This is a genomic window from Caballeronia sp. LZ035 (genome assembly GCF_031451175.1).
Classification (GTDB): Bacteria; Pseudomonadota; Gammaproteobacteria; order Burkholderiales; family Burkholderiaceae; genus Caballeronia.
Genome location: NZ_JARUXS010000001.1, coordinates 100,403 through 156,913 on the forward strand (window position 1 = coordinate 100,403; position 56,511 = coordinate 156,913).

Annotated in this window: 54 protein-coding genes, 1 tRNA gene and 2 riboswitches (1 of these 57 running past the window's edge); of the genes, 25 read left to right on the forward strand and 30 right to left on the reverse strand. The window is 64.0% G+C overall.

The features are described from left to right. The 4 genes from QCE88_RS00505 to fliE form a co-directional block, all read right to left on the reverse strand. The coding region (locus tag QCE88_RS00505) for a flagellar hook-length control protein FliK (RefSeq protein WP_309898239.1) at positions 1-1,001 on the reverse strand (1,001 nt) is incomplete at its 3' end. A gap of 109 nt (positions 1,002-1,110) precedes the next feature. Then, positions 1,111-1,440, reverse strand: coding sequence for a flagellar protein FliT (locus QCE88_RS00510; RefSeq protein ID WP_309898240.1), 330 nt, complete (start codon positions 1,438-1,440; stop codon positions 1,111-1,113). A gap of 29 nt (positions 1,441-1,469) precedes the next feature. Next, entirely contained in the window at positions 1,470-1,889 is a 420-nt protein-coding gene (fliS, locus tag QCE88_RS00515) for a flagellar export chaperone FliS (RefSeq protein WP_309898242.1), read from the reverse strand. A 237-nt stretch (positions 1,890-2,126) separates the two neighbouring features. Further along, entirely contained in the window at positions 2,127-2,495 is a 369-nt protein-coding gene (gene fliE, locus QCE88_RS00520) for a flagellar hook-basal body complex protein FliE (RefSeq protein ID WP_309898244.1), read from the reverse strand. A gap of 297 nt (positions 2,496-2,792) precedes the next feature. Between fliE and fliF the strand changes: the two genes are divergently transcribed. The 16 genes from fliF to QCE88_RS00600 all read left to right on the forward strand — a co-directional run bounded on the left by fliF (position 2,793) and on the right by QCE88_RS00600 (position 17,810). After that, complete coding sequence (fliF, locus tag QCE88_RS00525) at positions 2,793-4,562, forward strand: flagellar basal-body MS-ring/collar protein FliF (protein WP_309898246.1); 1,770 nt, start codon at positions 2,793-2,795, stop codon at positions 4,560-4,562. Further along, positions 4,552-5,547, forward strand: a complete 996-nt coding sequence (gene fliG / locus QCE88_RS00530; RefSeq protein WP_309829522.1) for a flagellar motor switch protein FliG — start codon at positions 4,552-4,554, stop codon at positions 5,545-5,547. The genes fliF and fliG overlap by 11 nt, the downstream gene beginning before the upstream one ends. After that, positions 5,540-6,226 carry a flagellar assembly protein FliH gene (fliH, locus tag QCE88_RS00535; RefSeq protein WP_309898247.1) on the forward strand — a complete coding sequence of 229 codons (687 nt, stop codon included), beginning with the start codon at positions 5,540-5,542 and terminating at the stop codon, positions 6,224-6,226. Before fliG ends, fliH begins: the two co-directional genes overlap by 8 nt. Further along, a complete protein-coding gene (fliI, locus tag QCE88_RS00540; RefSeq protein ID WP_409017991.1) occupies positions 6,220-7,785 on the forward strand; it encodes a flagellar protein export ATPase FliI in 1,566 nt (521 codons plus the stop codon). The genes fliH and fliI overlap by 7 nt, the downstream gene beginning before the upstream one ends. A 65-nt stretch (positions 7,786-7,850) precedes the next feature. Further along, positions 7,851-8,306, forward strand: coding sequence for a flagellar export protein FliJ (gene fliJ, locus QCE88_RS00545; protein WP_309898249.1), 456 nt, complete (start codon positions 7,851-7,853; stop codon positions 8,304-8,306). Positions 8,307-8,343: 37 nt separating this feature from the next. Continuing rightward, positions 8,344-9,753: a flagellar hook-length control protein FliK gene (locus tag QCE88_RS00550; RefSeq protein WP_309898251.1), complete on the forward strand. Its 1,410-nt coding sequence runs from the start codon at positions 8,344-8,346 to the stop codon at positions 9,751-9,753. Positions 9,754-10,540: 787 nt separating this feature from the next. Beyond that, positions 10,541-11,503, forward strand: coding sequence for a trypsin-like serine protease (locus QCE88_RS00555; protein WP_309898253.1), 963 nt, complete (start codon positions 10,541-10,543; stop codon positions 11,501-11,503). Positions 11,504-11,747: 244 nt separating this feature from the next. Then, positions 11,748-12,650 carry a trypsin-like serine protease gene (locus QCE88_RS00560; RefSeq protein WP_309898255.1) on the forward strand — a complete coding sequence of 301 codons (903 nt, stop codon included), beginning with the start codon at positions 11,748-11,750 and terminating at the stop codon, positions 12,648-12,650. A gap of 271 nt (positions 12,651-12,921) precedes the next feature. Then, positions 12,922-13,410, forward strand: coding sequence for a flagellar basal body-associated protein FliL (gene fliL / locus QCE88_RS00565; RefSeq protein ID WP_309898257.1), 489 nt, complete (start codon positions 12,922-12,924; stop codon positions 13,408-13,410). A 23-nt stretch (positions 13,411-13,433) separates the two neighbouring features. Next, positions 13,434-14,432: a flagellar motor switch protein FliM gene (gene fliM, locus QCE88_RS00570; RefSeq protein WP_309898259.1), complete on the forward strand. Its 999-nt coding sequence runs from the start codon at positions 13,434-13,436 to the stop codon at positions 14,430-14,432. Further along, complete coding sequence (fliN, locus tag QCE88_RS00575) at positions 14,425-14,859, forward strand: flagellar motor switch protein FliN (RefSeq protein WP_309898261.1); 435 nt, start codon at positions 14,425-14,427, stop codon at positions 14,857-14,859. Before fliM ends, fliN begins: the two co-directional genes overlap by 8 nt. After that, positions 14,856-15,374 (forward strand): flagellar biosynthetic protein FliO, encoded by a 519-nt coding sequence (gene fliO, locus QCE88_RS00580; protein WP_309898263.1) that lies wholly within the window; start codon positions 14,856-14,858, stop codon positions 15,372-15,374. Before fliN ends, fliO begins: the two co-directional genes overlap by 4 nt. 330 nt (positions 15,375-15,704) lie before the next feature. Then, positions 15,705-16,412 carry a flagellar type III secretion system pore protein FliP gene (gene fliP / locus QCE88_RS00585; RefSeq protein WP_404984777.1) on the forward strand — a complete coding sequence of 236 codons (708 nt, stop codon included), beginning with the start codon at positions 15,705-15,707 and terminating at the stop codon, positions 16,410-16,412. A gap of 10 nt (positions 16,413-16,422) precedes the next feature. Continuing rightward, positions 16,423-16,692, forward strand: a complete 270-nt coding sequence (fliQ, locus tag QCE88_RS00590) for a flagellar biosynthesis protein FliQ (RefSeq protein WP_008352562.1) — start codon at positions 16,423-16,425, stop codon at positions 16,690-16,692. 8 nt (positions 16,693-16,700) lie between these two features. After that, positions 16,701-17,495: a flagellar biosynthetic protein FliR gene (gene fliR, locus QCE88_RS00595; RefSeq protein WP_309898265.1), complete on the forward strand. Its 795-nt coding sequence runs from the start codon at positions 16,701-16,703 to the stop codon at positions 17,493-17,495. A gap of 135 nt (positions 17,496-17,630) precedes the next feature. Then, positions 17,631-17,810, forward strand: coding sequence for a hypothetical protein (locus QCE88_RS00600; RefSeq protein WP_309898267.1), 180 nt, complete (start codon positions 17,631-17,633; stop codon positions 17,808-17,810). A 134-nt stretch (positions 17,811-17,944) separates the two neighbouring features. On the opposite strand, the gene flgL is transcribed toward QCE88_RS00600, so the two are convergent. Both flgL and flgK read right to left on the reverse strand, forming a co-directional pair. Further along, entirely contained in the window at positions 17,945-19,180 is a 1,236-nt protein-coding gene (gene flgL / locus QCE88_RS00605; RefSeq protein WP_309898269.1) for a flagellar hook-associated protein FlgL, read from the reverse strand. Positions 19,181-19,191: 11 nt separating this feature from the next. After that, positions 19,192-21,132 (reverse strand): flagellar hook-associated protein FlgK, encoded by a 1,941-nt coding sequence (gene flgK, locus QCE88_RS00610; protein WP_309898271.1) that lies wholly within the window; start codon positions 21,130-21,132, stop codon positions 19,192-19,194. Positions 21,133-21,174: 42 nt separating this feature from the next. On the opposite strand from flgK, the gene QCE88_RS00615 reads away from it, so the two are divergent. Then, complete coding sequence (locus QCE88_RS00615; protein WP_309898273.1) at positions 21,175-21,333, forward strand: hypothetical protein; 159 nt, start codon at positions 21,175-21,177, stop codon at positions 21,331-21,333. Between the two features lie 185 nt (positions 21,334-21,518). Here the strand turns inward: QCE88_RS00615 and QCE88_RS00620 are convergent, their stop codons facing one another. The 10 genes from QCE88_RS00620 to flgB form a co-directional block, all read right to left on the reverse strand. Then, positions 21,519-22,271 (reverse strand): flagellar regulator YcgR PilZN domain-containing protein, encoded by a 753-nt coding sequence (locus QCE88_RS00620; RefSeq protein WP_309898275.1) that lies wholly within the window; start codon positions 22,269-22,271, stop codon positions 21,519-21,521. Positions 22,272-22,585: 314 nt separating this feature from the next. Further along, positions 22,586-23,641: a flagellar assembly peptidoglycan hydrolase FlgJ gene (flgJ, locus tag QCE88_RS00625; protein WP_309898277.1), complete on the reverse strand. Its 1,056-nt coding sequence runs from the start codon at positions 23,639-23,641 to the stop codon at positions 22,586-22,588. 16 nt (positions 23,642-23,657) lie between these two features. After that, positions 23,658-24,785 carry a flagellar basal body P-ring protein FlgI gene (locus QCE88_RS00630; RefSeq protein ID WP_309898279.1) on the reverse strand — a complete coding sequence of 376 codons (1,128 nt, stop codon included), beginning with the start codon at positions 24,783-24,785 and terminating at the stop codon, positions 23,658-23,660. Positions 24,786-24,787: 2 nt separating this feature from the next. Further along, positions 24,788-25,495 (reverse strand): flagellar basal body L-ring protein FlgH, encoded by a 708-nt coding sequence (locus tag QCE88_RS00635; RefSeq protein WP_309829557.1) that lies wholly within the window; start codon positions 25,493-25,495, stop codon positions 24,788-24,790. A gap of 76 nt (positions 25,496-25,571) precedes the next feature. Further along, positions 25,572-26,360, reverse strand: a complete 789-nt coding sequence (gene flgG / locus QCE88_RS00640; RefSeq protein WP_309810770.1) for a flagellar basal-body rod protein FlgG — start codon at positions 26,358-26,360, stop codon at positions 25,572-25,574. 35 nt (positions 26,361-26,395) lie between these two features. Continuing rightward, positions 26,396-27,148: a flagellar basal-body rod protein FlgF gene (gene flgF / locus QCE88_RS00645; protein ID WP_309898282.1), complete on the reverse strand. Its 753-nt coding sequence runs from the start codon at positions 27,146-27,148 to the stop codon at positions 26,396-26,398. 33 nt (positions 27,149-27,181) lie between these two features. Then, a complete protein-coding gene (flgE, locus tag QCE88_RS00650; RefSeq protein ID WP_309898284.1) occupies positions 27,182-28,435 on the reverse strand; it encodes a flagellar hook protein FlgE in 1,254 nt (417 codons plus the stop codon). Between the two features lie 43 nt (positions 28,436-28,478). Then, on the reverse strand, positions 28,479-29,204 hold the full coding sequence (locus QCE88_RS00655) for a flagellar hook assembly protein FlgD (RefSeq protein ID WP_309898286.1): 726 nt from the start codon (positions 29,202-29,204) through the stop codon (positions 28,479-28,481). Between the two features lie 23 nt (positions 29,205-29,227). Next, complete coding sequence (gene flgC / locus QCE88_RS00660; RefSeq protein ID WP_035499295.1) at positions 29,228-29,653, reverse strand: flagellar basal body rod protein FlgC; 426 nt, start codon at positions 29,651-29,653, stop codon at positions 29,228-29,230. Positions 29,654-29,672: 19 nt separating this feature from the next. Further along, positions 29,673-30,152, reverse strand: coding sequence for a flagellar basal body rod protein FlgB (gene flgB / locus QCE88_RS00665; protein WP_309898289.1), 480 nt, complete (start codon positions 30,150-30,152; stop codon positions 29,673-29,675). Between the two features lie 266 nt (positions 30,153-30,418). Here flgB and flgA point away from each other — a divergent pair, with 266 nt between their 5' ends. The 5 genes from flgA to flhA all read left to right on the forward strand — a co-directional run bounded on the left by flgA (position 30,419) and on the right by flhA (position 36,297). Then, complete coding sequence (gene flgA / locus QCE88_RS00670) at positions 30,419-31,717, forward strand: flagellar basal body P-ring formation chaperone FlgA (RefSeq protein ID WP_309898291.1); 1,299 nt, start codon at positions 30,419-30,421, stop codon at positions 31,715-31,717. A 181-nt stretch (positions 31,718-31,898) separates the two neighbouring features. Further along, positions 31,899-32,234 (forward strand): flagellar biosynthesis anti-sigma factor FlgM, encoded by a 336-nt coding sequence (gene flgM, locus QCE88_RS00675; RefSeq protein ID WP_309829571.1) that lies wholly within the window; start codon positions 31,899-31,901, stop codon positions 32,232-32,234. Positions 32,235-32,345: 111 nt separating this feature from the next. Beyond that, positions 32,346-32,780 (forward strand): flagellar protein FlgN, encoded by a 435-nt coding sequence (locus tag QCE88_RS00680; protein ID WP_309898293.1) that lies wholly within the window; start codon positions 32,346-32,348, stop codon positions 32,778-32,780. Between the two features lie 206 nt (positions 32,781-32,986). Next, positions 32,987-34,195, forward strand: coding sequence for a flagellar biosynthesis protein FlhB (flhB, locus tag QCE88_RS00685; protein WP_309898295.1), 1,209 nt, complete (start codon positions 32,987-32,989; stop codon positions 34,193-34,195). Beyond that, positions 34,192-36,297, forward strand: coding sequence for a flagellar biosynthesis protein FlhA (gene flhA, locus QCE88_RS00690; RefSeq protein WP_309898297.1), 2,106 nt, complete (start codon positions 34,192-34,194; stop codon positions 36,295-36,297). Before flhB ends, flhA begins: the two co-directional genes overlap by 4 nt. Here the strand turns inward: flhA and QCE88_RS00695 are convergent, their stop codons facing one another. From QCE88_RS00695 to QCE88_RS00735, 9 genes are all read right to left on the reverse strand, one after another. After that, positions 36,298-37,182: a hypothetical protein gene (locus tag QCE88_RS00695; RefSeq protein WP_309898298.1), complete on the reverse strand. Its 885-nt coding sequence runs from the start codon at positions 37,180-37,182 to the stop codon at positions 36,298-36,300. It lies immediately after the preceding gene. A gap of 87 nt (positions 37,183-37,269) precedes the next feature. Continuing rightward, a complete protein-coding gene (locus tag QCE88_RS00700; RefSeq protein ID WP_309898300.1) occupies positions 37,270-38,658 on the reverse strand; it encodes an L-serine ammonia-lyase in 1,389 nt (462 codons plus the stop codon). Positions 38,659-38,679: 21 nt separating this feature from the next. Further along, entirely contained in the window at positions 38,680-39,786 is a 1,107-nt protein-coding gene (locus QCE88_RS00705) for an alginate lyase family protein (protein ID WP_409017992.1), read from the reverse strand. Between the two features lie 116 nt (positions 39,787-39,902). Further along, complete coding sequence (gene gcvP / locus QCE88_RS00710; RefSeq protein WP_309898302.1) at positions 39,903-42,830, reverse strand: aminomethyl-transferring glycine dehydrogenase; 2,928 nt, start codon at positions 42,828-42,830, stop codon at positions 39,903-39,905. 60 nt (positions 42,831-42,890) lie between these two features. Further along, positions 42,891-43,271, reverse strand: coding sequence for a glycine cleavage system protein GcvH (gcvH, locus tag QCE88_RS00715; RefSeq protein ID WP_309898304.1), 381 nt, complete (start codon positions 43,269-43,271; stop codon positions 42,891-42,893). 72 nt (positions 43,272-43,343) lie between these two features. Beyond that, a complete protein-coding gene (gene gcvT, locus QCE88_RS00720) occupies positions 43,344-44,468 on the reverse strand; it encodes a glycine cleavage system aminomethyltransferase GcvT (protein WP_309898306.1) in 1,125 nt (374 codons plus the stop codon). Positions 44,469-44,580: 112 nt separating this feature from the next. Continuing rightward, positions 44,581-44,713, reverse strand: a riboswitch (glycine riboswitch). A 9-nt stretch (positions 44,714-44,722) separates the two neighbouring features. Next, positions 44,723-44,825, reverse strand: a riboswitch (glycine riboswitch). Positions 44,826-44,949: 124 nt separating this feature from the next. Continuing rightward, complete coding sequence (locus QCE88_RS00725) at positions 44,950-45,342, reverse strand: hypothetical protein (protein ID WP_309898308.1); 393 nt, start codon at positions 45,340-45,342, stop codon at positions 44,950-44,952. Next, entirely contained in the window at positions 45,339-46,130 is a 792-nt protein-coding gene (locus QCE88_RS00730) for a hypothetical protein (RefSeq protein ID WP_309898310.1), read from the reverse strand. The genes QCE88_RS00725 and QCE88_RS00730 overlap by 4 nt, the downstream gene beginning before the upstream one ends. Positions 46,131-46,298: 168 nt before the next feature. Next, positions 46,299-47,342 (reverse strand): oxidoreductase, encoded by a 1,044-nt coding sequence (locus QCE88_RS00735; protein ID WP_309898312.1) that lies wholly within the window; start codon positions 47,340-47,342, stop codon positions 46,299-46,301. A 174-nt stretch (positions 47,343-47,516) separates the two neighbouring features. On the opposite strand from QCE88_RS00735, the gene QCE88_RS00740 reads away from it, so the two are divergent. Next, positions 47,517-49,604: a UvrD-helicase domain-containing protein gene (locus QCE88_RS00740; RefSeq protein WP_309898314.1), complete on the forward strand. Its 2,088-nt coding sequence runs from the start codon at positions 47,517-47,519 to the stop codon at positions 49,602-49,604. Between the two features lie 61 nt (positions 49,605-49,665). Here QCE88_RS00740 and QCE88_RS00745 read toward each other — a convergent pair whose 3' ends face one another. Beyond that, positions 49,666-50,562, reverse strand: coding sequence for a c-type cytochrome (locus QCE88_RS00745; protein WP_309898315.1), 897 nt, complete (start codon positions 50,560-50,562; stop codon positions 49,666-49,668). A gap of 361 nt (positions 50,563-50,923) precedes the next feature. Here QCE88_RS00745 and QCE88_RS00750 point away from each other — a divergent pair. Further along, positions 50,924-50,999, forward strand: a tRNA-Arg gene (locus QCE88_RS00750). Between the two features lie 27 nt (positions 51,000-51,026). Here the strand turns inward: QCE88_RS00750 and QCE88_RS00755 are convergent. Continuing rightward, positions 51,027-52,019 (reverse strand): aromatic ring-hydroxylating dioxygenase subunit alpha, encoded by a 993-nt coding sequence (locus tag QCE88_RS00755; RefSeq protein ID WP_309898317.1) that lies wholly within the window; start codon positions 52,017-52,019, stop codon positions 51,027-51,029. A gap of 212 nt (positions 52,020-52,231) precedes the next feature. On the opposite strand from QCE88_RS00755, the gene QCE88_RS00760 reads away from it, so the two are divergent. Next, positions 52,232-53,332 (forward strand): GGDEF domain-containing protein, encoded by a 1,101-nt coding sequence (locus tag QCE88_RS00760; RefSeq protein WP_309898319.1) that lies wholly within the window; start codon positions 52,232-52,234, stop codon positions 53,330-53,332. Between the two features lie 61 nt (positions 53,333-53,393). Here the strand turns inward: QCE88_RS00760 and QCE88_RS00765 are convergent, their stop codons facing one another. The 3 genes in view from QCE88_RS00765 to flhF are tightly spaced (at most 18 nt apart) and all read right to left on the reverse strand, a layout consistent with a single transcriptional unit that may run on beyond the window. Beyond that, the gene (locus tag QCE88_RS00765) at positions 53,394-54,125 is read right to left on the reverse strand and encodes an RNA polymerase sigma factor FliA (RefSeq protein WP_309898321.1); all 732 of its coding nucleotides are present in this window, start codon (positions 54,123-54,125) and stop codon (positions 53,394-53,396) included. An 18-nt stretch (positions 54,126-54,143) separates the two neighbouring features. Continuing rightward, positions 54,144-55,061 (reverse strand): MinD/ParA family protein, encoded by a 918-nt coding sequence (locus QCE88_RS00770; protein WP_309898323.1) that lies wholly within the window; start codon positions 55,059-55,061, stop codon positions 54,144-54,146. After that, positions 55,054-56,511, reverse strand: the 3' portion of a protein-coding gene (gene flhF, locus QCE88_RS00775) for a flagellar biosynthesis protein FlhF (RefSeq protein WP_309898325.1). It continues 327 nt past the right edge of the window; 1,458 of the gene's 1,785 nt are visible here — the last part of the coding sequence; its start codon lies beyond the right edge, outside the window; the stop codon is at positions 55,054-55,056. Before flhF ends, QCE88_RS00770 begins: the two co-directional genes overlap by 8 nt.

Genomic DNA, 56,511 nt, shown 5'->3' on the forward strand with positions numbered 1-56,511 from the left:
CGCCAGGCGCGCTCGTCGGCGGCGTCGTCCAGCGAGCGGTGATCGCGCGGTTCGCGGGCGATCTCCCACTCGAAGCGCGTGCCGGGCCACGCCTCGCCCTGCCAGCGGAACTGCTGGTTCGCGAGCATGTCGAGCTGCTGGCGCACGACATTGAGCGTGGCCGGATGAATGCCCGCATCGGCCGATGCCTGCAACGCCGAGTTGTGTTCGCTCGGCCGCGCGGCCGGGGCGGACGCACTGCTTGTGCCGTACGCGTTGTTCGTGCCCTGTGAACTCGACAGCATCGCCGCCGGCGCATCACGCACCGATGCCGCGAGCGCGGCCGCCTGCTGGGGCGTCTGCGGCGTCGCGACGCCGCGCGCAGGGAAATCGGGCAGATCGGGCAAATCGGGGGAATCCGTGGCGGCGGCTTGCGGCGCGCGGGCGTCGTCGAGACCGGTGTCGCCGGTTGCGCCAGTGCTCAGCGCATCGCTGACGAAGTCGAGCGGCAACGCGCGCGTGCGGGCGTCGACGCGCGCCTGCGGCTCGTTGCCGAGCGATGCGCTGCTGCGCTGGCCCGCCAGCCATTGCACGAGGTGAGATTCGTAGAAGAGACCGCTTTCGTCGACGGTCTTCGCCAGTTCCACCGCGAGCACGCCCGCCGGCAGCGGCGGCAGGTTCTGCGTCGCGGCGCGCGCTGCGGCGACCGCGGCGGCGTTGGCGGAGAAAGCGGTGTCGAAGAGTCCGGTGGAAAGCGCCGCGAAGGCGCTGGCGGGACGGGGCGGCGTTGGCCAGAGCGGGGCGTCGCCGGTGACGGGCGGCGTCGCGCCGCCGAAACGGGAAATCACGTCGAGCGTGCGCGCCACGCTGGAGAAAGCGGTCTGCGTCGACGGCACCGGCGCGATGCTCGCCTGCGGCGTACCGCCGACAAGCGACGTGCCGGCCGGCGTGCCTGTCTGTCCGACGCTCGCGCCGGTGACGCCGCTGCCGCTCACGCCGTTCGGCGCGCGAAGGGCGGACATCAGGAGCTCGGTTCGGTTGGCGAGCAAGCTTGCGATCGCAGTATCGAGTCCACTCATGCCCACATCCTCAAGTACGCTGTGACCGGCTTCCGGCCAGGCGCAGTTGCGCTCAGCGCAGTCCCATCATCTTTTTCAGTACGCGCGCCGGGCTGTTCACCGTGAACAGCGCGGACAGGCGGGCGAGGCTCGGCGACGTCAGGTCGCGGATCGCGGCGTCGTCGGCCAGGATCTTCTTGACGAGATCGAGCTTGCGCGCCCGGGCGCTTTCATCGAGCTCCGAGCCGGAATCCACGTCCTTCAGCTGCTCGATCAACTCGCGGTAGGTGCCTTGCAACGTCTTCAGTTCGCTCCAGTCGCCGCCGCGCGCGGCCACGAGCATCTGGCCGGAGACCGCCGCAATGGCTTCGTAGTGGGCGAAATATTCTTGGATCGTCTTCATTCTTTCGAGGCAATCGACGCAGCCTTCCGTCATACGGGCGCTACGGTCATTTGAGCCACTTCCGGTGCGATGCCCACCCACGCTTCTTCGAGCGTCGCGAGCAGATTGTCGACTTCCACGAGCATCGTCTCGTCCTGCTTCAGGTTCGCTTCGAGCAGGCGGCGCGACATGTACGTATACAGTGCGTCCAGCCGTTCCGCGATCTCGCCGCCCGCGTCCTTGTTGAGCGCCTGCTGCAGGCCGCTCTCGATGATGCTGATGGCCTTCCCGATCGCCGCGCCGCGCCCGCCGATGTTCTTCTGCTGGAGGTGCATGCGCGCCTGTGCGATGGCCTGGCGCGCGCCCTGATAGAGCATCGTGATCAGCCGGTGCGGGCTCGCTCCCATCACCCCTGTCTGGACGCCCACGCGTGCGTAGGCGCTGGCTCCGGCGTGTCCTGGGGAATACATCTCTTGCGTCTCCTTTTACGATGCCCTGCTGCAATCCGCTGTCCGTCCGGTTTCGGTCCTGCGGGAAACCGGTGCTGGCGCCCGGCTCGCTCGCCGGGGCGAGCGAACCGGCGTTCGCCGTGCTGTTATGGGGGTTATCGGAGGAACGCGGCAAAGCTTTAGGACACAAGGCTCAGGAGGCGGCGACAGGGTCGGAAGAACAACCGTGGACGATTCGATCCGGCGCTGGACTGCGCGTCAGACCGAGATCTGCATGACGTCGTTATAGGCCGAGACAAGCTTGTTGCGCACTTGCAGGCCGAATTGCAACCCGACGTTCGCCTTCTGCATGTCCACCATCACGTCGTTCAGCGACACGTTCGGCGAGCCGATTTCAAACGCATGCGCTTCGCCGAGCGCCTTGGTCTGGTTGTCACTGATCTTGTCGATCGAGGTTTTCAGCGCGTCGGCGAAGCTGCCCACGCTGGCCGCGCCCGACTGGCCACCTGTCACGGCGCCCGTCGCCACGTTCGCGGCGCCTGCGGCAGACGTTCCGCCGGCGGCCTGCGACGCCATCGACTGGATGGAGGACAGCGCGGCCGAGAGCGGATTGATCGGAAAGTTCATGTTGACTCCGGAAATCAGTGATAAGCCGGCGGATCGCGTCCGAAGGCAGGACGGCCCGCGCCGCACGAGAGCGGTGGCCTGGGTTCGGCGCCGCCATTGCGGAGGTTCACCGAGTACGAAAAAGCTTAGCAGCGGGTGCCGTTTCAAAGCGCGGGAAGAACGGGGAAAACCCCGCTCTATTCGCTGAATCGAGTTGCAATCTTCTGCGGATAATCCCCATCGTGAAAAGTCCACTGTCGCCGCTTAAGAAGCGCGGCGGCCGCGGTGGAAGCGAAAGATTCGGAGCCTCGACGCTAAATGGAAACGCCCAACAACTCACTCATCACGCCCGATGCCAGACTGGGCCTGGCGGGCGCACAACCCGGCTCGGCCGGAACGGCAGGCCCGAGCCTCGCAGGCGGCGCCGACTTCGGCGGCTTCGCGCAGCGCGTGCCCATGCTCAACCAGTTCCGCTCGAACCCGCGCGTGCCGCTGATCGTCGCCGTCGCCATTCTGGTGATGGTCGTCGCCGGCCTCGTCATGTGGTCGCGCCAGCCGGACTACCGCGTCCTCTTCTCCAATCTCTCGGATCGCGACGGCGGCGCAATCGTTGCCGCGCTCCAGCAGGGCAATATCCCCTACAAGCTCTCCGACGGCGGCGGCGCGATCCTCGTCCCGGCCGAGCAGGTTCACGAAACGCGCCTGCGCCTCGCGAGCCAGGGCCTGCCGAAGGCCGGTTCGGTCGGATTCGAACTGATGGACAACCAGAAGTTCGGCATCAGCCAGTTCGCCGAGCAGGTCAACTATCAGCGCGCGCTGGAAGGCGAGCTGGAGCGCACCATCGGTTCGATCTCGTCGGTGAAGTCGGCGCGCGTGCATCTGGCCATTCCGAAGCCCAGCGTGTTCGTGCGCGACAAGGAACTCCCGACCGCCTCCGTGATGGTCAATCTGTATCCGGGGCGCGTGCTCGACGAAGGCCAGGTCGTGGCGATCGCGCACATGGTGGCGTCGGGCGTGGCGGACATGCCGGTCAAGAATGTCAATATCGTCGATCAGGACGGCAACCTGCTCACCAGCCAGAGCGCCGCCAACGGCCTCGACGCGTCGCAGCTGAAGTACGTGCAGCAGATCGAGCACAACACGCAGAAGCGCATCGACGCGATCCTCGCGCCGCTGTTCGGCGCCGGCAATGCCCGCTCGCAGGTCAGCGCGGACATCGATTTCTCGAAGCTCGAGCAGACCGCCGAAAGCTACGGCCCGAACGGCAACGCGCAGAGCACCGCGATCCGCAGCCAGCAGTCGAGCGAATCCAGCGAAACCACGGGCAGCGGCGCCTCCGGCGTGCCGGGCGCGCTGTCCAACCAGCCGCCGCAAGCCGCTTCCGCGCCGGTCGATGCCGCCGCGTCCGGCGCAGCTGGCGCCAGGTCCACGCCGCAGAACCAGCGCAAGGACACCACGACGAACTACGAAGTGGACCGCACCGTGCGCCACTTCGAGCAGGCGACCGGCGGCATCAAGCGCCTGTCGGTGGCGGTGGTCGTGAACTACGAGAAGAAGGTCGACGCCAAGGGCAACGTGACGATGACGCCGCTCGCCGCCGACAAGCTCGCGCAGGTGCAGCAGCTCGTGAAGGACGCGATGGGCTTCGACGACAAGCGCGGCGACTCGGTGAACGTGGTCAACAGCGCGTTCTCCGCCGACCTGAACGTGACGCCGGACGTGCCGTGGTGGAAGACGCCGGAGTCGATCGGCATGGGCATCCAGGCGGCGAAGTATCTGGGCATCGGCATCGTCGGGCTGTTCCTGTACTTCAGCATGGTGAAGCCGGCGATGCGCCGCGCGTTCCCGCCGCCGCCCGAAATCGCGCCGTCGCTCGCCGCACCGGACGAACTCTCGCTGCTCGACGGCCCCGCGGCCGGCGGCGCGAAGACGGACGATGAAGACAAGGATGCCGAGGTCAGTCTCCTCGGTCACGAAAGCAAGAAAGCCAAATTCGATCGCAATCTCGACTACGCGCGCATGGTGGCGCGTCAGGACGCGAGAATCGTTGCGACGGTTGTCAAGAACTGGGTGTCCGATGAACGCTGAAGGCCTGAATAAAGCCGCTCTCCTCCTGATGTCCGTCGGTGAGGAAGAAGCCGCCGAAGTTTTCAAGTATCTCGCGCCGCGCGAGGTGCAGAAGATCGGCGCGACCATGGCGGCGTTGAAGAACGTGACGCGCGAGCAGCTCGACAACGTGCTGACCGAATTCGTCAGCGAGGCGGAGCAGCACACGGCGCTGTCGCTCGATTCGAGCGAGTACATCCGCTCGGTGCTGACCAAGGCGCTCGGCGAAACCAAGGCCGGCGCGCTGATCGACCGGATCCTGCAGGGCAGCGATACCAGCGGCATCGAAGGCCTCAAGTGGATGGACTCGGGCGCGGTCGCGGAACTGATCAAGAACGAGCATCCGCAGATCATCGCGACGATCCTCGTCCACCTGGACCGCGACCAGGCGTCGGAAATCGTCTCGCTGCTGACCGACCGCCTGCGCAACGACGTGCTGCTGCGCATCGCGACGCTCGACGGCATCCAGCCCGCCGCGCTGCGCGAACTCGACGACGTGCTGACCACGCTCCTCTCCGGCAGCGACAACCTGAAGCGCGCGCCGATGGGCGGCATCCGCACGGCGGCCGAGATTCTCAACTTCATGTCGAGCAACCATGAGGAAGGCGTGATCTCGAACGTCCGCGAGTACGACGCGGAGCTTGCGCAGAAGATCATCGACCAGATGTTCGTGTTCGAGAACCTGCTCGACCTCGAAGACCGTGCGATCCAGCTGCTGCTGAAGGAAGTGGAGTCCGAGACGCTGATCGTCTCGCTGAAGGGCGCGCAGCCGGCGCTGCGCCAGAAATTCCTGTCGAACATGTCGCAGCGCGCAGCCGAACTGCTCGCCGAAGACCTGGATTCGCGCGGTCCGGTGCGCGTCTCGGAAGTGGAGCAGCAGCAGCGCAAGGTCCTGCAGATCGTCCGCAACCTCGCGGAAAACGGCCAGATCCAATTAGGCGGCAAGGCGGAGGATGCATATGTCTGACGCGCGCGCGCAGAAGGGTCCGGGCAACGCTTCGCTTTCGGCGTACCAGCGCTGGGAGATGGCGTCCTTCGATCCCGTCAACGTCACCGTCGACAACAGCGCGGCGGAACAGGCCGCGCTCGAGACGCACCTGCGCCGCGTCGAGGAAGACGCGCACGCACAGGGTCTCGCCAAGGGTCACGTCGCGGGCCAGGCGCTTGGCTATCAGGCGGGCTACGAACAAGGCCAGGCGAAGGGCTTCGAAGACGGCCGCAAGGAAGCGCTGGCGCAGGCCGCGCGTCTCGCCGAGATCGCCGATTCGTTCAAGACCGCGTTGCAGGCGGCGGATGCGGCCATCGCGGAAGCGCTCGCCGAACTGGCGGTCGATATCGCGCAACAGGTCGTGCGCCAGCATCTCGCGCTCGATCCGACCGCGCTGGTCGCGGTGGCGCGCGAGGTGATCGCGGCGGAACCGGAGCTGTCGGGCGCGCCGACGTTGATCGTCAATCCGGCCGACATGCCGGTCGTCGATGCCTATCTGAAGGATGAACTCGAAGGCGCCGGCTGGATCGTGCGCCCCGACCCGATCGTCGAGCGCGGCGGCTGCAAGGCGCATGCGGCGACGGGCGAAGTCGACTCGACCAATGTGTCGCGCTGGGAGCGCGTCGTGGCTGCCCTCGGGAGACACAAGCCGTGGTAAATCAACCCGCATCGTCCGCCGTGCACGGGAACCCGCACGCGCACCGCATCACGCAAGACGGCCTGAGCGCGCTCGAACAGGAACTGGCGCGCGCGTCGTTCGGCCCGCTCGCCGCCGATGAAGCCGCCGACGAGCCCACGCCGGAAGAACTCGCCGCGCGCACCATCGCCGAACTCGCCCAACTCGCCGGCAATCCGCACATCGACGCGTGGCGCGACAAGATCGACGCCCTGCGCGTGCGCAGCGCGCTCGCCAAGCCGCTGCGTCCGTGCGGCCGCCTGACGCGCGCCGCCGGTCTGGTGCTCGAAGCGGTCGGCCTGAAAATGGGTGTCGGTTCCGAATGCATGATCGAGTTGCCGCCCGGCAGTGCGATTCCGAGCGCCGAAGCCGAAGTCGTCGGCTTTTCGGGCGACAAGCTGTTCCTCATGCCGACCACCGAAGTGGCCGGTCTGCTGCCGGGCGCGCGCGTCTATCCGCTCGAAAGCGCGCCGATCAACGATCCGATGGCAGGCGCCAAGCGCCTGCCGGTCGGCTGGGAAATGCTCGGCCGAGTGGTCGATGCGTCGGGCCGTCCGCTCGACGGTCTCGGCCCGCTCAATGCGCGCGTCGACGCGCCGTTGTCGGCGAAGGTCATCAACCCGCTCAACCGCGAGCCGATCCACAAGGTGCTCGACGTCGGCGTGCGCGCGATCAATTCGCTGCTGACGGTCGGACGCGGGCAGCGCATGGGCCTGTTCGCGGGTTCGGGCGTCGGCAAGTCGGTATTGCTCGGCACGATGGCGCGCTACACGAGCGCCGAAGTGATCGTGATCGGGCTGATCGGCGAACGGGGCCGCGAAGTGAAGGAATTCATCGAGCAGATCCTGGGCGAAGACGGCCTCGCGCGCTCGGTGGTGGTGGCCGCGCCCGCCGACGTCTCGCCGGTGCTGCGCATGCAGGCCGCCGCTTACACGACGTCGCTCGCCGAATATTTCCGCGACCAGGGCAAGCACGTGCTGATGCTGATGGATTCGCTGACGCGTTACGCGATGGCGCAGCGCGAAATCGCGCTGGCCATCGGCGAGCCGCCGGCGACCAAGGGCTATCCGCCTTCCGTGTTCGCGAAGCTGCCGGCACTCGTCGAGCGCACCGGCAACGGCCCGGAAGGCGGCGGCTCGATCACCGCGTTCTACACCGTGCTCACCGAAGGCGACGACCAGCAGGACCCGATTGCCGACTCGGCCCGGGCCATTCTGGACGGCCACATCGTGCTGAACCGCTCGCTGGCGGAGGCGGGGCACTATCCCGCGATCGACATCGAACAGTCGATCAGCCGCGCGATGACCTCGCTCATCGACGACCGCCATCTCGAGCGCGTGCGCCTGTTCAAGCAGATGTTGTCGCGTTACCAGCGCAACAAGGACCTGATCAACGTGGGCGCGTATTCGAGCGGCCGCGATCAGTTGCTCGACCGGGCGATTGCGCTGTATCCGCGCATGGAGGCGTTCCTGCAGCAGGGTTTCAGGGAGCAGGCGCCGTTCGAGCCGAGCATCGACATGTTGAATCAACTCTTCGAATAGTTTTCGACTAGTATCCAGTTCATTAGTCAGAAGAAAGCCAAAAGACCATACGGGACCGTCACGCCATGTCCAAGAATCTGCCGATCAACACCCTCATCGAACTCGCGGGAGAAGAACTCGACGCAGCGACGAAGAAACTCGGCAAGCTCCAGCAGGAACGAAACGACCTTGAAGCGCAGCTGAATTCGCTCATCACCTACCGGGACGAATATCACGCGCGTTTCACAGCGTCGGCGCAACAGGGCACCACGGCGCAGACGCTGCGCAATTTCCAGGCGTTCGTCGACACGCTCGATTCGGCGATCGCGCAACAGCGCACGGCGCTTTTGATGGCCGATCAGCGCATCGAAGCCGCCAAGCCCGACTGGCGCATGAAGAAGCAGAAACTCGGCAGTTACGAAGTGCTGGCCGCGCGCGGCGAGGCGGTGCTGGCCAAGAAGGCGGCGCGCGTCGAACAGCGCGAGGCCGACGAGCACGCGGCCAAGATCCTGCGCATGCGCGCCGAGCGCGCTTCGTCCTGACCGATCAAACACTCCCACCGATTTCCAGAGGCTACGCATGTCCTCCGTTTCTTTCCTTGGCGCGCTGTCGGGCGCCTCGTCTTCGAGCAAGACCACGGCGCAGCGCGTAGCGAGCGCGGGCGCTTCGTTCGGCCTGACGCTGCAGGGCATCACCGACCGCGCCAACGCCGATGCACAGGCCGCCCGCGCGCTGGCCGACTCGTCACAGCAATCGGGCGATACGTCGAGCGTGCATGACGCGCCCAAGCCCGACGACCGTTCCGACGTCGCGTCGAAAACCGATGACGCCACCGATACGCAGAGCGCGTCGCAAGCCGACAAGACCGATCACGCCGATGCGAGCGTGAAGACGGGCGCGGCGTCGCGTCCGGGCAAGTCCGCGACGGCCGATGCATCGAAGCCGGCCGCGCAGTCCGCAGGCTCCGCGCAGGATACGGCGGCGGCCGCGCAGGCCAAAGCCAAGGCACGCGCGGACGCAGCCAATGCCGCCGACGACACCGATCCGACACTCGCGGACCTCACCGATGCGGCCGCCGCTATGGCGACGAGCGCGACCGACGATACGAAATCCACCGACGGCACCCAGAAAAGCGGCGATGCAAAATCGGCGCAGGATGCGTTGCAGGCGGCGCTTGCCGCGCTGAACCAGCAGACGCCCGCCGCGTTGCCGGCGAACGTTGCGACCGGTGCGGCGCGCGAAGTCGGCAAGGGTGGCGACGAGCAGACTGGTCTGCTCGCCAAGGGCGGCAAGGGCTCGGCGCTGATCGGGCTGACGTCCGCAGCAAACGCAAGCGCCGACGCTCATGCAGCCACCGCGCAAACCGATGTCGCGGCGCTCGCCGGTGGTCAGTCTGCCCCGGCGATGCCCGCCGACGCCGCGACCGCCGCATACAAGCAGGCGGCGGACGCCGCTGCCCACGCGGTGGCGATGCAATCGGCTTCGGCCAGTTCGACCGTCTCGGGCCCGCAAGGCTCGGTAGCGGCGTCCACCAGCGCGGCAATCGCGCCGCATGTCGGCTCGTCCGGCTGGGACGATGCGTTCAGCCAGAAAGTGGTGTTCGTGTCGAAGTCCGACCAGCAAAGTGCGGAGCTGACGCTCAATCCGAAGGACCTCGGTCCGCTGCAGGTCACGCTGCAGGTCTCCGAGAATCACGCGCACGCGTTGTTCGTATCGCAGCACGCGCAGGTGCGGGACGCGGTCGAAGCCGCCATGCCGAAGCTGCGCGAGGCGATGGAAGCGAACGGGATCAGCCTTGGCAGCGCGTCCGTTTCCGATGGCTCCGCGTTCGCGCGGCAGTCGCAGCAGCAAGGCGGCGACGGGCGCTCGGGGTCAGGCTCGGGCAGTGGGCGTGGAACGGGCGGTGTTGGCGGAGTGGACGATATCGGCACGGCAAGTGTGAGCGTGCCGGTGCGGCGTACCGTCGGGCTGGTCGATACGTTTGCCTGACCGATAAGCATCGCGCCGGGTTTCCGGCGCGATTCATCGACGGTTTGCGTGCCGCCGGCTCCGAGCGAAAGTCACCGTTGAACCTCTCCGTGCATAGCGAAGAGAAGCATAAGGCCGACTCGCCAGAGGCGGACAAACCCTTTTTAGAAACGCCTGCCGAAACGAACGAGAAACGCTGGCGTATATTTTGCCTCCAGTTGTCTCATCACGCGTAATTGAAGAGCACGGACGATTATCTGCATCGGCCGCGCATCGTCTCTTCAGGGCGGTGTCCGTTCACTCGTTGCAGGCTGTTTTTCCCGCCTTTTCAATCCCTCGGTTGACTAATCCATCCAGTGCAAAAAGTCAGACGTGTGACAGCCCTATTCACGTTTGCATCATTTGGATGCACGAATGTTGCAATCCAGACGCATAAGGCGTTCTCGAAAGTCGAAATTCATATTTCGGAACCGCTTGCCAAGTTTTATGGCTTAATGCTGTAAACCGCGCGCCACCTCTTGAAAACAGAATCTCTCTCGATTTTACAGAGCCAGGATCTCCACGCGATTTTGTTTCACAACGTTTTGAAACCCGCACTCGATTTCAGCATTACCAAGGAGCAACAATCAGATATCTGAGGAATCGCTCAGGTGAAATGACTTGGCGGTTGACCTGAATTCGACACCATGAAGCGTCGGTGTGAGCCGTTTGAAAACAAAGTCACAGCTGCTTCATTGACAAGTGTTCAGTGAGGGGGCCGCATTTCGACGCTTCGTCTGCATTACTCTCGAACCGGGACGCACACATAATGTGGATTAGAAATTTAATTACCCTTCTCTTCATCTTTTCTGTGGGGATTTCTCGGCTGACGCATGCCGCGGCTACTGATTATTCCGGCGCATACGTCAAGCTTACGTTTGGCCCGTCCGGAAACATTTGCGGAGGCGAACTTATTAGCAACACTATCGTGGCTACGGCACAGCACTGCCTGGTCGAAGCGAACAGCATCAGTGCAATTACTGTCTCTTATGGCAGCAGCTTTTCGTCTTCTCAGCAAGCTGTATCCACTGAAGAGGGCAAGGGATGGGTCAAGATTCCCGGAATTGACATAGCACTCATCAAGCTGCAACAGCCCGTTAGCGCTCTGGGATTTCAAATTCTGAAGCTTCCTCCCAAATGTACATCGCCGCAGATTTCCGACTTTAACTCTGACCCTGCCGTAATTTATCGTCAGACGACCAATCCCGCAAATATATTCGACGTTGCCATACTCCGGGTTTGGAACACGGTACTCTTGCCGGCATGGAGCTACGCAACATCGCCCGTTACAGGTATTGAAGTAGGAGCCGCACCGTTGTTTTCAGGCGCACCCTACCCAGGAACTTACTGGGTGGTACAACCAGCCTGGATGTTTGGTGATTCTGGCGGCCCCCTTGTCGATGGTAACGGTTTCTTGATCGGGATAGCGAGTTTCCTCGGCACGCCTGCCGATCTCCCCAACTCGACCGCCGAGTTCGCCTCTGTGGTGTGTACGGTCACCGACTCGATTCAAAGCGGCATGGCTTATCTCAACGGCAACTCCTGGCCACTTATCGTCAGTGCTTTACAAAACGCGTCGGTCGGCAGCACGACGCAATCGCCATTCAGTTCAACTGGCGTTTCGCCGCAACCGCAACAACAGGACAATGCAGCACAGGATTCGTCGTCAGATTCGTCGAATTTGATTCTCGATTTTGTGAATTTCCTGACGAATCTATTTAATCCTTCTTGATACTTTCCAGAACCGTCGAGTGATGAATATTTCGCCAACACTTTTGTAAACGGTGGCATTTTTCAAACCAATGGCGCAAGAGGGCTGACACGAATCTCCAGATTCGCCCGTCCGTTGCGGCAATAAAAACAAAGCGTGGAAAACCGGCCTTTTTCAAGCGATTCGCGAATCTTGGAATTACAGGAGGAAACGCGCCTGAAGCTTTTCATCTTGAGTGCTGCATCTATGAAATATTTATCCGATCATGTTCAAGAGAAATATCCAATTATTTTCGCTTCTTGGATCCACGTTATTTTCCGGACTGACACACGCTGCTGCAACCGATTACGCCGGTGCTTACGTCAAGCTCCACATCAACATCATAAACGACTGCGCGGGCGCCCTCGTCAGCCCAGATGTTGTGATTACCGCGCAACATTGTCTGACGGTACCGAGCCCGGTGACATCGATCAGCGTCGCATACGGGAGCGCTTTCTCCTCGTCTCAGGAAGCGGCGTCCACCGTGGAGAATACGGGCTGGGCACGCATTCCGAACAGCGACATCGCGGTCATCAAACTGCAGCAACCGGTTGTTCCCACCGGAACGCAGATCCTGAAACTTCCGCCCAAGTGTACGGCGCCGAAGGTCTCCGATTTCACGAATGATGCGGTAGTGGTTTATCGGCAAACGCCTCAATTCCTGCTCGTGGCTGCCGCGCTGAATATTTTCGGCTTGGCGATGTTGCCGCAGAGCGCATACGTCACGTCACCCATCACGTTCAATAGCATCGGTCCGGATTCAGAGAGCGCAGGAACCTTTTGGGCGGTGCAATCGGTCTGGTTCCTGGGCGACTCCGGCGGACCGCTCGTCGACAGCAACGGCGTCGTCGTGGGAACAGTCAGCGACGGCAATCCGCTGCAGGAATACGCCGCCGCGACCTGTACGGTTTCAGACTCCATTCAGACCGCCATCTCCTCGCTCGACGGAAACGCCTCGACGAATCCACCGACTACCTCAACCGCTAATGCGTCGGGCAGCACGACCCAGTCGCCCTTCGCATCCACACCGCAATCACCGACTGACGCCACGCAAAGTTCGTCCTCGCCTCTCGCCAGCATCCTCCAGACGCTTGCGAACGCATTCTCCAGCCTGTGGAGCGGTTCCTGACAGCCGGCCAACCTGACCAGGCTTGAAACGCGAGGCGGCCGCGCGCGCTGCGCCGTCGCCCCGCTTACCCGCCCGCCTCGCCGTCCACCACCCTCCTCCCTTCCGCCGGCGCCCAACAGTTTTCCGCCAATCCCCCGTTAACCCTTCAAACCCCGCCCGGCGCAAGGGTTCCATCAATCAGATGGAATAACCCCTAATCCCCCCTCTGTTCGACCCATCGCTTTACACCGCGATAGCCAACAATTCACCCTATCGAAAGAGGCACGCATTCATGGCTACCACGACCGCAAACCAGCAACCCATCGTTCCCGCCAAGGGCGGCAAGCTCAAGAAGATCCTGATCATCGCCATTGGCGCGATGGTTCTGCTCGGCGCGGGTGCCGGCGGCGCCTACTTCTTGCTCGGCAAGAACCACGGCCCGGCCAAGCCCGCTCCGGAGCCGCCGCCCGTGTTCTTCCCGCTCGATTCGCTCACCGTGAACCTCCAGTCCGACGACGGCACCATGCACTACCTGCGCGCGGGCCTCACGCTCAAGCTGCACGACGAGAAGGTGCAATTGCTGGTCACCGAGCACATGCCCGAGGTCCGCAGCCGCGTGCTGCTTCTGCTGTCGGGCAAGCGTCCCGACGACCTCGCCACCGTAGACGGCAAGAAACAGCTCGCCAACGAACTGCGTGCCGCCGTCGAGACGGCCGCGAGCACGGCCGAAAAGCCGGTGCGCGTCGAAGAAGTGCTGTTCACCGAGTTCGTCGTTCAGTAACGCGCATCAGCGAGTCAATATTCATGGGCCACGAAGAGTTCATGTCGCAAGAGGAGGTCGATGCCCTCCTCAAGGGCGTCACCGGCGAAATCGACCAGGTCTCCGACGAGACCAAACCCGTCGGTGTCCGTCCTTACAACATCGCGACGCAGGAACGCATCGTCCGCGGCCGGATGCCCGGCCTCGAAATCATCAACGACCGCTTCGCGCGCCTGATGCGCGTGGGCATCTTCAACTTCATGCGGCGGTCGGCGGAAATCTCCGTGGGCCCGGTGAAAGTGCAGAAGTACAGCGAATTCACCCGTAACCTGCCGATCCCGACCAACCTCAACCTGGTCCACGTGAAGCCCTTGCGCGGCACGTCGCTGTTCGTGTTCGACCCGAATCTGGTGTTCTTCGTGGTCGACAACCTGTTCGGCGGCGACGGGCGCTTCCATACACGCGTCGAAGGACGCGAGTTCACGCAGACCGAGCAGCGCATCATCAGCAAGCTGCTCAACCTGGTGTTCGAGCACTACGCGACTTCGTGGCGCAGCGTGAAACCGCTCCAGTTCGAATACATGCGTTCGGAGATGCACACGCAGTTCGCCAACGTCGCGACGCCGAACGAGATCGTCATCGTCACGCAATTCACGATCGAATTCGGCTCGACGGGCGGCACGCTTCACATCTGCATGCCTTACTCGATGATCGAGCCGATCCGCGACGTGCTGTCCTCGCCCATCCAGGGCGAAGCGCTCGAAGTGGACCGCCGCTGGGTGCGGGTGCTGTCGCAGCAGGTGCAGTCGGCCGAAGTGGAGCTGACGGTGGATCTCGCTGAAATCCGCTCGTCGTTCGAACAGCTGCTGAACATGCGCGCCGGCGACGTGCTGCCGATCGACATCCCCGAGCATGTCACGGCGAAGGTGGATGGCGTGCCGGTGATGGAGTGCGGCTACGGAATTTTCAATGGGCAATACGCGCTGCGCGTGCAAAAAATGGTCAGCGCGAGCGATACGATGAAGGAAGGTGGATATGAGTGACCTGATGCAGGAAGGCACGTTGCCCGGCGCGGATATCAAGGCCGACGACGCAGCCATGGACGACTGGGCCAGCGCCCTCGCCGAACAGAACGGCAACGAGGCGCCGGCGGTGGCATCGGCCGGCGTGTTCCAGCCCTTGTCGAAGGCCGCGGCGCCGTCCACGCGCAACGACATCGACATGATTCTCGACATCCCCGTGCAGATGACGGTGGAACTCGGGCGCACGAAGATTGCCATCCGCAACCTGCTGCAACTGGCGCAGGGCTCGGTCGTGGAACTCGACGGCCTCGCCGGCGAGCCGATGGACGTGCTGGTCAACGGCTGCCTGATCGCACAGGGCGAAGTGGTGGTCGTCAACGACAAGTTCGGCATCCGCCTGACCGACATCATCACGCCGTCTGAACGCATCCGGAAGCTGAATCGATGAAACGCGTGGCCGTCGCGCTGCTGTTCGCCGCGCCTTTCCTTCTGCCTGTGCTTGCCCACGCCGCCGACATGAACGCGGTGAACCACGCCGCGCAGATCGCCTCCGGCGTCGGCGCGGGCACCGCGGTGCCGTCGCTCGGTTTCGGCGCGGTCCTGCAGACGCTCGTCGGGCTCGCGGTCGTGATCGGCTTCGTGTTCGGCTGCGCGTGGCTCGCGCGCAAGTTCGGCTATCAGGGCGGCAAGCGCAGCGGGCTCGTGAAAGTGATCGGCGGCGCGTCGCTCGGCAACAAGGAACGCGTTGCGGTCATCGAAGTGGGCGATACCTGGCTCGTGCTGGGCGCCGGTCCCGGCAACGTGCGCCTGCTGCACACGATGCCCGCCGGTTCCGCGGAAGTGGACGGTATCGGCGTTGCCGCGCCCGGCGCTTCGCAAGCCTTGTCCGGCGGCTTCGGCCAGCGCTTCCGCGACGCCCTCGCCGGCGAAGCGAACAAGCGCCTGCAGAAGTTCGTCAAATAACGCGACGGTCATCCGCATCGGGCGTGCTCCGCGAGGACCACGCCCGATGTGCGTTTACGGTCCCGCCCGCAATAGAACGAGTTAGCGCGGGTTTTCCCCTCTGTTCGCGTCATCGTCCCGCCCCCGGATAGTCAACAATTCAGCCTATCGAAAGAGGCAGGATTTCATGGCTATCACCTTCATCGTTTTCCACGGTCAGCGGTTCGTCGATGTCCTTGCGGGCATCGCGGGCAAGCGTCTCAAGCAGTTCGTCGGCGGGAGCAAGTAATGCGGGTCAGTCGCAACATCGTGCGCGGCGTGAAGCTCGCGCTTCCGGTCGTGATCGGTCTGATGCCGTATCTCGCCTTCGCACAAAGCACCGCGGGCCTGCCCGCTTTCAACACCAGCCCCGGCCCGAACGGCGGCACGACCTATTCGCTCAGCGTGCAGACGATGCTGCTGCTGACGATGCTCTCGTTCCTCCCCGCGATGGTCCTGATGATGACGAGCTTCACGCGCATCATCATCGTGCTGTCGCTGCTGCGCCAGGCGCTCGGCACGACCAGCACGCCGCCGAACCAGGTGCTCGTTGGCCTCGCACTGTTCCTCTCGTTCTTCGTGATGTCGCCGGTGCTCGACAAAGCCTACAACGACGCCTACAAGCCCTTTTCCGAAGGCCAGATCGCAATGGATCAGGCCATGACGCGCGGCGTCGCACCGTTCAAGCAGTTCATGCTGAAGCAGACCCGCGAGGCGGATCTCGCGCTGTTCGCGCGCATTTCGCACGCGGCGCCGATGAACGGTCCCGAGGACGTGCCGCTCTCGCTGCTGGTGCCCTCGTTCGTCACGAGCGAGCTGAAGACCGGTTTCCAGATCGGCTTCACGATCTTCATCCCGTTCCTCATCATCGACATGGTGGTGGCGAGCGTGCTGATGTCGATGGGCATGATGATGGTGTCGCCGACCACCATCGCGCTGCCGTTCAAGCTGATGTTGTTCGTGCTCGTCGACGGCTGGCAGTTGCTGATCGGCTCGCTCGCGCAGAGCTTCGTTTCCTGAGGATCGACAGATGACGCCAGAATCCGTCATGACGATGGCCCATCAGGCGATGTACGTCGCCTTGTTGCTGGCCGCGCCGCTGCTGCTGGTCGCGCTGGTCGTGGGTCTGGTGGTGAGCCTGTTCCAGGCCGCCACGCAGATCAATGAATCGACGCTCTCGTTCATTCCGAAGCTGATCGCGGTGGCGGTCACGCTGGTGATCGCCGGACCCTGGATGCTCTCGACGCTGCTCGACTACATGCGTCACGTCTTCACCATCACGCCCGCGATCACGGGCTGAGCGTCTCGATGTTCTCCGTCACCTATGCGCAACTCAACGGCTGGCTCACGGCGTTCCTGTGGCCGTTCGTACGCATTCTTGCGGTGATCGGCACGGCGCCGGTGCTGAGCCACATGGCGATCCCGATGCGCGTGAAGATCGCGCTCGCCGCGTTCATCGCGCTGATCATCGCGCCGACGCTCGGCGCCATGCCGCAGGTGACGGTGTTCTCGTCAGCGGGCATCTGGATCATCGTCAACCAGTTTCTGATTGGCGCGGCCATCGGCATGACGATGCAGGTGGCATTCGCGGCCGTGGATGCGGCGGGCGAGTTCATCGGCCAACAGATGGGCCTCGGCTTCGCGATGCTCTACGATCCGCGCGCCGGCGGCAACGCGGTGGTCGTGTCACGCTATCTCAACACGCTGGCGATGCTCGCCTTCCTCGTGTTCGACGGCCATCTGCAACTGATCAGCGCGCTGGTCTCCACGTTCCAGAGCGTACCGGTGGATGTGAACGTCGTCGCCTCGGCCGCGCATGCGCAGGGCTGGCGCGTGCTGGTAGGCTATGGCGCCAGCGTCTTTTCCACAGGGTTGCTGCTTGCGCTGCCGATCGTCGCCGCGCTGCTCACTGCCAACCTCGCGCTCGGGATTCTGAACCGGGCCGCGCCGCAGATCGGCATCTTTCAGGTCGGCTTTCCGGTGACCATGCTGGTCGGCTTGTTGCTGCTGCAACTCATGGTGCCGAACCTGATGCCGTTCTTCCAGCGCATCTTCGACGTGGGGCTCGGGCAAATCGGGCGCATTGCCGGCGCGATGCACTGACGCGCTCATTGACCTGTTCCGGCTTATGCCATCAGGCAACGATATCTCGGAATTTCCGTAACGCCTTCGACGTTGGATCGCTGTAGTCTGCCGCCTGACGAATTCCCATCGTCCAATTCTTATAAAGGAAGAGTCATGCACCAACATCAGTCAGTCACGATGCAGAAGATCGATCGAAGCCAGCTTCGCTATTCGCTGGTGTCAGGAGGCGCGACGAAGACAACCAACGCCGTTAATCAGAGCAACATTGACGGGAACAACGTCATCAAGCAGCAGGGCGAAGTCTCTACCTTCAATCCAAAACTCCCCACCTAGCAGCGAGCCCCGGATCCGTCCGCCCGGATCGGCTGGCGGGGTGAAAGCACACCCACCTGTCATGCGCCAATAAAAAAGAGCATCGCGTTTCCGCGATGCTCCTCAAGATCAAGGCCTGGCAAACGCCGCCTCAATCAACTCCCGATGTAATCGAACAGCGACATCTTCTGAATCTGCGAGAACGCCATCTGGGCCGCTTGCAGCGAGGTCTGCGTCAGCTCGTACGAGCTGATCGCCGACACCAGATCGATGCTCGTGAGATTGGCCATGTCGCTTGCCGTCTGCGTCTGGCTGGTCTGCATCGACGTCTGCGTCGACTGCACTTCCTGTTCACGCCCGCCCACTACCGTCTGCGCCGCCAGCACGTTGTTGAACGTGTTGTTGACCTTGGTCCCGGCCGTGCTCAATGCGTTCGTCAGCGCGGCCTGCGCGCCCGGCGTGCCAGTCGGCTGCTTGAGCGCCGCCACGATGTTGTCGAGCGTCGCGAAGATATCGTTGTTGTCGGTGGCCGCCGGTTGCACGGTGAACGTGTCGCCGTTGCCGGGCGTGCCGTCGACCGTCACGCTCTGGCCGCCCAGCTTGATGTCCGTCTTGCCCGTATAAGCCACGTTGGTCGGCAGCGTGGTGTCGGGCGGTGTGGATTCGACCGAATAGGTCGTCGTGCCGTCCGTTGCCGACACGGCGAACGTGATCTTGTACTGGCTCGCGTTGCCGGCGTTGCTGGCGTCGGTGACGCTCACGGCGCTGACCGTGCCGGTGCCGGTGTTCTGGCTGCCGGCGCTCGAGACGGGATCGCTTTCCGTCGGCGAGACGCTCTGGAAGATCGATACGCCCGTGTCGCCCACCGAAATCGAACGGCCTTCGCTGATCTGCACCGAGCGCTGGCCGAAGTCGCCCGAATAGGTCGTGCCGACGCCAGACGAATTGTTGGTGAACGGCGCCGTGCTGCCCTTCAGGCCGGAGAAGATGTAGTTGCCGTTGCTGTCCGTGGTGTTCGCCAGGCCGAAGAGCTGGTCGCGCAACCCCTGGATCGCGGTTGCAACCGAGGTGCGGTCCGCATCGGTGAGCGAGCCGTCGCCGGCCTGCACGACCTTCGTCTGAATGCTTTGGAGCACGCTGCTCACGGTGCCGAGCGTGGAGTCTTCCTGCTGCAGCGAAGACAGCGCCGTCGTCTGGTTCGTGCTGTATTGCGCGAGCGCGCCGCTCTTCAGGGTCAGCTGCACGGCCTGCGCGGCGCCGAGCGGATCGTCGGACGCGGTGAGAATGCGCTTGCCCGACGAGATCTGCTGATACATCGACGCGAGCGTGCTTTGCTGGTCGCTCATCGAAGCGACGTTCATGTTGAAGTACTGGGAACTGGAAATGCGCATCGCGTTGTGCCTCAGTTGAACATGCCGAGCAGCGACTGGAACAGCGTCGCGGCGGTCTGGATCACCTTGCTGTTCGCTTGATAGAGCTGCTGATACTGAATCAGGTTGGCCGCTTCTTCGTTCAGGTTCACGCCCTGCACCGATTGCTGCGCCGTCGTGGCTTGCGAGAGCAGCGCGGTTTGCGCCGTGCTCGTTGCCTTGAGCTGGTTGGTCTGGTTGCCGATCGTGTTCACGTAGTTCGCGTACGAGCTCGTGAGCGTGTCGGTGCCGCCGTTGAACGACTTGGTCGAGACCAGGTTGGACATGGCGAGCGCGTTGCTGCCGTCGCTCGTGCCGCCCTTGTTCTGCGCGATGGTGAACGCGTCGTTGTCCTTCGGCGTGCCGCTGATGGTGGCGGAAATGCCGTTCGCCGAGACCGTCAGGCCGCTCGACGTGTTGTACGGGATGGTCGTGCCCGCCGTGTAGCTGGTGCTGCCGACCGTCACATCGACGCTCGACGTGAAGCCGCCCGCCGACGCACTGTACGTGAGCTTGATGTCCGACGGCATCGAATAGCCGCTCGTGACCGTCGCCGACGAAATCGTCGCCGTGCCGGTGTTCGAACTGCCCGCCGAGGTCACCGCCGGCGACGCCGCGGCCACTGCGGCGCCGTTGGTCGTCGTGAGCTTGAACGCGTCGAGTGCGGCGCGCGTCGGCTGGATCGTGAACGAGTCGCCCTGCTTCACATCGGCGGCGGCCGGCACGGTGATCTTCAGCCCGTTGATGGTCTTGTCGGTGCCGGGATCGATCGTGCCGAGCGAGTTGCCGGTGGCCGGATCGGTCACGTTGAAATTCGTGCCGTTGTACGTGACGGCGAAGTCGTTGGTCGGCGGCTGCGTGCCGTCGACGATCGATGCGCTCACGGTACCCGTGCCCTGGTTGCGCGCGTTGGTCACGATGTTCGGGCTGCCGGCCGCGAACAGGTCCGTGCCCTGGACGCCGTTGAGGTCGAGACCGAGCTTGTTCTGGCTGTTCAGCTGGCTGCTGAAGCTCGTGGCGATGGCGCCGAGCTGCGCTTCGGCCGGGTCGAGCGTCTGCGAGCGGAACGAGATGAGACCGCCGACCACGCCGCCCGTGAGCGCCGAGTTGTCGATGTACTGGGTGTTCGCGGGTGTCTGCTGCGAGCCGTCGCGGCTTTGGAAGGCCACGGTCAGCTCGCTCGGATCCGACGGCGAATTCACCGTCTGCAAGCCATATTGCGTATTGCCGACCACGAGCGGCTGCCCGTTGCCGATGAACACGTTGTAGCTGTTGCCCTGCGACACGACCTGCACGCCGATCATCGAACTGAGGTTCGTGACGAGCTGATCGCGCTGGTCGAGCAACTGGTTCGGCTGCTGGCCGCCGGCCGTGGCGACGTCGATCTGCTTGTTGAGATCGGCGATCTGCTGCGAGTAGCTGTTGATCTGCGAGACCGCGCTCGTCAACTGCGTGTTGACGCTCTGGCGCAGCTGGTCGTACTGCTCGCCGGCCGAATTGATCTGGTCGGCGAGGGTCTGCGCGCTGCTCATCAGCGACTGGCGCACCGCAGTGCTGCTCGCCGAGTTCGCGACGGACTGCAGGCCGGAGAAGTAATTGGTGATGCCCGTCGCGATGCCCTTGGTCGGATCGCCAACGAGGTTGTTGAGCTGCGAGATCAGCGAGTAGTACGTGCTTGCCGCACCGCTCGACGCTTGCGTATTGTTGACCTGGGTCGTCAGGTACTGGCTGTATTGACGCGTGACGGTGGTCGCCTGCACGCCATTGCCGAGATAGCCGGAGCCGGTGTATTGGCCGGCTGCTTCCTGATACTGAACCTTTTCGAGCGTATAGCCGGGCGTCGCGGCATTGCTGATGTTCTGTCCTGTCGTCGTCAGGCCCCACTGGGCCGCATTCAGACCGGAAAGACCAATGCTGAAGATATTGTTGGACATGCGTGAATCCTGTTGAGGCGGCGTGGAGTCGAGCGCTGCCGCATGATTGCCTTGTATATCGGCCGGACGCCGGGGAAATTGAGCTTCACGCGTGGCTTGCATCCGGAGATCGGAGCGATTGGCGCGATCGTGAGTTCGATGCCAACGCTGGACGCTTGTCGCGATGGGAAATTATCGATGGCCGATGTCAATTGCCATTGAGTGAAGAGCGCGGGATTTTCCGGTCAATTCTGCTGATTCGGCGCGCGTTTCTTCGGGCGTGACTTTGGTGAATCCCCTGCACGCCGGCCCATGAACGACGATGCCCCTGTGCAAGACGGCAGTTGCCTGCCGCCCCGCACAGGGGCATGGAGCTGATCGACTCAGCCAGTTACGCGGCGATCACGTTACTTCGCCAGCGAGCGACGCTTCATCTCGAGTTGCGTGATCAGCCGTTGCAGCGTGTTTTCCGCAGAGCCGGGCATCGACGTGAACTTGAAGCCGATCGTATAGCGGCGATCACCCTTGGGCGTCGTCGATTCGCGATGCGAGACCAGCATCATGTCCAGCGTGACCTTGCCGTTCGCGCTGAAGTGCAGTTCAGCGTCCTCCAGCACGATGCCCATCTCCAGTCCCGCGACACGCTCGTCCGTCGTGCGCAACGCGACGCCACCCAGCGAAAGGTCGTGCACCTCGAAGCGGAAGCGCTCGCCGTCCGGAAGCACGCCCGTGCAGATGTACGGATCGAGCACCGGGGCTTCGACGCGGAAATACTCGCGCCGCTGCATGTAGTAGAGCACCGTCGGGAACTCGACTTCGAACGCAGGCCGGCCTTCGAACACGGTTTCGCGCGGCCGCGCCGTGGTGAACTCGACGCGCACGCCTTCAGGCGCTGCATGGAAAATGAGCTTCTGGGCCGCCAGCACACCGCGGTTCTGTTCCGCGACGCCGCCCCAGTCGAAGGTGAAACGATGCGCCGTCACATCGACGTCGAGCAGGCGGGTGACGATCTGGCCGTCGCCGTATTGCGCGGTAAGGAAGTCGCCGCGATTGCCGAGATTGCGCAGCGCAACGCCGATTTCCAGCGGATTGCGTCGCCCGAAATCAACGATCGGTGCAACATCATCGTCGGCAACGTCATGTTTTTGATTGGTGTTCATGGTGCTAGCCGTATTCTCTGTGCTCGCGCATCGCCCTTATCCCCGAACGCCGCGCGTCGCTCCAGGCCCCTATTGGTCCGGAACTTCGATTATTCATGTTAGCGGCTTGCGGTTTTAAAAGTTTAGGGTTCGCCGGCGCAAAAAGTATGTGGTGCGCCGTCCCTTCGAACGTAAAACGTTTGCCGTTGGTCCGGGTCCGAACAATTGCGCTGGGCGAGGCCGCAAACGGCAAATGCCGCCTTCCCAGCAAGAAGGCGGCCGCAACCATCGGCTGATTGGAACAGGAATGCGCGGGCGGCTTGCGCCCGGCTGCGTCAGACGATCTGCTGCATGATCGAAATGAGCTTCTTCGCGTAATGCGGATCGGTCGCGTAACCCGCCTTCTGCATGCCGTGCGCGAAGCCGGCCACGTCGCGCGAAGCCTGGACTACCGGCGCATAGCGCGGGTTGTTGCTGATGACGCTGGCGTAATCGGTCAGCGCGTGCTCATAGGAATCGTAGGCGCGGAACTTCTCCACGACCTTCTGCGGCCGGCCGTTCACGTATTCGGTCGTCACGGCATTGACCGTCTTGCCGGTCCAGTCCTTGGTCGCCTTGATGCCGAAGATGTTGTGGCTCGTCGAACCATCGGCGGCCTTGATCTCGCGCTTGCCCCAGCCGGATTCCAGCGCTGCCTGGCCGATGATGAAGCGCGCCGGAATGCCCGTCGCCGCGCTCGCGGCCTGCGCCGGTGCAGCCAGGCGGTCGACGAACGCATTGACCTTGTCCGAACCGTTACCGCGAGCGGGCGCCTCGAGCGAATCCGCCGCCGAGTAGCCGCGGCCGGCGAGCGCGCTGTTCTTGTTGGCCTGCGCCGCCGAATAGGCCTTCGCCATGGCGTTCATGGCGGCGAGATTGCCCGCGTTGGCATCGAGATCGCCGCCGCCGCCCGACATGCCGCCGAGCGCCTGCATCGCGTTCATCGAGCCTGCTGCGCCGGCGCCGCCTGAGGCGTTCGCCCCGCTCTGGGCGCCGGAATTGCGCATGAGCTGCTTGAGCATCATGTCCGCCACGCCAATGCCTTTCGACGACATCTGCTGCGACAGCTGCTGATCGAGCATCGACGTGAACGACTTCGAATCGTTCGATTCGAACGGGCTGTCGGAAGGCGTTGCGTCGCGCATGCTCTTCAGCATCATCTGCGTGAAGACGGCGTCGAACTGTTTCGCCGCTTCCTTGAGTCCTTGCTGCGGGTTCGCGCCGGCCTGCGCGCGCAATGCGTCGAAGCCCTGCGTGTCGAGCGCGAAACGGTTCGAGAGATTCGAGAGTCCGCCGCTCGTATCGGTCGATGCCAGCGCGGCGCTGGCGATTCCGTTGGTGTTCGCGTTCATGAGTTCTTATACGTTATTAGATGATTTCGAGGTCGGCGCGCAATGCGCCGGCGGCCTTCATCGATTGAAGGATCGAGATGAGATCGGCCGGCGTCGCGCCGAGCGCGTTGAGCGCCTTGACGACTTCGGCGAGATTCGCGCCTGCGTTCAGCATCTTGAGCGCGCCGCTGTCCTGCTTGAGCTGGATCGACGACTCCTTCGCCGCCACGGTCTGGCCGTTCGAGAAGGCGTTCGGCTGGCTCACCGCCGTCTTCGTGTTGATCACGACCGACAGATTGCCGTGCGCCACGGCGCAGTTCTGCAGCGTGACCATCTGGTTCATCACGATGGAGCCGGTGCGTGCGTTCAGGATCACCTTCGCGGCGGCCTGCGCCGGATGCACGTCGATGTTCTGCAGCTGCGCCATGAAGGACACTTGCTGGCTCGGGTCCTGCGGCGCGCGCAATTGAATGGTGCGGCCGTCGAGCGCGAGCGCGGTGCCCGCGCCGAACAGGTTGTTGACCGCCGCGACGATGCGCTGCGTCGTGTCGAAGTCAATGTCGCGCAGTTCCATCTGCATGACGCCGCCCTGCTGCTGCAACGCCGACGGCACCGCGCGCTCGACGATCGCGCCCGCCGAAATGCGGCCCACCGCCAGCTGGTTGACCTGGACCTTGCTGCCGTTCGCGCTCGCGCCTGCGCCGCCGACGACGAGGTTGCCCTGTGCCATCGCATACACCTGGCCGTCAGCGCCCTTCAACGGCGACATCAGCAAGGTGCCGCCGCGCAGGCTCTTGGCATTGCCGAGCGAGGACACGGTGACGTCGATCGCTTCGCCGGGGCGCGCGAACGGCGGCAGCGTCGCCGTGACCATCACGGCCGCGACGTTCTTCAATTGCATGTTCTGCGTGGTGGCCGAGTTCACCGTGATGCCCAGGTTGCCGAGCATGTTGGTGAGCGACTGCGTCGTGAACGGCGTCTGCATGGTCTGGTCGCCCGTGCCGTCGAGGCCGACGACGAGACCATAGCCGATCAGCGGATTGTCACGCACGCCCTGGAACGAGACGAGGTCCTTGAGACGCTCGGCATGCGCATGCGGCATGGAGCCGAGCGCGACGACAGCGGCGGCGAGCGAGAACGAGATGAAACGAAGAAGCGGATTCATGATCAGAACGGCGCGACGTTGAGGAAGAAGCGTTGGAGCCAGCCCATGTTCTCCGCTTCGTCGATGTAACCCTTCGCCGAGTATTCGATCTTCGCGTCGGCGACTTGCGTGGAGTAGACGGTGTTGCTGCCCGAGATGGTCGTCGGGTTGACGACGCCCGAGAAGCGCACGAATTCGTTGCCCTGGTTGATGAGCATCTGTTTCTCGCCGCTCACCATCAGATTGCCGTTGGGCAGGACTTCCGTGACGGTCACGGTCAGCGTGCCGCTGAACGTGTTGGCCGCGCTGGCGCCGCCGGCCGCGGTGAACTTGTTGGCGCCGGTGGCCGAGAGCGTCGTGTTGTTGAACAGCCCGCCGAAGATGCCCGGCGTGGTCGGCACGGCGAACGACGCGTTGCTGCCGCGGTTGGTGTTCGCCGCCGAGGACTTCGTTGCGTTGACGTTTTCCGAGATCACGATGGTCAGGATGTCGCCCATGTTGCGTGGCCGCTGGTCTTCGAACAGCGGGCGGCCCGCATAGCCGGCGTTGTAGATCGCGCCGGGCGAACGCGTGCCGGTGGGCGGCTGCGGCGGACGCGCGGTCATCGGCTGCTGGATGATCGGCTCTTTCGGCACGAGGCCGCACGCGGCGAGCGTCGCGCCGAGCACGGCAACCGTGGCGAGGCGCGAAGCATGAAGCGAAGCGCGCGCGATGAGGTGAAGTGACGACATCGTGATAACTCGTATGAAGCGAAAGATGCATCAGTGTGACGTCATCTCTCCGCTTTTCATCCGTCGAATAAAGGGGTTAAACCTGCATTTGCGAGAGCGTCTGCAGCATCTGGTCGGACGTGGTCACGGCCTTGCTGTTGATTTCGTACGCGCGCTGGGTCTGGATCATGTTCACCAGTTCCTGCACCACGTTCACGTTCGACGCTTCCACATAGCCTTGCTGCAACGAGCCCGCGCCGTTCAGGCCCGGTTGCGACACGTTCGGTGCGCCCGAGCTGCCCGTCTCCGAGAACAGGTTTTCGCCGCGCGCTTCGAGACCGGCCGGATTGATGAAGGTCGCGAGCTGGATCGCGCCGACCGTCGTGTTGGCCGAGGAGCCCGACTGCGTGATCGACACCGTGCCGTCCGAACCGATCGTGATCGACGTCGCGTTCTGCGGAATCGTGATCGCCGGATTCACCTGATAGCCGCTCGATGTGACCAACTGGCCCTGCGCGTTGGTCTGGAACGAACCGTCGCGGGTGTAGGCGGTCGTGCCGTCGGGCATCGTCACCTGGAAGAAGCCCTGGCCGTTGATCGCGACGTCCTTCGAGTTGCCGGTCTGTTGCAGGTTGCCCTGCGTGTACAGCCGTTCCGTCGCGATCTGCTGCACGCCGGTGCCGAGCTGCACGCCCGAGGCCAGCTCGGTCTGCTGCGTCGAATTGGCGCCCGGCTGACGCGTCGTCTGATAAAGCAGGTCCTCGAACACCGCGCGCGAACCCTTGAAGCCGTTCGTGCTCACGTTGGCGAGGTTGTTCGAGATGGTGTCCATCTGCGCTTGCTGCGCATTCATGCCGGTCGCGGCGATGTAGAGAGAGCGATTCATGTTCTTTCGTGTCCTGTAGTGCTGGCGTGCGCCGCTTAGCTGAAGTTGAGCAGCTTGTTGGCCGACTGTTCGTTCTGGTCGGCCGATTCCATCAGCTTGGTCTGCATCTGGAATTGCCGGGCGTTGGTGATCATCGAGACCATCGCGGAGACCGGGTTCACGTTGCTGCCCTCGAGCGCGCCGCCGGCCACGACGACATTCGGGTCCGCGTCGGCGGGATCGCCGGTCGCGGTGCGGAAGAGCCCGTCGTCGCCGCGCGTGAGCGTCGCCGGATCGGGATTGACGAGCTTAAGCTGATCCACGACCGCGATCGCCGTCGGCGGGTCGCCTGGAATCAGCGCCGAGATCGTGCCGTCATGGCCGATCGTCACTTCGGCGCCCGGCGGGATCGACAGCGGACCGCTGTTGCCGATCACCGGCAGATTGCTCGCGTTGACGAGCTGGCCGTTCTGATCCACGTGCAGGTTGCCCGCGCGCGTGTAGGCCTCGCTGCCGTCCGCCGCCTGCACGGACAGCCAGCCCGGGCCCTGAACCGCGACATCGAGCGGATTGCCGGTCTGCTGCACCGGCCCCGCTGAGTAATCCGCAGTGGGCGTCGACGAGAGCACGAAAGTGCGCGTCGTGCCGTCGGCGGACTGGTTCTCGAACGACATCGGCACCTGGCGGAACGCCGCGAGCTGCGCCTTGAAACCCGTGGTCGACGTGTTCGCGAGGTTGTTCGCCACGACGGCCTGTTGTTCGAGCGCCTGGCTGGCGCCGGTCATCGCGGTGTAGATCAGACGGTCCATGAATCGCTTCCTTCGAGCCTATGCGTGCGCTGCTTACAGGTTGATCAGCGTCTGGTCGACGGTCTGCTGCGTCTTGATCGTCTGCGCGTTCGCCTGATAGTTGCGCTGCGCGGTGATCAGGTTCACGAGCTCGCTCGTCAGGTCGACGTTGGAGTTCTCCACTGCGCCGCCCTGCAGCGTGCCGTGGTTAGTCGAGCCGGGTACGGCCACCTGCGCCGCACCCGACGCTGCGGTCTGCGCGTACACGTTGCCGCCCAGATTCTGCAGGCCGTTCTGGTTGTTGAAGTTGGCGATCGCGATCTGGCCGAGTGCCTTCGTCGAGCCATTCGAATAGTTGCCCGTGAGCATGCCGTCCGTGCCGACCGTGAAGCCGGTCAGCTCGCCCGTCGGATTGCCGTCCTGATGCAGGTTCGTGATGCCGCTCTTGGCGCCGTATTGAGTCGTGCCGGTCAGGTCGAGCGTCAGCGTCTGCGTGGTGTTGCCGGTCGGATCAGCGCCGTTCGGGATCGTGAACGTGAACTGCCCTTTGTTCGCCGAGGTCACGCCGCCCGCCGTGTTCGCCGCCGTGCCGGTCAGGGTGCCGGTGGAGTCGAACGAAACCGCGCCGAGATCGGTCGATTTCGACACCGGGTCGCCATAGCCCGCATACGCTTCCCACGAGCCCGTCGCGGTCTTCGTGAAGTAGACGGACACTTTCTGCGTGCCGCCCAGCGTGTCGTACACGTCGACCGAGGTCGATTCGTTGTAGGTGTTGCCGTTGGTCGGGTCGAAATTCAGCGTCTGGTTCGTGTCCTGCGAGTTCAGGTTGAACGCGGCGGTGATGGTCTTCGTGACATTCGGCTGGATGTTGGCCGTCGGCACCGAGAGGGGCACCGTGCTCGCGCTGTTGACCACGCCCGAGGAATCCGCCGCATAGCCCATCAGTTGCAGGCCCGAGGAGTTGACGATCTTGCCGCTGTCATCGAGATGGAACACGCCGTTGCGCGAGTACACCACCGAGCCGTTGTTCGACAACTGATAGAAACCGTTGCCGTTGATCGCGACATCGAGTGCCTGGTTGGTCGTCGTGATCGTGCCTTGCGAGAACTGCTGCTGCACTTCCGACAGACGCGTGCCGATACCGATCTGGTTGCTGACGGCCGTGGCCATCGAGTTGGCGTACATGTCGGCGAACTGCGCCGAGCCTTGCTTGAAGCCGACCGTGTTCGAGTTGGCGATGTTGTTGCCGATGACGTCGAGGTCGCTCGATGCGGCGCCCAGACCGCTCAGTGCCTGTTGATAGCTCATGTGTTTCTCCGTGACGAGTTCGCGCTCGTCCTAAAAATTGAATTCAAAGAATCGAGGCGACGCTCGAGAGCGCAACCGTGGAACCGTTCGAGAGCTTGAGGCCCGGCGCGCCGCCGGACATCTGCACGACGCTCTGGACCTGCGCGGCCGACAGCGTCGTGGCCGTGGCCTGCTGGCCGTTGATCGTGCCTTGCGCGGTGATCGTGTAGCTGCCGTCGGCGAGCGTGGCGCCCTTCGAATCGACCGGCGTCCAGCCCGTCACGGGCACGACGCCCGCGCCCTGCGCGCCGAGGTCGAGCGTGTTCACGATCTGGCCCGACGCGTTCTTCACGACGATCTGCAGGTCGCTCACATCGTTCGCCAGCTGCACGCCGAAGCTCGACGACTTGCCGCTCGACACCGTCATGTCGTTGCCGCTGGACAGCACGTTGGAACCGATCAGCAGCGCGGCCTGCGTCTGCTGGCCGGCCGACAGCTGGGCGGCGAGCGAAGACAGCGACGTATTCAACTGCCCGATGCCCGTCACCGTATTGATCTGCGCGAGCTGCGAGGTCATCTGCGAGCTGTCGGCGGGATTGGTGGGATCCTGGTTCTTCAGCTGCGTCACGAGCAGCGTGAGAAAGGTGTTCTGCAGGTCCGACGCCGACTGCGCGCCGGTCGCCGAGGTCGACGACGACGTCGACGAACTCGACGACGCGCCGTTCATGGTGTCGAGCAGCGTCTGCGACACCGAGGTGCCGTTGCTGCCGATGGTTGTGCTGGTCGTCACGTTACGTTCCTTGGATGTCTGTATCAGGTTCCGATGGTCAGGGTCTTGAGCATCAATTGTTTGGCGGTGTTGAGCGTTTCGACGTTCGCCTGGTAGGAACGCGACGCGGAAATCATGTTGACCATTTCCTGCACGGGGTCGACGTTGGGGAGCGTCACATAGCCGTCCGCGTTGGCCGCGGGGTTGCTCGGGTCGTAGCTGGTTTTCATCGGGCTCGGATCGTCGATCACGCCGGTCACCTGCACGCCGCCGACCTGCTGGCCCGACGCGGTGCGTGCGCCGCCGAGCGGATCGACCGCGAACACGACCTGCTTCGCCTTGTACGGCTGGCCGTCCGGGCCGGTCGTGCTGTCCGCGTTGGCGAGGTTCGACGCGGTGACGTTCAGGCGCTGCGCCTGGGCGGACATCGCCGAGCCGGCGACGTTGAAGATGTTCATTAGAGAGGGCATGGTCTTTCTCCTGTCGTGCTCAGCTGTTCGACGTGATCGCCGACAGCATCGACTTGATCTGCGACGAGAGCACCGTCATGCCGGCTTCGAAGTGCAGCGCGTTGTCCGCGAACTGCACGCGCTCGGCGTCGAGGTCCACTGTGTTGCCGTCCAGCGAAGGCTGGTTCGGCACGCGGTAGGCAAGCTTGCCGTAGTCGTCCGTCGAGCCGCCCGATGTGCCGGACGTCGCCGTACCGCTCATGTGACGTTGCGAAGTCACGGCCAGCGACGCGCTCGTGCTCAGGCTGACGGGCTGCGCCATCTTCAGCGTCGAAGCGTTCGATGCCGTGCCGTTCTGCTTCAGCGCGCCCGCGAGCGCGCTCGAGAATTCGACGTCGCGCGCCTTGTAGCCGGGGGTGTCGGCGTTGGCAATGTTCGACGACAGCAATTCCTGCCGATATGCGCGCACGTCGAGCGCTTCACGGCCAAAAGCGAATTCCTTGTCGAGTCTGTCTAGCATTCCGGTTTCTCCTGTCGGCAGCGCCGAGGCCTTTTTGCATGACACGCATCTTAGGAGCGGCGCACAAGAACTAATCCGACGAATAACCGGGAAACGCGGCCTCTATTCGACGCTTGCCCGCGCCAGCCGATATCTAGAATGCGTTTCGTGGCCGATGGCGGGCGTGCTGTGCGTCCCGTCCGGTTCAAGGCAGTTGCCGTGCAGTGCGCGGCTCGATCGATTCAGGCAATGCCGCGTTCAGCCACGCGGCGTCAGGGAGAGCAGTGATGAGCAGGTCCGCGAAGCGTGCATCGAACCCTACGGCTCGCGCCGCAGCGACGTTCGCGCGCCGCACGCTGTGCGCGCTGGCAGGCGTCTCGTTCCTGATGGCCGTAGCGGCGAGCGCGTCCGCGCAGCAAAGCGACGGCATGATCGTCATTCCCGGCAATGCCGAAAGCAATCCCGCCGCAGCCGCCGACATGGCGAAGAACCTGGCGCCTGCCGCGCGGGTGTCGACGCCCGCGACGTCCGCGCCTGTGAGCGCCAGCGGTTATCGCGCAGCGACGCGGGCCGCTGACGCCGCCATGCGCAACGCGGCACTCGAACTGGACGCCCACGCCGCCGCCGCCGCCGACTCCATGAACGACGCCGGCATGATCGTGATTCCCGGTCCGGGCGAAGCGAAGCCGGCTGCTGCTGCCGCCCCTGTCATGACGCGCGCTGCGGCACCAGCGCTCGTCAAGGCGCCCGCCGTGTCCGCCTCGCGTGATGTGATGCCCGTGGTCGTTACGCGTGACGACGCCGCCGCTGCCCGCGCCGTCAATGCGCGACCGCTTGCGGCCGGCGTGGCGACGCCCGTTACGAACGCGGCCGCTTCGCCGATGCAGCGTGTCAGCTTCAAGCCTGCCGCCGCGACCGCACCGGCGGCGGCGACGCTTCCCTCCGCGCCTGGCGCGCCCGCCACGATGCAGGACGGCGAGTCGATTCGCGTGGCCGCGCTGAACTTCTTGCAGCAACAGGCAGCCGGGTTGCCCGGCAAAGTCGATATCACGATCACGCCGGTGTTTCCGCGCGGCCTCGCTGCGTGCTCGTCGCTCGATCCGTTCATGCCGACCGGCGCGCGCCTCTGGGGCCGCATGACCGTCGGCGTGCGCTGCGTCGGCGAGCGGCCGTGGACGCTATATGTACAGGCGCGCGTGTCCATCAACGCCACTTACTATCTGGCCGCGCGCGCGATCGCGCCCGGCGAAGTGCTGACCAACGCCGATCTGATCGCCCGCGACGGCGACCTCACCGCGATGCCGCAGGCCATCGTCACCGATCCGGCGCAGGCTGTCGGCGCGGTTGCGCTGTCGCGCGTGCCGGCCGGTTTGCCGCTGCGGACCGACATGCTGCGCGCCGCGAGTTCGGTGTCGATCGGACAGACCGTCCATGTAGTCACGGGTGGGACCGGCTTCTCCATTTCCGCCGACGGCACCGCGATGAACAACGCGGCGCCCGGTCAGCAAGTACGTGTAAAAACTGCCGGTGGCCAGATCATTACCGGCATCGTGAAGGACAGTCAGACGGTGGAAGTGGCCCTCTGAAGAGGGAGTTTTGCGCGATGTGTTCGGTCCCCCACGTATGTTTCATTTTGTTGCAATTCGTCTCGATGCCCGCTGCATAAGGCTTTCCGGGCGATGAGCACGGCGAACGCCAGTTGGTGCTCCTGAGGCAGGGTCAAGTTTGCGGGCACCCTGACCGATAAAGGACTCAACACGTTCGGGAATGGACATCGTGAAAATCGAATCGAATAGCAACACCACTCTGGCAGGCCTTCAAGACAACCTGCAGCGCGCGTCGCAGAACGACGCAAAAGGTGCCGCGAGCACCGTGCAACAAGCGGGCGCAAACCCGGCAACGAATTCGAAAGTGAGCTTGTCGTCCTTGTCGACGGACCTGCGCGCATCGAACGGCTCGGACATCGACACGGCGAAAGTCGAGTCGATCAAGGCCGCAATCCGCGACGGCAGCCTGACGATGGACCCGTCCAAGATCGCCGACGGCATTCTGAGCACGGCTCGCGATCTGCTGCAAACGAGAACCCCGCCGACCGGCGGCTGAACGCAGTGACCTCGACACGCCTGTCATAGATCGACAGGCGCGTCATGGCGGCGGCGTTCGCGGACCGGGCGGCTTTTCAAAACCGCTTTTCGACGTATCCAGCGAGCCGCAATGAGAGACGCCCTGCTTGCCACCATCACCGAAGAAGTCGCTGCTGTTCAGGCCTTCGAATCCCTCCTCGCCGATGAGGAAAAAGCGCTGATCGCCGCGCAGCCGCTTCCGGCGCTACCCGGCATCATCGAGAACAAGACCGCGCTCACCGAACGCATCTCCAGTCTCGAAAAAACGCGCGACGAACATCTGAACGCGCTGGGCTTTCCGGCTGGGTTCATCGGCATGGAAGCCGCCGCCGCCGGCGATCCGTCCATTGCCGAGCAATGGACGCTGCTCACCGCCGCCGCCCGTCGCGCGAGACAAGGCAACAACAATAATGGCGTGCTGATCCGCACCCGCATGGAATACAACCGCAAGGCGCTCGCCGCGATGCAGGTTGCGCCGTCGCGTGCCGGTTTCTACGGACCGGACGGCCGCGTGCCGGGCGCCTGATTCGGCCTGCGGTTGCCTTCAGCACGGCGCGTGTCTCATGCGGGACACGCGCCGCTTTCGTTTCCGCGCTTTCATCTAGCGAATAACCCCCTTTTCTCCGGCCTTATCCTCCGATGGCCGCTCGACGCCTTCCGCAATAATCCCTCTCATCGAAAAGCGGCTTCGTGCCGCTCGTGCGGATTGGACACGGAACGGAGCAAGGCCCGGTGGCAGAAGAAAGCGATCTCGAAAAAACCGAATCAGCCACTCCCAAGCGCCTGGAAAAGGCGCGGGAGGAAGGCCAGGTTGCGCGTTCGCGGGAACTCGCTTCCTTTGCGCTGCTGGCGGCGGGCTTTTTCGGGGTCTGGGGCTTGTCTGGCCCAATCAGCGGGCATTTGCAGTCGGTGTTGCGGGGTGCGTTCACGTTCGATCACGCCACCGTGCTCGACACGCACCAGATGATGATCGGGGCGGCGAACGCGGGCAAGGAAGGCTTGCTGGCCGTGCTGCCGGTCCTGTTGCTCACCTGCTTCGCCGCGCTGGCGGCGCCGATGGCGCTTGGCGGCTGGCTGCTCACCACCAAGCCGCTCGCGCCGAATTTCGGCCGCCTCAATCCGGTGAGCGGGCTCGGCAAGATCTTTTCCTCGCAAGGCCCGGTGCAGCTCGGCATGGCGATCCTGAAGACGGTCGTGGTCGGCGGCATGGCGGGTTCTGCAATCTGGAGCCGCCGCGCCGAAGTGCTCGACCTTCTGACCAAGCCGCTCAGCCTCGCGCTCGCCGATGCCATGCACCTCATCTTCGTGTGCTGCGGCATGGCGATCGGCGGATTGTTTCTGGTCGCGGCCGTGGACGTTCCGTATCAGCTCTACTCGCACGCCAAGAAGCTGCGCATGAGCAAGGAAGAAGTGAAGCGCGAGCACAAGGAAAACGAAGGCGACCCGCACATCAAGGGCAAGATTCGACAGCAACAGCGTGCGGCCGCGCGTCGCCGGATGATGCAGGCGATTCCCACCGCCGACGTGATCGTGACCAACCCGACTCACTTCGCGGTCGCGCTGAAGTACACGGACGGCGAGATGCGCGCGCCGAAGGTCGTCGCGAAGGGCGTGAATCTCGTCGCGGGGCGCATCCGCGAACTGGGCCGCGAGCACAACGTGCCGCTGCTCGAAGCGCCGCCGCTGGCGCGTGCGCTGTATCACAACGTCGAGATCAATCGCGAGATTCCGGGCGCGCTGTACGGCGCGGTGGCGCAAGTGCTGGCGTGGGTCTACCAGCTGAAGCGCTACAAGGAAGACGGCGGTATCAAGCCGGATCAACCGTCCGGTCTCGACGTGCCGAAGGAACTCGACAAAGGCGGCGTTTCCGACGCCGACGCCGATCAGGAAGCTGAAGAAGCCCTGACCGGCGACAACCCTGACAATGGAGCCGCCGCATGAACGCGCGCGCTGGATTTTTCGCCAAACGGCCTGACGCGCTGGGCACGCAGAACCTTCGAGCCCTCGCCGGCCCGATCCTGATCTGCATGATCCTGGGCATGATGATTCTGCCCTTGCCGGCCTTTCTGCTGGATCTGCTATTCACCTTCAACATCGCGCTGGCGGTGATGGTGCTGCTCGTCAGCATGTACACGCAGAAACCGCTCGACTTCGCGGCGTTCCCGAGCGTGCTGCTGTTCTCGACCTTGCTGCGCCTGTCGCTGAACGTCGCGTCGACGCGTATCGTGCTGCTGGAAGGCCACACCGGTCCGGATGCGGCCGGCCAGGTGATCGAGTCGTTCGGTCACTTCCTGGTGGGCGGCAACTTCGCGGTGGGTATCGTCGTGTTCGTGATTCTGATGATCATCAACTTCATGGTGATCACGAAGGGCGCGGGCCGGATCGCCGAAGTGGGCGCGCGCTTCACGCTCGATGCCATGCCCGGCAAGCAGATGGCCATCGACGCCGACCTCAACGCGGGCCTCATCAACGAAGAAACCGCGAAGAAGCGCCGTCAGGCCGTGGCGCAGGAAGCCGAGTTCTACGGTTCCATGGACGGTGCGAGCAAGTTCGTGCGCGGCGACGCCATCGCGGGCCTGTTGATCATGGTGATCAATATCGTCGGCGGACTGATTGTCGGCATGCTCCAGCACGACATGGACTTCGGTCACGCAGCGACCAACTACACACTGCTGACCATCGGCGACGGCCTCGTCGCGCAGATTCCGTCGCTCATCATTTCGACGGCGGCCGGCGTCATCGTGTCGCGCGTCGCGACCGAGGAAGACATCGGTACCCAGTTGACGGGCCAATTGTTTCAGAATCCCCGCGTGCTGATGATTACGGGCGTGATCATCGGCATCATGGGCCTGATTCCGGGCATGCCGCACTTCGCGTTCATGCTGCTCGGCGGCGGCCTGATCTATGCCGCGCGCTCGATGAACAAGCGCGCCGAAGCGAAGAAGAAAAGCGCCGTCACGGATGTCACCCCGCTTGCGGCAAGCGCGGCGGCCACTTCGGCCGAGAATGCGGAAGCCAGTTGGGAAGATGTCGCGCTCATCGATCCGCTTGGACTGGAAGTGGGCTATCGCCTGATTCCGCTCGTCGACAAGAACGCCGATGGCGAACTGCTCAAGCGCATCAAGGGCATCCGCAAGAAGTTCGCGCAGGAAATCGGCTTTTTGCCGCCGGTCATTCATATTCGCGACAACCTCGAACTGCGCCCGAACGGTTACCGCATCGCGCTGAAGGGCGTGGAAGTGGGCGTGGGCGAGGCGTTCCCGGGACAGTGGCTCGCGATCAACCCCGGCCAGGTTTCGGCAGCGCTGCCCGGCGCGCAGACCCAGGATCCGGCGTTCGGCCTGCCGGCGGTGTGGATCGATACCAATCTGCGCGAGCAAGCCCAGGTGTATGGCTACACCGTGGTGGACGCGAGCACGGTGGTCGCGACACACCTGAATCATCTGGTGGTGACGCACGCGGCCGAATTGCTCGGCCGCCAGGAAGTGCAGGCGCTGCTGGAACGTATTGGCAAGGACACGCCGTCGCTCACGGAAGATCTCGTGCCGAAGGTGATCTCGCTGACGACGCTGCAAAAAGTGTTGCAGAACCTGCTCGACGAAAGCGTGCCGATCCGCGACATGCGCACCATTCTCGACGCGCTGCAGGAACACGCACCAAAGCTTTCCGACCCTCACGACCTGACGGCTGCGGTGCGTCTCGCGCTGGGCCGCGCGATCTCGCAACAATGGTATCCCGGCAACGACGACCTTCAGGTGATGGGCCTCGATCCGACGCTGGAGCGTGTGTTGTCGCAGGCTTTATCCACCGGCCCGAATCCGGGACTGGAACCCGGGCTCGCCCAGACGCTGATGAACTCGACACAGAACGCGATGATGCGTCAGCAGAACCTCGGACTGCCGCCGGTGCTGCTCGTGCAGCATTCGCTGCGCGCGATGCTTGCGCGTTTCCTGCGCCGCAGCCTGCCGCAATTGAAGGTGCTGTCCTATGCCGAAGTGCCCGATACGCGCAATGTGAAGGTGGTCAACCTGATCGGCGCGTGATCAGACGACGGTGAATCTGCGCTCCTGCGCCGACGTGTCCGAGATATACAGCCTGAGCGGATGGCCCTCGTCATCCAGATCCGCTTTCGCGAGGAAGCAGATGGAGTGGCTGGAGGCCATGGCCTCGACATAGCGGTTCTTCGGGCGGTTGAACGCGGGATCGACCACGATGGCGGGAATCCGCGCGCGACTTCCTTCGAGCGTGACCCGGCATGCGCCAGTGGTCATGTCGAACTGCGAAATCACGCCAACATAATTCTCGAGATGCTCCGAGAGCTTGCGTCCCGCGTGGGCAAAAGACCGCTTGTGCGTGCGATTCAGGCTCATGAAACACGCGCCCTCAACGTGGAGGTCGATACGCTCGCATGAGCGCTCGATGGGACTCAGCGCCTGACGCGCGGCAGGTTGCAGGATGTCGGTGAGCTTGTCGATGGACGCCATCATCTTGTCGACCGTGGTGGCCAGTCGGGTCATGTTGAGCTCGTTGCTCTGCATCGACCGTTGCAATGCTTCGTTCAGGTATTTCATATTGCCTTGATCGCGTCGGGATAGAACGTACTGAATCACGGCGGCAAGCACTGCGCCAAACGCACCAGACCACAGTTCCTTGCTCGTTGCCATGCTCTTCACCATTGCCAGGACTTCGAAGCAATGATGCTCGTCTACGGGGAGCGAGACGACACTGACATCGAGTGCATCGAAGTGAAAGGGCAGTCTACCTGTGGTGAGCACGCTCGCACACAGCGAAATGACGCGCGCGAAGCCTTGAATCGATTCTCCCAGCTGATTCAGATCTATCTCATGCGAGATGGCGTCATAGCCTTGATAGCGAACGCTGAGAATGCACAGTTTGTTTTCGATGTTGCCACGAGTGACGTCAAGCATTGTTTGCTCCGCATGCGAGTTATGACGCCATGCTAAGCAAATGAGGCGGACTCGAACATCCGCCGAACGGCCAGCTTGCGCCGGACCTCAACACTCGACAATATTCACTGCAAGCCCGCCGCGCGACGTTTCCTTGTACTTGGTCTTCATGTCCGCGCCGGTTTCGCGCATGGTTTTGATAACCGAATCGAGCGAGACATAATGCGAACCGTCGCCGCGCATCGCCATGCGCGCCGCGTTGACGGCCTTCACCGAGCCCATCGCATTGCGTTCGATGCACGGAATCTGCACCATCCCGCCCACCGGGTCGCAGGTGAGCCCGAGGTTGTGCTCCATGCCGATTTCCGCCGCGTTCTCCACCTGCGCGGGCGTGCCGCCGAGCACGGCCGCCAGACCGCCCGCGGCCATCGAGCACGCCACGCCCACTTCGCCCTGGCAGCCCACTTCCGCGCCCGAGATCGACGCGTTCATCTTGTACAGGATGCCGATCGCCCCGGCCGTCAACAGGAAGTCGATGATGCCCTGCGGGTTCGAGCCCGGCACGAAGCGATCGTAATAGTGGAGCACGGCGGGGATGATGCCGGCCGCGCCATTGGTCGGCGCAGTCACGACGCGCCCGCCTATCGCGTTCTCCTCGTTCACCGCGATCGCGTAGAGGTTGATCCAGTCGATCATCGACAACGGATCGCGCAGCGCCAGCTCCGGCTTGCTCGCCAGCGCCTTGTACAGCTGCGGCGCGCGGCGCTTCACCTGGAACGGGCCGGGCAGATGCCCCTCCGCCTCCGGATTGCCGATGCCGCAGCCCCGCGCGACGCAATCCTGCATCACGTCCCAGATGCGCAACAGGCCCGTGCGGATCTCGTCCTCACTGCGCCAGACGCGCTCGTTCTCCCACATCAGCCGGGCAATGGAATGGCCCGACGCGACGCACATCTGCAATAGTTCGTCGCCGGTATGAAAGGGAAACGGCAATTGCTCGTGCGCCGTCAGCACCGCCGTGTTCGCCGCGCCCGCCGTCACCACGAAACCGCCGCCCACCGACAGATAGGTCGCCTCGCGCAGCAACGCGCCGCTTGCATCGAAGGCGTACAGCTTCATGCCGTTCGGATGCTCGGGCAGCGCCTGACGGTAGAACGCGATGTTCTCCCTGATCGTGAAGGGCAGCTCGTGATGTCCGAGCAGCGCCAGCGTCTTCGATGCGCGCACCTGGTCGAGACGCCCCGAGATCGTGCCGGCGTCGACGGTATCGGGTGCGTCGCCCATCAGGCCGAGCATCACGCCGCGATCGGTGCCATGGCCTTTGCCGGTCGCACCGAGCGAGCCATACAGCTCGCATTTCACCGACGCCACCGCGTCCAGCAAGGCGTCGCGCTCGAGCCCCTGGGCGAACAACAAGGCCGCGCGCATCGGACCAACCGTGTGCGAGCTCGACGGTCCGATGCCGATCTTGAAGAGGTCGAATACGCTGACTGCCATGACTGCTCCTGCGGGTAAGAGTTAGCGCGCCGGCAGCGGCAGACACACCGCGAGCCACGCGGGCGGCGTCGGCGCGAGCCGCAGCGCCACCGGCGCATAGCGGCCGTCGAGACGCGCCGCCAGATGAAAGAGTTCTGCCGCGTTCTTCGGATCCCATGCACCCGAGAAACCCGGCAAGCCGGCCTCGCGACGCTTGGCGTCGAATGGGACGGTCGAACGCACGAATTCCTCGTGCGTCTTCGTGCCGAGCGCATACGGCGTGAGCCAGTTGAGCGCGCCGGCGAGCGTCGCGCCCGACTGCGCGCGTTCCGGCAGCCAGTTGCGGTTGTGGCGCCGCGCGGCCAGCGCCGCCGTGACGAGCGGCTGAAGGTCGTAGGTCACGTAGTGAAGCGCGTCGCGTTCGGCGAAATCGACCGTCGAGCCATCCGGCGCGATGTTGTCGCCAATATGCTCGACGAACAAGCGCTGCGCCGCGTTGATGAGATTGCGGTCGTCGATGGTGAACGCGCCCATCGCCACCAGCTTCACCCGATGACTCTGCCAGTTGTTGCGATACGTGCCGGTGAGCGGACGCGGCTGCTTGTCGATATCGTTGACGTAACCGGTCACGAGCTTCGTGATAAAAGCGTTCGCGGCGTTGCGCGTCTTGACCGGCAGCGCGCTCGCCGTGAGGTCGTAGGCGAGAATCAGCGACTCGAAGTGAGTCTCGTCGATCGGGTTGAAGCTCGGCTGATACGTGGTGGTCCACGCGAACAGGAAACGGTCCACCAGACGCAGGTAGCGCTCGTCGCCGGTAGCGCGCCAGGCAAGCGCCGCGTCGCGCATCAGGCTCAAGTCCTTTTCCGCCTCGATACTCTCGTCGCGAATGCCTTCGTGCGGCAGCGTGCCCTCGGTGTGCAGCGTCGCGCGTGCCTTCGGCTGGTCATTGACGTGAGACTGAACCATCTTCACGAGCGCCCGCACGCCGGGATCGGCATTAGTGCGCTCGCTCGTCTGCATCGCGGGCGCGGCGCAGAAGTTCATCGCCGCATGCGCAGCCGGCGCGGCCAGCGTCAGCGCGCACAGCACGGCCAGCCGTTCGCGTGGCCGGAAACGGCCTTCGTTCACTTCTCGCACCTTCGGCGCCATGCGTACTCCTCGATTGGCTTGGGTCCGGGGTGTGATGTTAGCCGTTCTGACGCGCACCGCAAAACCGCCCGACAATGCTTGACCAATTCGGGCGGCTCGCCGGCTCTACGCCGTACTCATTCAGCGTATTCCGAAATCGGCACGCACGAACACATCAGGTTGCGATCGCCATACGCGTTGTCCGCGCGGCCCACCGGCGACCAGTACTTGCGCGTAACCAGCGACTTGAGCGGATACGCTGCCGACTCGCGCGTGTACTTGTGGTCCCACGCGTCGGCCGTGACGACTGCCGCGGTGTGCGGCGCGTGTTTCAGCACGTTGTCGTCGCGATCGGCGCGACCTTCCTCGACGGCGCGAATTTCTTCACGAATCGCGATCATCGCGTCGATGAAGCGGTCGAGCTCTTCCTTCGATTCGGACTCGGTCGGCTCCACCATCAGCGTGCCGGGCACCGGGAAGCTCATGGTCGGCGCGTGGAAACCGTAGTCGATCAGGCGCTTGGCCACGTCTTCCACCGAGATGCCGCTGGATTCCTTGATCGGACGCACGTCGAGAATGCACTCGTGCGCGACGAGCCCGCCCGCGCCGCTGTACAGCACCGGATAGTGCGGCGCGAGGCGCTTCGCGACGTAGTTGGCTGCGAGAATCGCGCTTTCGGTGGCGGCCGTCAGGCCTTGCGCGCCCATCATCGCGATGTACATCCAGGAAATCGGCAGGATGGCGGCCGAGCCGTACGGCGCCGACGACACCGCGCCGATGCCCGCTTCGTCGCGCGTGTAGCCGGTCGAGACCTGGTTCGGCAGGAACTTCGCCAGATGCGCGCCGACCGCGACCGGACCCACGCCCGGTCCGCCGCCGCCGTGCGGAATGCAGAAGGTCTTGTGCAGATTCAGGTGCGAGACATCGCCGCCGAACTGGCCGGGCGCGCACAGGCCGACCATCGCGTTCATGTTGGCGCCGTCGACATACACCTGGCCACCGTGCGCGTGCACGATCTCGCAGATTTCCCGCACGTTGCGCTCGAACACGCCGTGGGTCGACGGATACGTGATCATGATCGCCGCGAGATTCGACGAATGCTTCTCGGCCTTCGCCTTCAGATCGTCGATATCGACGTTGCCGTTGACATCGCACGCCACCACGACGACCTGCATGCCCGCCATTTGCGCCGACGCCGGATTCGTGCCGTGCGCCGATGCCGGAATCAGGCACACATTGCGATGGCCTTCGCCGCGCGACTCGTGATACGCATGAATGATCAACAGGCCGGCGTACTCGCCCTGCGAGCCGGCGTTCGGCTGCAACGAGACCGCCGCATAGCCGGTGCATGCGACCAGCATCTGTTCCAGCTGATCGATCATCGTGCGATAACCCACCGTCTGTTCGGCGGGGGCGAACGGATGAATCTGCGCGAACTCGGGCCACGTGACCGGCAGCATTTCCGAGGTGGCATTGAGCTTCATCGTGCAGGAGCCGAGCGGAATCATTGTGCGGTCGAGCGCGAGATCCTTGTCCGCCAGGCCGCGCAGATAGCGCAGCATTTCATGCTCGGAATGGTGACGGTTGAAGACCGGATGCGTCAGATAATCGCTCGTGCGCTGCAGTTCGGCCGGCAGCGAAACGGAGGCGGCTTCGTCGAGCGCGTCGATGTCGAACGTTTCGGTCTTGCCAGCGACTTCCGCAAACAACGCGAACAGCTTCAGGAGATCGTCGCGCGTCGTGGTTTCGTCGAGCGACACGCCCACGCGCGTCGCGCTCACGCGGCGCAGATTGACGTGCGCGGCGTAAGCGGCCTGATGCAGCGCGGTCGTGCTGGCGCCGCTTTCGATCGTCAGGGTGTCGAAGAAGCTTTCATTGGCCAGCGTGTAACCCAGCTTGCGCAGACCGCCCGCAAGAATGGCCGCGACCCGGTTCACCCGTTGCGCGATCGTCCGGAGACCCTGCGGACCGTGATAGACCGCGTACATGCTCGCCATGATCGCGAGCAGCGCCTGCGCCGTGCAGACATTCGAGGTCGCTTTCTCGCGGCGGATATGCTGTTCGCGCGTCTGCAACGCGAGACGCAGCGCGGAGTTGCCCTGCGCGTCGACGGTCACGCCGACGAGACGGCCCGGCATCTGGCGCTTGAATTCGTCGCGTACCGCCATGAAGGCCGCATGCGGACCGCCGAAGCCGACCGGTACACCAAAGCGCTGCGTATTGCCGATGGCCACATCCGCGCCCCACTCGCCGGGCGGCGTGATGAGCGTCAGCGCGAGCAGATCCGCCGCCGCGATCACGTGACCGCCTGCGGCGTGAATCGCTGCGGCGAGCGCGCGGTAGTCGTGCACGTCGCCGTTCGCGCCGGGATACTGGAGCAGCACGCCGAAGGCATTTGCACTCGCGGCCTCCGCCGCAGGACCGACCTTCACTTCGATGCCCGCCGGCTTCGCACGCGTCTTCACCACTTCGATGGTCTGCGGCAGCACGTCGTCGGCGACATAGAACACGTTCGACTTCGGCTTGCCCACGCGTTGCAGCAGCGTCATGGCTTCGGCGGCGGCGGTGGCTTCGTCGAGCAGCGAGGCGTTCGCCATTGCGAGGCCGGTCAGGTCCATCACCATCTGCTGGAAGTTAAGCAGCGCCTCGAGACGCCCTTGCGAGATTTCCGGCTGATACGGCGTATAGGCCGTGTACCACGCCGGATTTTCGAGCACGTTGCGCAGGATCACGGCCGGCGTGTGCGTGCCGTAGTAACCCTGACCAATGTAAGTCCGGAACACCAGGTTCTCGTCCGCCAGCTTGCGCAGCGACGCGAGCGCTTCCGCCTCGCTCTTCGGCTGCGTAAACGCGCCGAGCGGCAACGTTTCCTTGCGGCGGATCGATTCAGGAATCACCGCGTCGATGAAGGCCGCGCGCGAGGCGAAGCCGAGCGCGTCGAGCATCGCGCGCTGATCTGCTTCATCGGGGCCGATGTGCCGTTCCGCGAACGCGTCGTGGCGTTCGAGCGCGGCGAGTGACAGGGAGGTGCGGTTCATCAGGCGATCCGGGTGTTCGAGCTTCATGAGAATTCCTGCGAGAAGCGGCTTTCCTCGGGGAAAACCGCCTTCGTCCAATAAAGAAAGTTATTCGCCGATCGACGTGCCGTAGCCTGCGGCGTCGAGCAGCTTGTCGAGACCGTCATTGCTCGACGGCTTGATCTTGAAGAGCCAGCTTTCGTACGGCGCGCCATTGACCTGGTCCGGCGCGGCAGCCAGCGCGTCGTTCGAGGCGACGATCTCGCCGGACACCGGCGCGTAGATGTCGGAGGCGGCCTTCACCGATTCGATGACCGCGATGGCATCGCCCGCCGCGACGCTCTTGCCGGCTGCCGGCAGTTCGACGAACACGATGTCGCCGAGCGCTTCCTGCGCGTGATCGGTGATGCCGACGGTCAAGGTGCCGTCGGACTCGGTGCGGACCCATTCGTGCGATTCGGTGTATTTCAGATCGGCCGGGATGCTCATTGGATGCTCCTTGCGTGATGCGTTCGTGAGGTTCTTGATCGGAGGAAACGGGCGCAGCGGCTTGAACTTGCCTCAGGACAGATCCACGAGGACCTTGCCGTTGCGCACGAACGGAAGTTTTACCACGCGCGCCGGGACTTGCTTGTCACGGATCACGACCTGCACCATGTCGCCAACGGCAACAGCGGCGGGCACGCGCGCGAACGCGATCGACTCCTGCATCGACGGCGAAAACGTGCCGCTCGTGATCTCGCCTTCGCCGTGCTGCGACAGCACTTTCTGATGGGCGCGCAGCACGCCAGCCGCGCGGCCGTTTTCCTTCATCAGCACCAGTCCGACGAAGTTCGCCTGCGCGCCATTTGCTTCCAGCGCGCTGCGGCCGACGAAGTCGCGTTCGCTTTTCAGATCGACCGTCCATGCAAGGCCGGCATCGAGTGGCGAGACGGTGTCATCCATGTCCTGGCCGTACAGATTCATGCCGGCTTCCAGGCGCAGCGTGTCGCGCGCGCCGAGTCCGGCGGGCTTCACGCCGGCGTCGCGCAGCGCGTTCCACAGCGCTTCGACGTGCGTCGCGGGCACGACGATTTCAAAACCGTCTTCACCGGTATAGCCGGTCCGCGCGAGCATGAGTTCGCCGAATGCCGTCGACGGAAAGCGGACCGCGTTGAACGGCTTGATCGATTCGGTTTGAGTGCGGGTGTCGGGCAGCACGTGCCAGACTTTTTCGCGGGCGTTCGGACCTTGCACGGCGATGATCGCCAGATCGCGGCGCGGCGTGATGGAGAGGTTGAACTCGCCTTCGGCATTCAACTGGCCGAACCAGGCGATGTCCTTCTCGGCAGTGCTCGCGTTCACGACGACGCGAAAGCTCGTCTCGGAGAAGTAATAGACGATCAGGTCGTCGATGACGCCGCCGTTGCCGTTCAGCAGGCACGAATAGAGTGCGCGGCCGGGCGTCGTGAGTTTGTCGACGTTGTTCGCGAGGGCGTACTTGAAGAAATCGCGAACGGCTTCGCCCTCGAAATCGACGACGCGCATATGGGAGACGTCGAACATGCCGGCGTCGGTGCGGATGGCGCGATGCTCGTCGATCTGCGAACCGTAGTTGACGGGCATGTCCCAGCCGCCGAAATCGACCATGCGCGCGTTCAGCGCAAGATGGGCGGCGTGCAGGGGCGTGTGTTGAAGGTCGGTCATCGGGGCCTCGGTTCGCGAAACAAAAAGGCCACGCAGCGCACTTTTCGCCTGCCGGATGAGCCTTTCGTGCTGTCGAACAGCGCGCAAGGCTTATGCCGCGACGATTGCGATGCGTGACCCCTCTGTCCTCGGTACCTGAGAGATTGCGCGAACCGTGCACGGTCGTGCTGCGGTTCATCGCGCGCCCCTTCGGTGGGCAACTGGCTTCGTGACAGAAGCCGCTGCCGCTCTCCAGAGTGCGAGGAAATGATTCCTCGACGCCGTCGGTCCTTTTGCCTGAGAGTTTGCGGGTATGCCCCTTCGGCGGCGCGGCGACACTGCTTGAACAGCGGCCACGCGCTCTCCCGACGCGTGCGGCAGAATTTACGCGACCGAATTGGGGTTGTCAAACTGATCCGGGGGCGGAATGGGCGGGGACGGACAGTTGGGGGCGCATCAGGATGGCGCGCGGCCGGGGGACTGCGGCAGGCGCAGGTGCCGGTCAGGAAACGGCGGCCTGAGCGCGTTCGACGTGCGCCCGGAAAGCATCCGCCCGAGGGACAAACGCACGGCAATTCGCCAGCAGATCCGTGGCCTGACACTGCGTGAACGGTTCGGCGAGGCGATAGTCGGCGTCTGTCCTCACGCGCTTGAGCTCAATTAGTGAATAGGCCAGCGATCGTCCCTTCATGCCTCCCGCCTTGAGCCGCTCGGTGAGCCTGACGTGCTCGCCACAAACCTGCGGATTGGAGGGCAAGCACTGATCCGCCACGATGAGCGCCTTGTGGTAGGCGGCGTAATAGGCGCGCGAGGCACCCGCGCGCCATTCACATTGTTGACTGCCCGCCGACAGATGTTCCGCCAACTTCAATAAATCATCGACTTCGATACTCACCGTTCTACCTCGATGGACACGCCCGCCGGTATATACGAAGTAAAGGGACGACACGCAAACGTGATGGCTTCGGGATGAGCATTGTCGAAGCGTTCGGTGAGCGTGTCGGCTATCGCGAAATTCACGTTGGCGCAACGGCTCGCGGATTGATCGACGAAGAGCTCGTATCGCATGGAGTGGTCGGGATAAACCACGACGGTGGTTTGTCTTATGACACAGTCTTCCTCGCAAATGGCCGCGATGGATGATTCCAGCAGAGCCAGACGTAACTCGACGCCAATCGCACTGCGTTGAAGGTTGCCGAGAATCCCCTCGGTGGATACAAAAAACGCGTCCACTTCCGTTAGTGCGCTGTGATTTTCCTGAGCATGAACGATTCGTGCCGCGTCTTCGAAATGCAGCGCTCCAAAAAGCACGCGCGCAGCATTCACCTTGAACCGAGCGTCGTCGCCTGCGTTCAAGACCACCCGGCGCGCATAGTCGACAGCAAGGCGCGGCATGCCGACGTTGTTCAAGAGCGAAGCTGCATTGCTCAGAATCATCACATCGTGTTTCGCGAGCGCATGAGCGGCTTCGATACACCGAATGCATTGGCTTCGGTCGCCGCGCAGAAACGCGGTAAAGGCAAGGATCAACCAGCACATTTCCGGCTGTTGCGCGCCTCTTTCGAGAAGCGCCTGCGCGTCCCGCTCGATACGCCTTATCCGAAATTCATTGCCACGCGAAGTGATCGTCATGTCGATTACTTCGCTGAGCCATTCCAACGTGGCGAGTTTTGGAAGGTTCAAGGGCGGCTGCTCCGGATTTCCGATTCACGATCTGTGCTGATACTAGCAGCGCAATCGAAGCAAACCACCGCCTCGAAAAAAATCAGAAATAACGCCTGCCGGAAGACACAGAAGGCGTGAATGGAGCAGCAATCCGCCCGCATTCACGCCTTCCGCTCATACACGCTTTCACGCCCTCGCGAACGCCACGCTCCGCCCTTCGCGATCGCTCTGCATCGCCATCTCGATGATCGTCATCGTATCCACCGCGTCCTGCGGCGAAACGGGGAACGGCTTGCCATCCTGGATCGACGCCGCCAGCGCCCGGTAAAACTCGATGTACGCGCCATCCTTCGTCGCGAATTCATGGCGCAGATCGTGATCGCCGTCCACTTCGCGCAGCAGGCCCGGCGGATTCTTGCCGAACTCCGGATTGCCCGGCCGCATGCCTGCGCGCAACTGATCTTCCTGCGTGTCGAGCCCGTTCTTCACGTAGCTGCCCCGCGTGCCGTGAACCGCAAAACGCGGCGGTTCCAGCGCCGCCAGCGCGCTTGCGTGCAGGATGACTTGCTTGTCGTCGTAGCCGAGCACGAGATGCACGTAATCCGGTGCGTGCGCATGATCGCGATGCGTCTTGACGAACGCCGTCACCGTCTCCGGCGCGCCGAACAAGGTCAGCGCCTGGTCGATCAAATGCGGCCCCAGATCGAACAGCAGACCGCCGCCGCGCGTCGCCTCCTCGCGCCAGCGTTGCGGAACCTTGGGGCGGAAACGGTCGAAGTGCGATTCATAGTGCGCGATGCGCCCGAGCCGCCCGCTCTCGATCAAGCCGCGCAACGTCATGAAATCGCCATCCCAGCGGCGATTGTGGAACGGCGCGAACAGCAGCCCTTTCTGCCGGGCGAGATCGGCGAGCGTGCGGGCATCGGCGGCGCTGAGCGTGACGGGTTTGTCGACGACCACATGCTTGCCCGCCGACAGCGCGCGCTGCGCGAGGTCGAAGTGCGTGTCGTTCGGCGTCGCGATGACGACGCACTCGAGCTCCGGAACGGCCAGCAGCGCGTCGAAGTCCGCCACGATCTGCGCGTCGGGATAGTCGGCCTGCGCGCGCTCGGCCTGGCTGGTCGCGATGGCCGTCACTTCGGCGCGGCCGCAATGCTCGATGACGGGCGCGTGAAACGTCGCGCCGGCGAGGCCATAGCCCATTACGCCGACTTTCAGTGCTGAACTCATGCGGGCATCCTGTCGTGGAAAGCGGTTTGATATTGTGGCACGCCCGCAGCCCGTGCTTCACGCCCGTTGACGGGAAGCAGGGCCGGAACCGGGTGCTTTCCATCGTGTTAACATCGCGCACTCCTTCATGCGCCGGCTGCATGCCGCGCGCCTCAGAATCCAAAGCCCAGAACGATGTCCGCAGGTCTGAACGCCGCGCAAAACGAAGCCGTGCGCTATCTCGATGGTCCCTGTCTCGTGCTCGCCGGCGCGGGCAGCGGCAAGACACGCGTGATCACGCAGAAGATTGCGCATCTGATCGAGGGCCGCGGCTTCGAGCCGAGGCACATCGCCGCGCTGACGTTCACGAACAAGGCCGCGCTCGAAATGCGCGATCGGACCGCCAAGCTGCTTGAAGGCAAGACGCTGACCGCACCGGGCAAGGAAGGCCGCCGGATTCCGGTCAATCAGTTGACCATCTGCACGTTTCACTCGCTCGGCGTGCAGATCATGCGGCAAGAGGCGGAGCACGTCGGCTTGAAGCCGCAGTTCTCGATCATGGATTCCGACGATTGCTTCGGCATGGTTCAGGAGCAGCTCGGCACCACGGACAAGGGGCTGATCCGCAAGATCCAGTCGATCATCTCGCTGTGGAAGAACGCGATGGTGTCGCCCGATCAGGCAGCCGTGCTCGCCGGGAACGAGGACGAACATCAGGCGGCCATTGTGTATCGCAGCTACGCGGCCACGCTGCACGCTTACCAGGCGCTCGATTTCGACGATCTGATCCTGCGTCCGGCGCAACTCTTCGCACAGAACGAGGCGGTGCGCGACAAATGGCAGAACCGCCTGCGTTACCTGCTGATCGACGAGTATCAGGACACCAACACCTGCCAGTACGAACTGGTGAAGCAGCTGGCCGGACCGCGCGCCGCGTTCACGGCCGTGGGCGACGACGATCAGGCCATTTACGGCTGGCGCGGCGCGACCATCGAGAATCTCGCGCAGCTCGGCAAGGACTTTCCGAAGCTGCATGTCGTCAAGCTGGAGCAGAACTATCGCTCGACGGTGCGCATCCTGACGGCGGCGAACAACGTCATTGCGAACAATCCGAAACTGTTCGAGAAGAAGTTGTGGTCCGAGCACGGCATGGGCGACACGATCACCGTCACCGGCTGCAACGACGAAGAACACGAAGCGGAATCCGTGGTGTTCCGGCTCTCGGCACACAAGTTCGAACGGCGCACGCAGTTCCGCGACTACGCGATTCTCTATCGCGGCAACTTCCAGGCGCGCATCTTCGAACAGGTGTTGCGGCGCGAGCGCATTCCCTATGTGCTGTCGGGCGGACAATCGTTCTTCGACAAGGCCGAGATCAAGGACCTGATCGCGTATCTGCGGCTGATCGCGAATCCGGACGACGACCCCGCGTTCATCCGCGCGATCACGACGCCGCGCCGGGGTGTCGGCAACACGACGCTCGAAGCACTGGGCGCGTTCGCGGGCGCGGCGAAGGTGTCGCTGTTCGAGGCGGTGTTCATGGGCGGCATCGAGGCGCGTCTGTCGGCGCGGCAGGTCGAGCCGCTGCGCACGTTCTGCGAGTGGATTCGCCGGCTGTCCGATCGCGCCGCGCGCGATCCAGCCAGCGAAGTCCTTGATGACATGATGGAGGCCATTCACTACGAGTCGTATCTCTACGATGCATACGATGAGCGGCAGGCGCAGTCGAAGTGGCAGAACGTGCTCGAGTTCCTCGAATGGCTGAAGCGCAAGGGCACCAAGCCTGAGGCCGCGCCAGGCACGGAGCAGACTGGCTTCGACACCGCCGACGGTCTCGCCGACGAAGGCAAGAACCTGCTCGGACTGATTCAGACCGTCGCGCTGATGTCGATGCTCGAAGGCAAGGAAGAGGATCCGGATGCGGTGCGCCTGTCGACGGTGCATGCGTCGAAGGGGCTGGAGTATCCGCACGTGTTCCTGGTGGGCGTCGAGGAGGGCATCATGCCGCATCGCGGCGCCTCGGACGAAGATACGCCGGTCGACGATGCGCGCATCGAGGAAGAACGCCGTTTGATGTACGTCGCGATCACGCGGGCGCAGCGCAGCCTGCATCTGAACTGGTGCAAGAAGCGCAAGCGGGCGCGCGAGACGGTGGTGTGCGAACCGTCGCGCTTCATTCCCGAGATGCTGCTCGACGACGCGCCGCCGCCGACTGCCGAAGAAGCGCCGCTGTCGCCGAAGGACCGGATGGCGATGCTGAAGGCGATGCTGCAGAAGAGCTGAGCTTTTCAAAAAAAACCCTGCGACACTCGCGTGCGCAGGGGTTTTTTCTTGAGGCGTGGCCTTACTTCGACGCGTTCACCATGTAATCGACGGCGGCCTTGACGTCGGCGTCCGGCGCGTTCGATCCGCCCTTCGGCGGCATCGCGCCCTTGCCGTGCAGCGCATAGTTGTAGACGGTGTCCATCGGCTCTTTCAGGCGCGGCGCCCATGCGGCCTTGTCGCCGAACTTCGGTGCGCCGAGTACGCCCGCCGCGTGACACGCCTGGCAGACCTGCTCGTAGAGCGCCTTGCCGGCTTGCGCGGCGTCGGCACTTTGGGCGCCGGCGGCCGGAGCCGGTGCGGCCTGCGGCACCGATGCCAGCGCAGCGACGGCGGCCGCGGCCTGTGCGTTCTCGTTGGAACTCGCGCCTGCCGGTGCGGCTGCGCCCGGTGCGCTGGCTGCGTTCGCAGCCGCGCCCGGCGCCGGTTGCGCGGGTTCCGCGAACTTGGCGCCGCCGTCGTTAGCCATGTACACGACCGCGCGCGCGATTTCGAAGTCGCTGTAGTCGTCGGGATTCGTGCCGCCGCGTGCGGGCATCGCGCCCTTGCCATTGAGCGCGTTGTGCAGCAGTGTGTCGTAGCCTTCGCTGATGCGCGGCGCCCACGCGCCGGCATCGCCGAACTTGGGCGCGCCGGCGGTGCCGGCGGCATGACAGGCGGAGCAGACAGCCTTGAAGACTTCCTCGCCGGTTTTGTAGACGCGCGGGGCGTTGGCGTCGCGGACATCAACCTGGGCGGCGGGCGCGATGCGCTCGTTCACCGAGGCTTCGATATCGGTGCCTGCGCCGGTGCGCGTCGAGTTGTTCACATAGACGGCGAGCAGAATGATGATGGCGACGGGAATGGCGAATCCCGCAATGATCGCGACGATGAGTTGACCGGGCGTCTTGATCGGGGCTCCGTGGGGTGCTTCGCTCATGCTTGTCTCGTCTCCCGTTTTTTGGTGTGAGTCGGTTCAGTGACAGCGTGACAGCTACCGCATGCATTGCCTGGGCGCTCAGACCTTGCGCCGAGACAAGCCGTGGGGAAAGGCTCGGTCGATTATAGACGGAACGTTCGAGCGGCGGCACAGGGCGGCAGCGTGACCGGACGGGCGTTTACCCGAATCGTGTGATGCTTGGCCGAACCTCGGCCGAACCTTGGCCGAACAAGTAGGCATCGAGTTTGCAGCGCCGCGCGATGGACGGGGTCAGGGAAAACAGGTATCCTCTCGGATTCGCGTGGGCCTGGCTGCCGGCTTTCTTTGGGCCGCTTGCCTTGTTCAACAGCCCACCGCCGATGCGCCCGTAGCTCAATGGATAGAGTACTGCCCTCCGAAGGCAGGGGTTGCTGGTTCGATCCCAGCCGGGCGCACCAAGTCGCTGTCGTTCCCCAGCGCAGCCGCTACACCCCACCCGTCGTCCCCCACCCAAACTGCAACTCCGCCAGCCATCGACGGTAAGCCACCGACATCCGGTCGCACCTCTGATGCAGTTCCGCATCGAGCGCCAGCGGCAAGCACTTCGGCCATTGTGATTCGACGATCGGCGTGTCCTGCATCAGGATCTCCATGTTGAAGTCCACCAGTTCCTGATCGCTGTGCGTCGCGTCATCTTCATGAATGGAGACGAGCCACGCCCGCGTTTCCGTCTCCGACACCGGCGACGCCACCAGCATGATGTGCAGCGCACCCTGCCCGCCCGTTGCCATCTTCGTGAGACTCGCGATCAACGGCCGCCTGACGCGATACACATAGTCGATGATCGCGCCGCCGCCCTGCCCCGGCATGCCGGCCGGTTGCCAGTAACGGCACTGCCGCGCTTCGAGACCGCCATCGACTGGAACGACTTCGTAATCGGGCACCTCGGTATGCGCCTGCTCGCCCAGAATCCCCGCATGCACGAAAGAGAAATGGGCCATGTCGAGAAAATTCTCGACCACCCTCGGTGCCGATGACCTCACCGTCTGCGGCGCGAGATTGATGCGGCGCCCGCCAGGAACGTTGGCTTCCGGATAAAAATCGAGCGCATACGCAGGCGCGCCGAAACACATCCAGACAACGCCGTATTGCTCCTCGCTGACGAAGGTCGTCGCACAGGCTCGTTTCGGCGGACGCAGTGCGGGATTCGACGGGATATGCAGACACTGCCCCTCGATGTCATATCGCCAGCCGTGATACGGACACGTGATCCAGTCGCGCGTTACCGAGCCGAGCGACAGTTGCGCCCCGCGATGCGGACAGTAGTCGCGCCACACATGCGCTGCACCGAGACTGTCCCGCCACACGACGATGCGCTCATCCGCGACGAGGAATCCTCGCGCCTTGCCCTCCGGCACGTCTTCACTGTTGCAGACCGCCAGCCATTCGCCTTGCAGGGAAGAAGCGTTGTTGTGCATTGTCATCAGCCGTAAGCAGGAAGACAGGGAAGATTCGCAAGACCGCGTTCGCCCCAACCCAACCTGCAGCGAAATCGCAAAAAGTAGCAGAATAGCGGGTCGCGCGACGGTGCAACCCGATGCAACGCTTTCACACCGCCTCCCGCGACGGGGCCGCACATACGAGACAGCAACACACCATAACAGCAAGAAATCACCATCCAGGGGTTCATATGGAGCAGGCGCATCAACCGGCACGCCGGATCCAGGCTTTTATCGGGTCCGGGCACCGGAGTCCCGAACGGGAGCAGGCCACGCTTCGGGTCTGGATGGGCGCTGCGGTGCTGCTCGCGTATGGCCTGTTCGAGTGGTGGCGCCCGTCACACGATGCCTCGATGGTCGTGCGGCTCGTCGCCCTCTATGTGTCCTACGGTGCCCTGACGCTGTTCGTCGTGAGCCGTGCGAGCGCCATGTCCTTGACGCGCCTCACGCTTACGACCATCGCCGATCAAGCCTTGCTCGGACTCGCGCTCGCGGCCGGCGGCGCCAGCGCGCTGCCGCTCATCTGGGTGATGTTCTGGTTCCTGATCGGTTCGGGATGCCGGTATGGCAAGCGCACGCTCGCGGTGTCCTGTGCGACGGCGCTCATCGTGGTGATCGCGCTCGGTCTCGTACAACCGTGGTGGCATGCCAACCTGCCGGTCGCGATCGGCCTGGGATTGAGCGTGCTGGGGGCATCGGTGTATCTGAGCGTGCTGGTCGACCGGCTGGGCAAGCTCAATCTGGATCTCGCGCGCCAGGCATCCACCGATCCGCTCACGGGCTTGTCGAATCGCTATGCGCTGGAGAAGATCGTCAACCGGGCGATGACCGCGCCACCCGCCGGCCATGACGGCGATGACGCGACGGCCCTGCTGCTGATCGACCTGGACGGTTTCAAGGAAGTGAACGACACCTACGGGCACGCTGTCGGCGACGTGCTGCTGCAATCGTTCGCGCATCAGCTCGAGACGCGCCTGCGCAGGACCGACACCATCGCCCGGCTCGGCGGCGACGAATTCGTGGTGCTCGCCCACCAGATGCGCGACCGGTCGGCAGTGCTCGCCGTGGCCGACAGCATCCATTCGGCGCTAGCCGCCATCACGTCGGTGCAGGAACGGACGGTATCGGTATCGGCGAGCATCGGCGCCTGCCTGCTGTCCGGCGCGACGATCGCGCGCCAGTCCGACATGAATACCGTGCTGCGCGCCGCCGACCGCGCGATGTATCGCGCGAAGAGTCTGGGCGCCGGCAAGACCGTGTTCGCCGAAACCCACGACTTCGAAACCAGCTAGAAAAATGGCCCGCATCGCTGCGGGCCATCGGTGTCGAACGTCAAGCATCAAACGTCGAGCATCACGCCTCGGCGCCGGTCCAGGCCTGCTCGCGCAGCTTCGTGCGCAGACGCGCCACGGCCTGGCTGTGCAGCTGGCACACGCGCGACTCGCTCACTTCCATCACCGCGCCGATCTCGCGCAGGTTCAGGCCGCGCTCGTAGTACAGGCTCATCAGCAGCTTCTCGCGTTCCGGCAGCCGGTCGATGGCTTCGATCAGCGCGCCGCGCAGGCTGTCGTCCATCAGCGCGGACAGCGGATCCGAACGGTCGACGCAGTAGCGGTCGAGGAACGGCTCGTCATCGGCGGAACGGTCGAAGTCTTCGTAATAGATCAACTGCGCGCCGTGCAGATCCTGGAGCATCGACTGGTACTCGTCGAGCGGCATCTTCATGTGCTCGGCAATCTCCGTCTCGCTCGCAGAACGGCCGAGGTTCTGCTCGACCTTGTGCACCGCCGATTCCACCTCGCGCGACGTCTTTCGCATGCTGCGCGGCAGCCAGTCGTTGGCGCGCAGCTCGTCGAGCATGGCGCCGCGAATCCGCTGGCTCGCATACGTTTCGAACTGCGCGCCCTGATCTTCCTTGTAGCGGCCGGCCGCATCCAACAAGCCGATCATGCCGGCCTGGATGAGATCGTCGAGATCGACGCTCGCCGGCATCTTGGCGACGAGTTGAAGCCCCAGCCGGCGAACGAGCGGTGCATATTTCGTCAGCGTTTCGGACTGTGAGAGTTTGCCTTGGGCGTTATACATCTTGGTCACCTATCTTGATCACATCGACGCCGTACTGCTCATGGCCAGTTCGTGAAGCGCGGTCGCACGATGCGCCGTCTCCCGCCCGCCCTGCTCAGAGTCGCCAACCGGAATTCGCGCGTCCGCCTGGCCGTTCACCGCACGCGCATACGGCGCGGGGCGCATCGGCCAGTGGAGGAGCTCCGCCGCAATCGCGCGGTAGTCGCGTGCCGCGGCCGTGGCCGGGAACGCTTCGACTGCGCAGCGTGAGAGTTCCTTTGCCCGAGCGACGCGCGCATCCTCGGACACATATCCCGCCTGCACCAGCGACACAGCCAGATACCGGCTGGCGACGCCCGACAGGTTGTCGAACGCGACCGCCGCATCGGCCGGGTTCTGCACGTGATTGATCAGCACGCGGAACTGGCCGATCGCATGGGCGTAGTGCAGACGCTTCATGCACGCATACGCCTCGGTGATCGCCGACGCGGCCACCCGCGTCACAACGAGAAAGTCATGCGCCTGCGCCGCGAGCGACGAGAGCGCGCCATACCGGTCCATCTGCGCGTCGATCAGCACGATGTCCGCCGGACCGTCCAGCAACGCGCGGCATTGCGCGGCATCGTGGCTGATGCGTTCGTCACGCGGCGCCGCGAGCAGCGAGAAACCGAACGGCGTGCGCCCGGCAGCTTCCGCGAGCGTGCTGCGGCCGGTCATCACGGCAGCGGCCGCGCCCGCATCTTCGATGCCGGCGAGCCGACTGGCCGAAGCCGAATTGCGGTGCTCGTCGATCACGAGCACGTCCTTGCCATGCACCGACAGCGCCGCGCCGAGGTTCACCACCGTCGACGTGCAGCCGATTCCCGCCGGGCCGCCCACGACCGCCACCACCCGCGAGCCGGCTCGCGTGAGGAGCCGTCGCAGACCTTCTGCCTGGTCGAGCACGAACTTATCCAAAGTGCACCCCATGCATGTCGGTCGACGCACGCGCGGACAGCGCGGAGAGCAGCGCGGGCACTTCGTCGTCGCTCGGCACGAACGGCGAACCGTCGCGCGGAATGCAGAACGCGCTCTTGATGAGAAAACGCTTGCTCGCGACGTACAGGTTCTCCGGCACTTTCTGGCCGGTCGAGACGTAATGCACCGGCAGCTTGTAGCGGATCACCGTGTCGAGCACGCCGCCGAGATTGGTGGCTTCGTCGAGTTTGGTCAGGATGCAGCCCGCGAGCGGCGGCTGGTCCGGCGCGCTCTTGTAGGCCTGCACGACTTCGTTCAACGTATCGCCGTGGCTCGTCGCGTTGAGCAGCAGGATGCGCTGCACCGGATGGCCCGCGCCGCACAGCATCGCGATCTGGTCGGAGACCATGCGGTCACGCTGGCTCATGCCGATCGTGTCGATCAGCACGATGTGTTTGTTGCGCAGTTCGGACAGTGCCAGTTGCAGGTCGGCGGCGTCCTTCACCGCATGCACCGACACGCCCAGGATCTTGCCGAAGATGCGCAGTTGCTCGTGCGCGCCGATCCGGTAGCTGTCGGTCGTGAGCAGCGCAACCTTGCTGGCGCCGAAGCGCATCACGCAGCGCGCCGCGAGCTTCGCCGTGGTGGTCGTCTTGCCGACGCCCGTCGGGCCCATCAGCGCGAACACACCGCCGCGCTCCATCAGCGCGTCTTCACTGTCCATCACCGGAATGTTGCTTTCGAGGACTTGCTGCACCCATTCGAGCGCGCCTTCGACGCTTTCCATCTCCGGCATGTTGTCCATCACCATGCGCACGAGTTGCGCCGAGAAACCGGCGGAGAACAGACGCTTGGTCAGCGCGCCGCCCGTCGGGTTGCGACGCTGGCGCTCGCTCCACATCAGGCCGGCGAAGTGCTCTTCCATCATCTCGCGCATCGACGAGAGTTCGTTCATCACCGTGTCGTTGACGACCTGCTGCATGCGCGCCCGGATCGCTTCCGTCACGACCGCCGCCGCATTCGCGGGCAAGCCTTCGAAGACGCTTTCCGGCGTGGCGGGCGCGGCGCTCGGCGCCGGCGTCTCGGCGTGCGGCGCGCTCGTGTTGATCTTGTGCGCGGCGCGCCGGGCAGCGACCTGCGCGGCTTCGCGCGCCCAGTCGGGGGTGTCGATCTTCTGCTGCGCAGCGGGCTGCTTGACCGGCTGCGTCGCTTCGGCTCGCACCGACTGCTGCTGACGCAGTGCGTACCTGGCAACTTCCGTTTCGTCCGACTCGACCGGCGCCTGCGACAGCGTCGTCACCGGCACGCCCATGCCGCGTGCAATCGCCGCCGACGGCGTAAGCGGGCGGTTCGACGGCAGCGACGCCTGTTGGGCCAGGCGCTTCGCGTGCTCGATCAGCCACGGGTTGGTGTCGGCCATTGTGCGGGACGTGTCGTCGGTGGAGGACGC

What these genes read in the sequence shown, in the direction of transcription:
- QCE88_RS00510 (WP_309898240.1), bottom strand. Translation starts at nt 1,440, where the DNA reads ATGAAGACGATCCAAGAATATTTCGCCCACTACGAAGCCATTGCGGCG.
- fliS (WP_309898242.1), bottom strand. Translation starts at nt 1,889, where the DNA reads ATGTATTCCCCAGGACACGCCGGAGCCAGCGCCTACGCACGCGTGGGC.
- fliE (WP_309898244.1), bottom strand. Translation starts at nt 2,495, where the DNA reads ATGAACTTTCCGATCAATCCGCTCTCGGCCGCGCTGTCCTCCATCCAG.
- fliF (WP_309898246.1), top strand. Translation starts at nt 2,793, where the DNA reads ATGGAAACGCCCAACAACTCACTCATCACGCCCGATGCCAGACTGGGC.
- fliG (WP_309829522.1), top strand. Translation starts at nt 4,552, where the DNA reads ATGAACGCTGAAGGCCTGAATAAAGCCGCTCTCCTCCTGATGTCCGTC.
- fliH (WP_309898247.1), top strand. Translation starts at nt 5,540, where the DNA reads ATGTCTGACGCGCGCGCGCAGAAGGGTCCGGGCAACGCTTCGCTTTCG.
- fliJ (WP_309898249.1), top strand. Translation starts at nt 7,851, where the DNA reads ATGTCCAAGAATCTGCCGATCAACACCCTCATCGAACTCGCGGGAGAA.
- QCE88_RS00550 (WP_309898251.1), top strand. Translation starts at nt 8,344, where the DNA reads ATGTCCTCCGTTTCTTTCCTTGGCGCGCTGTCGGGCGCCTCGTCTTCG.
- QCE88_RS00555 (WP_309898253.1), top strand. Translation starts at nt 10,541, where the DNA reads ATGTGGATTAGAAATTTAATTACCCTTCTCTTCATCTTTTCTGTGGGG.
- QCE88_RS00560 (WP_309898255.1), top strand. Translation starts at nt 11,748, where the DNA reads ATGTTCAAGAGAAATATCCAATTATTTTCGCTTCTTGGATCCACGTTA.
- fliL (WP_309898257.1), top strand. Translation starts at nt 12,922, where the DNA reads ATGGCTACCACGACCGCAAACCAGCAACCCATCGTTCCCGCCAAGGGC.
- fliM (WP_309898259.1), top strand. Translation starts at nt 13,434, where the DNA reads ATGGGCCACGAAGAGTTCATGTCGCAAGAGGAGGTCGATGCCCTCCTC.
- fliN (WP_309898261.1), top strand. Translation starts at nt 14,425, where the DNA reads ATGAGTGACCTGATGCAGGAAGGCACGTTGCCCGGCGCGGATATCAAG.
- fliO (WP_309898263.1), top strand. Translation starts at nt 14,856, where the DNA reads ATGAAACGCGTGGCCGTCGCGCTGCTGTTCGCCGCGCCTTTCCTTCTG.
- fliP (WP_404984777.1), top strand. Translation starts at nt 15,705, where the DNA reads ATGCCGTATCTCGCCTTCGCACAAAGCACCGCGGGCCTGCCCGCTTTC.
- fliQ (WP_008352562.1), top strand. Translation starts at nt 16,423, where the DNA reads ATGACGCCAGAATCCGTCATGACGATGGCCCATCAGGCGATGTACGTC.
- fliR (WP_309898265.1), top strand. Translation starts at nt 16,701, where the DNA reads ATGTTCTCCGTCACCTATGCGCAACTCAACGGCTGGCTCACGGCGTTC.
- QCE88_RS00600 (WP_309898267.1), top strand. Translation starts at nt 17,631, where the DNA reads ATGCACCAACATCAGTCAGTCACGATGCAGAAGATCGATCGAAGCCAG.
- flgL (WP_309898269.1), bottom strand. Translation starts at nt 19,180, where the DNA reads ATGCGCATTTCCAGTTCCCAGTACTTCAACATGAACGTCGCTTCGATG.
- flgK (WP_309898271.1), bottom strand. Translation starts at nt 21,132, where the DNA reads ATGTCCAACAATATCTTCAGCATTGGTCTTTCCGGTCTGAATGCGGCC.
- QCE88_RS00615 (WP_309898273.1), top strand. Translation starts at nt 21,175, where the DNA reads ATGATTGCCTTGTATATCGGCCGGACGCCGGGGAAATTGAGCTTCACG.
- QCE88_RS00620 (WP_309898275.1), bottom strand. Translation starts at nt 22,271, where the DNA reads ATGAACACCAATCAAAAACATGACGTTGCCGACGATGATGTTGCACCG.
- flgJ (WP_309898277.1), bottom strand. Translation starts at nt 23,641, where the DNA reads ATGAACGCGAACACCAACGGAATCGCCAGCGCCGCGCTGGCATCGACC.
- QCE88_RS00630 (WP_309898279.1), bottom strand. Translation starts at nt 24,785, where the DNA reads ATGAATCCGCTTCTTCGTTTCATCTCGTTCTCGCTCGCCGCCGCTGTC.
- QCE88_RS00635 (WP_309829557.1), bottom strand. Translation starts at nt 25,495, where the DNA reads ATGTCGTCACTTCACCTCATCGCGCGCGCTTCGCTTCATGCTTCGCGC.
- flgG (WP_309810770.1), bottom strand. Translation starts at nt 26,360, where the DNA reads ATGAATCGCTCTCTCTACATCGCCGCGACCGGCATGAATGCGCAGCAA.
- flgF (WP_309898282.1), bottom strand. Translation starts at nt 27,148, where the DNA reads ATGGACCGTCTGATCTACACCGCGATGACCGGCGCCAGCCAGGCGCTC.
- flgE (WP_309898284.1), bottom strand. Translation starts at nt 28,435, where the DNA reads ATGAGCTATCAACAGGCACTGAGCGGTCTGGGCGCCGCATCGAGCGAC.
- flgC (WP_035499295.1), bottom strand. Translation starts at nt 29,653, where the DNA reads ATGCCCTCTCTAATGAACATCTTCAACGTCGCCGGCTCGGCGATGTCC.
- flgB (WP_309898289.1), bottom strand. Translation starts at nt 30,152, where the DNA reads ATGCTAGACAGACTCGACAAGGAATTCGCTTTTGGCCGTGAAGCGCTC.
- flgA (WP_309898291.1), top strand. Translation starts at nt 30,419, where the DNA reads ATGAGCAGGTCCGCGAAGCGTGCATCGAACCCTACGGCTCGCGCCGCA.
- flgM (WP_309829571.1), top strand. Translation starts at nt 31,899, where the DNA reads ATGGACATCGTGAAAATCGAATCGAATAGCAACACCACTCTGGCAGGC.
- QCE88_RS00680 (WP_309898293.1), top strand. Translation starts at nt 32,346, where the DNA reads ATGAGAGACGCCCTGCTTGCCACCATCACCGAAGAAGTCGCTGCTGTT.
- flhA (WP_309898297.1), top strand. Translation starts at nt 34,192, where the DNA reads ATGAACGCGCGCGCTGGATTTTTCGCCAAACGGCCTGACGCGCTGGGC.
- QCE88_RS00695 (WP_309898298.1), bottom strand. Translation starts at nt 37,182, where the DNA reads ATGCTTGACGTCACTCGTGGCAACATCGAAAACAAACTGTGCATTCTC.
- QCE88_RS00700 (WP_309898300.1), bottom strand. Translation starts at nt 38,658, where the DNA reads ATGGCAGTCAGCGTATTCGACCTCTTCAAGATCGGCATCGGACCGTCG.
- QCE88_RS00705 (WP_409017992.1), bottom strand. Translation starts at nt 39,786, where the DNA reads ATGGCGCCGAAGGTGCGAGAAGTGAACGAAGGCCGTTTCCGGCCACGC.
- gcvP (WP_309898302.1), bottom strand. Translation starts at nt 42,830, where the DNA reads ATGAAGCTCGAACACCCGGATCGCCTGATGAACCGCACCTCCCTGTCA.
- gcvH (WP_309898304.1), bottom strand. Translation starts at nt 43,271, where the DNA reads ATGAGCATCCCGGCCGATCTGAAATACACCGAATCGCACGAATGGGTC.
- gcvT (WP_309898306.1), bottom strand. Translation starts at nt 44,468, where the DNA reads ATGACCGACCTTCAACACACGCCCCTGCACGCCGCCCATCTTGCGCTG.
- QCE88_RS00735 (WP_309898312.1), bottom strand. Translation starts at nt 47,342, where the DNA reads ATGAGTTCAGCACTGAAAGTCGGCGTAATGGGCTATGGCCTCGCCGGC.
- QCE88_RS00740 (WP_309898314.1), top strand. Translation starts at nt 47,517, where the DNA reads ATGTCCGCAGGTCTGAACGCCGCGCAAAACGAAGCCGTGCGCTATCTC.
- QCE88_RS00745 (WP_309898315.1), bottom strand. Translation starts at nt 50,562, where the DNA reads ATGAGCGAAGCACCCCACGGAGCCCCGATCAAGACGCCCGGTCAACTC.
- QCE88_RS00755 (WP_309898317.1), bottom strand. Translation starts at nt 52,019, where the DNA reads ATGCACAACAACGCTTCTTCCCTGCAAGGCGAATGGCTGGCGGTCTGC.
- QCE88_RS00760 (WP_309898319.1), top strand. Translation starts at nt 52,232, where the DNA reads ATGGAGCAGGCGCATCAACCGGCACGCCGGATCCAGGCTTTTATCGGG.
- QCE88_RS00765 (WP_309898321.1), bottom strand. Translation starts at nt 54,125, where the DNA reads ATGTATAACGCCCAAGGCAAACTCTCACAGTCCGAAACGCTGACGAAA.